Consider the following 41,191-nt stretch of genomic DNA (forward strand, 5'->3'; position numbering starts at 1 on the left):
ACGGCAAGCCGAAGCGCATGTTCATCGGCGGCAAATGGCTGGAAGCGGCGTCAGGCAAGACCTTCGCCACCCATAACCCGGCCACCGGCGAGGTCCTGGCACAGGTCGCGGAAGGCGACTCCGAGGACATCGACCGCGCCGTCGCCGCTGCGCGCGCAGCGTTCACCGGCCCTTGGAGCAAGTTCAAGCCCGCGCAGCGCCAGGCCCTTCTGCTGAAGCTCGCGGACCTCGTCGAAGAGCATATCGAGGAATTCGCGATGCTCGACACGCTCGACATGGGGGCGCCGATCGCCCGCACGCGCGGCAACAAGGCGCGTGCCGTCGGCATGCTGCGTTTCTATGCCGGGATGGCGACCGCGCTGCACGGCGAAACGATCGACAACTCGCTGGCGGGCGAGATCGTTTCATTTACCCTGAAAGAACCCGTGGGCGTTGTCGGCGCGATCATCCCCTGGAACGGTCCGCTGACCGCCTCCATCTGGAAGATCGGCCCGGCGCTGGCGACCGGCTGCACCGTGGTGCTGAAGCCGGCCGAGGAAGCGCCGCTGACCCCGCTGCGCCTGGCCGAACTGTGTGTGGAGGCCGGGGTTCCACCGGGGGTGGTGAACGTGGTGACCGGCTTCGGCGAGACCGCGGGCGCCGCGCTGGCAAACCACATGGACGTCGACAAGGTCGCCTTCACCGGCTCGCACTTCACCGGACAGTCGATCGTGCGCGCCTCGGCGGGCAACCTGAAGCGCGTGTCGCTGGAACTGGGCGGCAAGTCGCCGGACATCGTGTTCGCCGACGCCGACCTCGCGCAGGCGGTGCCGGGCGCGGGCATGGCCGTGTTCGCCAATTCCGGCCAGATCTGCAGCGCCGGCACGCGGCTGTTCGTGGAGAAGAAGATCTATGACGAATTCGTCAGCCGGGTCGCGGATTTCTCCAAGACGCTGAAGGTCGGCGACGGCATCGACCCGACGACGCAGGTCGGTCCGCTGGTGTCGGCGGAGCAGTTGACGCGCGTCACCGGATACCTGGACATCGGCCGCCAGGAAGGCGCGCGCCCGCTGTCGGGCGGTGAGCGGCTGACCGAGGGGCCGTTGTCCAAGGGCTATTTCGTTCCGCCCACGGTATTCGCCGACGTGCGCGACGACATGCGCATCGCACAGGAGGAGATCTTCGGCCCGGTGATCTCCGCCATCCCGTTCACCGACATCGAGGAAGTCATCGAACGCGGCAACAAGACCACGTTCGGCCTGGGCAGCGGCGTCTGGACCCGCGATGTCGGCAAGGCGCACAAGCTGGCGAGGGCGATCAAGGCCGGATCGGTCTGGATCAACTGCTACCAGGCGATGGACCCGGCGGTACCCTTCGGCGGATACAAGATGAGCGGCTATGGCCGGGAGTCCGGCATCCAGCACCTGGAAGAGTACCTGAACGTGAAGGCGGTGTGGATCAAGACCGACTGACGCCAACCGGCCCTGCTTGTCCCGGCCACCCGCTCATCGGCAGTGATGCGTGCAAGCCGGGACAAGCCCCGTCGGGAACCACATGAAGTCCCCCCGTCATGGCCCGGCTCGACCGGGCCATCTCTTTCTCCGAGGCACCGGATGGCCCGATCAGCCCAGGCCGGGCAGCCCAGGCCGGGCAGCCCAGGCCGGGACGGAAGAGGAAGCGGCCTTTGCCCCACCTTTCCGCCGATGGGTGTTTTCCTGTAGCAATCGCGGGTCAACCGAACAGGAGGAAATGGGCCATGGACCTGGGTCTGCAAGGCAAGAAGGCCATCGTTTGCGCTGCCAGCAAGGGCCTCGGGCGGGCCTGCGCGATTTCCCTGGCGCGCGAAGGGGTCGAACTGGTGATCACCGCCCGCACCGCCGACACGCTGGAAGCGACCGCTGCGGAAATCCGCCAATTGACCGGGGCGAAGGTCACCGCCGTCGCCGGCGACATCACGTCCGAGGAAGGGCGCGCCGCGGCGCTGAAGGCCTGTCCGACGCCGGATATCCTGGTGAACAACAACGGCGGCCCGCCGCGCGGCGACTTCCGCGAATGGGACCGCGAGACCTGGATCCGAGCGGTCGACGCCAACATGCTGGCGCCGATCTTCCTGATCAAGGCGGTGATCGACGGCATGATCGACCGGAAATTCGGCCGCATCGTCAACATCACCTCCGGTTCGGTGAAGTCCCCCATTCCCGAACTGGGCATGAGCAACGGCGCCCGCGCGGGCCTGACCGGTTTCGTTGCGGGGCTGGCGCGGCAGGTGGCAAAGCATAACGTCGTCATCAACAACATCCTGCCCGGCCCGTTCCTGACCGATCGCCTCCGTTCCGGCTTCACCGAGGCCGCTCGGCGCACCAACAAGTCGGTGGACGAGGTGGTGGCCGAACGCCTGTCGTCGAACCCGACCGGACGCGCCGGCGACCCGGCGGAGTTCGGCGACGCCTGCGCGTTCCTGTGTTCGGCGAAGATCAGCTACATCGTCGGCCAGAACCTGCTGCTGGACGGCGGGGCGTTCAATTCCTCCAGCACCTGAGCGGGGGCGTTCCCGCCCGGGCCGATATGGTCTTGGCGGGAACGGTCTTGTAGCCGAAACGAGTTTCTGGCATGAGTGAAAGCGAGCGTTGATCGGCGGTCCGATGGCGCAACTATCGGCCACGTTGAAACCATTTTGTAACACCATATCTCTTCAATAACGATCATGCTCGATCGCCGGCGATATGCTCCCGGCGAATCTTTGTTCCGATCAGGCAAGGCAAAGAAAAAAGGGCACGATCATGCTGGAAAATGCGATCCTCGATGTCATCGTTGGCATCCTTTTCACGTTCTATGGCGTCAGCCTGGTCGCCAGCGCCATCGTGGAGGCTATCGCCTCGACCCTGCAATGGCGGGCCAGCACGCTGCTGAACGGCGTGACCGACCTGCTGAACGATCCGGAATTCAACGGACTGGCGCGGAAACTTTATCAGCATGCCCTGATCAGCCCGCGCGAAAACGGCAGCGACGATCAAAGCGGCGATCGCAGCAAACTTCGCAAGAAGCCATCCTATATCAATCCGGATCATTTCGCCGATGCCCTGGTACAGACCATCGACTTCATCGACACGTTGCCGCAAACCAGCAAGGCGGCGATCGATGCCAACCCGTTACTGGGTGAGCAGATCAAAACCTACCTGAAAGGCGTCGTCGACAAGACCGGCAACGATGCGGCAAAGATCCGGCAGGAACTGGCGACCTGGTTCGACAATGCCATGGACCGGGTCAGCGGCTACTATAAACGCCGGACGCAGTGGTACAGTTTCCTCATCGCGATGTTCGTCGCGGTGGTGCTGAACGTCAACACGCTGACCGTCGCAGCCCAGCTCTGGCATCAACCGCTGCTGGCCGAACATTTCCCGTCCCCCACGGATGGCGACATCATGAAGGCGATCGGTGCGCTGAACGGAAGCGACCTGCCGATCGGCTGGTCGCTGTCGCGCCCCTGCCCCTGCGAAACCATAAGCGGATCCTGTATCGGCGCGATCATCCATACCTTGCTTGGCTGGCTGTTCACCGCCGTCGCCGCCCTGTTCGGGGCCTCGTTCTGGTTCGACGCGCTGGGGAAGATCGTCAACCTGCGCGGCGCCGGCCCGGCCCCCTCGCCGCCCCAAGGCTAGGCGTCATGGCGCCTGCCGGCTGGGGCGGCCCAAGGCCCTGCCGACCAGGGCCCTGCCGACCAGGGCACTGCCGATCAGGGCCGATCCGGACGGACGAAGGCCCCGCCGATCAGGCGTGAACCAGCTTGCAGCCGCCCTCCGACATCGGGCGGAAAGCCTCGTCGGCCGGGGTCGTGTGGATGACCTTGAACACGTCCCACGCGCTCTTGCTTTCGGCCGGTGCTTTCACCTGGAACAGGTAGCCGGGACAGATGAAACGCCCATCTTCGCGGATGCCGGCCTTGCCGAAACAATCGTCGTCGGTCGGCATCGCCTTCATCTGCCTGATCGCGTCCATGCCGCCGCGCGCCTTCTCCGGCCCCAGGGCAGCGACGGCCTTCATGTAGTGCGTCACGGCGGAATAGCAGGCGGCATGCAGGTCGCTGGGATAGTTGTTCGGCGTCTTCGGCAGGAAGCGCTTGGTGAAGGCGCGGGTGCGGTCGTTCAGGTCCCAGTAGAACGTGCCGGAGATCTTCAGGCCTTGCGCGGTCTGCAGGCCCATCGACTTGACCTCGGTGATGAAGCCCACCAGCGCGGCGATGGTGATCCCCTGCTGCGCCAGGTTGAACTCGGCCGCCTGCTTCACGCAGTTCTCCATGTCGCCGCCGGTGTTGCACAGGCCGATGACCTTCGCCCCGCTGCTCTGCGCCTGCAGCAGGAACGATGAGTAATCCGTCGTGCCCGGGAACGGATACGGCGCGCTGCCCAGCACCTTCCCGCCGCTCTTCGTCACGAGGCTGGTCAGGTCGTTCGCCAGCGCATGGCCGAACGTATAGTCCGCGACGATCAGGTACCAGGACGTGCCGCCGCTGCGCAGGACCGCACCGCCGGTGGAGTGGGAATCGAACCACGTGTCCGGCGCCCAGTGCACGAAGTTGGGGCTGCAGTATTTGCCTGTCAGGTCGGCCGAGGCCGCGCCCGAGATCAGCAGCGTCTTGTTCTTCTCGCCCGCGATGTTGCTGACCGCGAGCGCGATCGCGGTGTTGTTCAGGTCGGCGATCGCGTCGACGCCGTCGCGGTCGAACCACTGCCTGGCGATGCCGGAAGCGACATCCGGCTTCTGCTGATGGTCGGCGGAGATGATCTCGACATCGAAACCGTGATCGGCGGGCTTGAAGTCCTCGACTGCCTGATGCGCCGCCAGAACGGTCGTCGGTCCGGAATTGTCGCGATATTGGCCGGAGAGATCGGTCAGCACGCCGACGCGGAATTTCGGCCTCGCCGCCTGGGACTGAGTCCCTTGGGCAAAGCCCTTGCGGCCGGCGAACACGGCGCCGCCAAGACCGGCAGCGGCCCCGGTGAGGGCATCACGGCGGGAGATCGTCATACAGGCAACTACTTTCTTACTGGACGCGGCTCACCCGCGGCCGCGAAGCCGGCGGGGTCCCCGGTGATTATGGGATGTGCCGAAATGGCGCCGGACCCTAGGCGCAAGGCCCCCGGCGATCAAGCCAGCAGGGTCGCGGGCAGCGCGAGATCGGCGTCCCCGTATCCTTGACGGCACCCGCAGACGGGCAATATCGTTGCTATATATCATAATTCTTGTCGACCTGAGCGGCTCCAACCCCTGAGCGGGTACGGCACGCGCATGTCTGCCAGCCGAAAAAGGAAATGCCATGCGGTCATCTACTCTCCGGCTTCTGGGGTTCACGCTGGTCTTCTGCCTGGGAGTCGGCCTCGACCAGCCCGCTTCCGCCCGGGTGGCCTGCCAGACCCTCAACAAGCAGCAGGTCGCGGCCCTGTTCGACCGTTGGAACCAGGCGTTGCAGACGCGGCAGACCGACAAGGTCGTCGCCCTATACGCGCCCGACGCCACGCTGCTGCCCACGGTCCAAAACGGCCCGCTGGTCGGGCGCGACAAGATCGCCCCCTATTTCGACCACTTCCTGGCCTTGGCCCCGGTGGCGAAGATCGAGACGCGGGTCATCGAGACCGGCTGCAACGTCGCCTGGGATATCGGCCTCTACGCCTTCACCGAGAACGGCGACCAGCCCGGCAGCCACAAGCAGATCGAGGCGCGTTACACCTTCATCTACGCGCCCGTTCATGGGCACTGGCTGATCGTCCATCACCACTCTTCGGCGCAGCCCGTCGCGACCCATTGATCCGGCGGCGTCCCTAGGCTGATAAGGGTCCATGGCCAGGCTCCGTCCGTCCAACCTCGTGACCCTCGTCGACCTGGCCGGGACCTTCGTCTTCGCGATCGAAGGCGCGATGACGGCGATCGGCGGCGGCCTCGATCTTCTGGGCGTACTGGTGCTGGCGTTCGTCACCGCGTTGGGTGGCGGCATCATCCGCGACGTGCTGCTGGGGGCGACGCCGCCCGATGCGTTGCGGACCTGGCTCTATCCGACTGTGGCGCTGGCGGGCGGTGCGGTGGCGTTCGCGCAGACCGAGTTGATGCACGACGTTCCCCGCTGGTTGATGACCAATCTTGACGCGGTGGGCCTGTCGCTGTTCGCCGTGGCAGGGACCGGGAAGGCTATGGATCGCGGCCTGCCGTCCCTGGTCGCGGTCTTCCTCGGGACGATCACCGCGACCGGCGGCGGAACGATTCGCGACATCCTGCTGACGCGCGTGCCGGCGGTGCTAAGGATCGACATCTACGCCAGCGCGGCGCTGGCTGGCGCGGCGGTGATGGTCGTCGGCCGAAAGGCGGGATTGCCACCGGCACTGTCCGCCCTGATCGGCGGCGCCGCTTGCCTGGCGCTGCGGCTAGCAAGCGTTCGGTTCGGATGGAGCCTGCCGCGGGCGGTCAGTTACGGAGGCTGATCGGACCAATACCTGCCCCCCCGGGCGCGACGCTCAGACGTCGATCACCGGCGCCAGGGCTGCCGCCACGCACAGGACTTTGCGGTCGGAAAACCGGGGGCCCGTCAGCGTCAGCCCCACCGGCATGCCCGCCGGTCCCACCCCTGCCGGGACGTTGACGCACGGCACGTGCAGCATCGTCCAATCCCGGTTCGTGCGGTTGTTGCCGGCGGTCTTTTCGGCCGGCGCCTCGTCGGGCGCGCTGACGGTCAGCACCGCGTCGAACCCGTCGGCGATCCGGTCGAATGCCACCCGGCTCCGCGCTGCGGCGTCGTACGCCGCGACAAGCTGCGCCCGCGTATAGCCGGGCGTATTCTTCACCCGGTTCATGAACGACGGATGCAGCGTCTCCGGCCGCGACCGAGCGAGATTCAGCAGGGCGGCGTGGCCTTCCAGGCCGAAGATGACGGGCCACAAACCGTCCAGCGGTCCCAATACCTCCGACAGGTCGATCCAGCTCACGTCCACGCCGGCCGCGGCCAGACGGTCGGCCGCGCTGGCCAGCGCGGCCTCGCAGGCTGGATCGACCGTGTAGCCCAGCCGATGGACCGCGATCCGCAGGCCGGAAAGCGGCCGCGGCACGGGTGCCGCATCGTCGTGCAGGTCGTACACATCCGCCAGCAGGTCCAGGTCGGCGACGCAGCGCCCGTACCAGCCGACCGTGTCGAGCGTGGTGGAGCCCAGCTTCACGCCCTCGGCGCTGACGGCATTCCAGGTCGGCTTGAACGCATAGACCCCGCAATAGGACGCGGGCCGGATCAGCGAACCGCCGGTCTGCGTCCCCAGCGCCAGCGGCACCTGGAAGTCGGCGACGGATGCCGCCGACCCGCTGGACGACCCGCCCGGCGTGCGCGCCAGGTCGTGCGGGTTGCGGGTCGCGGCCAGCCGACCCATTCCGGCGAACTCGCTGGTGTCGGTCTTTCCCAGGATCAGCGCTCCCGCCGCACGCAGCGTGCCGACGCAGGCAGCGTCAAGTCCCGGCCGGCTGCCGACATACAGCGGCGAGTTGTGCTGCGTCGGCATCTCGGCGGTGTCGAAGATGTCCTTCAGTCCGATCGGCAGCCCATGCAGCGTCCCTTTGTCCGGCTGCTTGTCCATCTCCCGCGCCGCGCGGATCGCTGCGTCAGGATCGAGGTAGGACCACGCGAGCACATCCGCGTCCCGCGCTTCGATCCGGGCGAGGCAGGCCCGGACGAGGCGCTCGATGGTGGTGGCGCCGGAGCGTAGCCGGACCAGCATCTGGGTGGCCGTCAGCCGTGTCAGGTCGTCCTGCATCGCATTCCCTTCCCCGTCATCGAAGCCACGGCAAAGCAAGCCTCGCGCCAGCGACTGCTTGCCCCCGCGCCGCCGCGAAGCTATCCAGCCGCCATGAGCTGGCTCACCGAGTACGTCCGCCCGAAGATCCGCACGCTGTTCGCGCGCAGCGAGGTGCCCGAGAACCTGTGGCACCAATGCCCGAACTGCCAGCAGATGATCTTCCATCGCGACCTGACGGCCCAGCGGAAAGTCTGCCAGCATTGCGGCCACCACATGCGCGCCACCGCCGCCGAACGGCTGGACTGGACGTTCGACGCCAACGCCTGCACGCGGATCGAGCTACCGAAGCCCGTCGCCGACCCGCTGCGCTTCCGCGACACCAAGCGCTACTCCGACCGGCTGAAGGAAGCGCGCGACAAGACCCATACCGATGACGCCATCCTGGTCGCGCACGGCAAGATCGGCGGCCGCAAGGCCGTGGTCGCGGCGATGGAGTTCGAGTTCATCGGCGGCTCCATGGGTGCCGCGGTCGGCGACGCGATCATTGCCGCCGCTCGGCTGGCCGTGCTGCAGGACGTGCCGCTGATCGTGTTCACCGCCTCGGGCGGTGCGCGCATGCAGGAAGGCGCGGTCAGCCTGATGCAGTTGCCGCGGACGGTGATCGCCACGCAACTGGTGAAGGACGCCGGCCTGCCGTTCATCGTCGTGCTGACCGATCCGACCACCGGTGGCGTCAGCGCCAGCTTCGCCATGCTGGGCGATATCCAGATCGCCGAACCCGGTGCGATGATCGGCTTCGCCGGCGCACGCGTGATCGAGCAGACCGTGCGCGAGAAACTGCCCGAGGGATTCCAGCGCGCCGAATACCTGCTGCAGCACGGGATCATCGACATGGTCGTCAAGCGTCCCGACCTGCCCGAGACCCTGTCCCGCCTGATGGGCCTGCTGGCGGCGAGGGAGAAGCGAGACGCCGCCTGACCACGGCCTTTGCATGAGCCTGGTTGCATGAGCACCGCTGCATGAATACTGCCTGGGCCATCGAGGCGATCAACGACCGCCTCATGCGGCTGCACCCCAGGCTGATCGACCTCAGTCTGGACCGGCTGCGGGACCTGCTGGGGAAGCTCGGCCACCCTGAACGCCACCTGCCCCCGGTCGTGCACGTCGCCGGCACCAACGGCAAAGGCAGCACCTGCGCCTTCATCCGCGCGATGAGCGAGGCGGCCGGCCGGACCGTGCATGTCTATACTTCGCCGCATCTGGTACGGTTCAACGAACGCATCCGAATTGCCGGAACGCTGGTGGACGACGAGACGCTGATCGCCACGATGGAACGGATCGAGCGCATCAACGACAACGCCCCGATCACGGTGTTCGAGGTCATCACCGCCGCCGCCTTCGACCTGTTCGCCCGGACGCCGGCCGATCTCTGCGTGCTGGAGGTCGGGCTTGGCGGCCGGGGCGACGCGACGAACGTGATCGACCGGCCGGCGGTGTGCGCGATCACCGCGATCTCGCTGGATCACCGGGAGTTGCTGGGGCCGACGGTCGAGGTCATCGCCGGGGAGAAAGCCGGGATCATGAAGCCGGGCGTGCCCGTGGTGATCGGCGCGCAGCCGGACCCGGTGCGGCAGGTGCTGCTGGAGCACGCAGCCTCCGTCGGTGCGCCGGCGCTGCTGCGCGGACGGGACTGGGACATCGCCGATACCGGCTCCGGGCTCCGGTTCCACGATGCTGCCGGCGCGGTCGACACGCCCTATCCCGCCCTGCTCGGCGCGTTCCAGCACGACAACGCCGGGATCGCGCTGGCCGCCTTGCGCGCGGTGCATCTGCGGCACCAGCCCTCCGGGCTATCCCACGCCGAATGGCCCGCTCGGATGCAGCGCCTGACGGGCCGGCTGGCGGCCACGCTGCCCCAGGGCTGGTCGCTCTGGCTGGACGGCGGGCACAATCCCGGCGGAGGCGTCGCGCTGGCGGAGCATCTGCGCGGCTGGTCGGATCAGCCGATCCACCTGGTCGTGGGGATGAAGCAGGCCAAGGATACGGCGGAGTTCCTGCATCCCCTGCTGCCACTGGCCGCGACCGTCTGGGCGGTGCGGGAACCGGAGCAGCACCAGGCGCTGCCTATCGAGGCGATCATCGCGGCCTCGGGCGGCGTCGCGCGCGCCGGCGGGACGGTACGAGAGGCGCTGGGCAAGCTTCGCGCGGAGTGGAACGCCCCATCCGGTTACGCCACGCCAGTCCCGGGCGAGCTGTCCCCTTCAGCCGGGCCGGCGCGCGTGCTGATCTGCGGGAGCCTCTATCTCGCAGGCGAGGTGTTGAAGCTGGATCAGGCCTGACGCGCCCCGCTCAGCAATCCATGTCGTCATGGGTCACCCGCCGGACCAGGATCTCCCGCTTGCCGACATGGTTCGCCGGGCCGACGATCCCTTCCTTCTCCATCTGCTCGATCAGCTTTGCCGCCTTGTTGTAGCCGATGTTGAGGTGCCGCTGGATGAACGAGGTCGATGCCTTGCCCTCCCGCGCCACCACGTCGACGGCCTGGTCGAACAAGCTCTTGTCGCCGTCGCTGGCGCCGGCGATGCCGGAGAACCCGCCGCCGTCGCCGCCGTCGGCGGTGGCTTCCAGCGCCTCGGTGACCTCTTCCAGGTAGGACGGCTCGCCCTGTTCGCGCAGGAATGCGACGACTTTCTCGACCTCTTCGTCGGAGACGAACGGGCCGTGGACGCGGGTGATGCGGCCGCCCCCCTGCATGAACAGCATGTCGCCCATGCCCAGCAGTTGTTCGGCGCCCTGCTCGCCCAGGATGGTGCGGCTGTCGAACTTGGAGATCACCTGGAAGCTGATGCGGGTCGGGAAGTTGGCCTTGATCGTGCCGGTGATCACGTCCACCGACGGCCGCTGCGTCGCCATGATCACATGGATGCCCGCCGCGCGGGCCATCTGCGCCAGGCGCTGCACCGCCGCCTCGATCTCCTTGCCGGCGACCATCATCAGGTCTGCCATCTCGTCGACCACCACCACGATGAAGGGCAGGCTCTCCAGCGCCAGCGGCTGTTCCTCGAAGGTCGGGCGGCCGGTGTCGGGGTCGAAGCCGGTCTGCACCTTGCGGGTGACCACCTCGCCCTTGGCCTTGGCCTCGGCGACGCGATCGTTGTAGCCGCCGATGTTGCGGACACCGAGCTGCGACATGGCGCGGTAGCGGCGCTCCATCTCGCGGACGGTCCATTTCAGGGCGGTGACCGCCTTGGCCGGTTCGGTCACCACCGGGGCCATCAGATGCGGGATGCCTTCATAGGTCGACAGTTCCAGCATCTTCGGGTCGATCAGGATCAGGCGGCACTGGTCGGGCGAGAGCTTGTACAGCAGCGACAGGATCATCGCGTTCACGCCGACCGACTTGCCCGACCCGGTGGTGCCCGCGATCATCAGGTGCGGCATGCGCGACAGGTCCGCGACGATCGACTTGCCGCCGATGTCCTTGCCCAGCGCCAGCGACAGCCGGCCGGTGTTCTTGGTGACTTCGTCGCTCGACAGGATCTCGCTCAGGAACACCGTCTCGCGCTTGCTGTTCGGCACCTCGATGCCGATCACGTTGCGGCCGGGGACGGTGGCGATGCGCACTGCCGTCACCGACAGGCTGCGCGCGACGTCGTCGGCCAGGCCGATGACCCGGGCGCTGCGGATGCCGGGGGCCGGCACCAACTCATACAGCGTGACCACCGGGCCGGGCCGGATCTCCACGATCTCGCCCTGCACGCCGTAGTCGGACAGCACCGTCTCCAGCAGGCGGGCATTGGCCTGCAGCGCTTCCTCCGACGGGCCGGACGCCGCGCGGGCGGGCGGCGGCTTCAGCAGGTCGAGCGACGGGAAGACCCAGCCCGACTCAGGCAGCGGAAGGCTTTGCTGCATCGGCTTGCGGGCCGGTTCCGGCTTGATCGTCCGCACCGGCGGTGCGGGCACGGACAGGGAGGGCGTGACCGGCATATCGGGCGACGGCGGGTCGCGCACCACGGGCCGAGGCGGAATGGAGCGCACCGGCGGCATGCCGTCCGCGGCCGACGCGCCCAAGCCTGCCCCGATGCGCCCCGGCTCGATCCGCCCTGCGTCGGCGCGATCCCGATCGCCAAGGCCCGGCTCCGTCCGCAAGCCCCGGCGCGGCACCAGCGACGACAACTTGCCGGTCGCCTGCCCCAGCCCGCCGGCGCCGCGCGACAGCGCGCCGACCCCGATCTGGCCGCCCCGTACGGAGTACCGCGCCGCAGAGCCGGCAAACCGCCCCGCCGACCGCCATTCGGAGCGGGACAAGCCCAGCGCCAGCAGCGTCAGCACGATCGCCAGGGCGAAGCCCAGCAGCCAGGCGCCGGCCACGCCCGCCAGGCCCAGCGCCGAGCGGGCCGCGGCGATCGCGTCGGCGGCGAGCGTGTCGCCGATCGCACCGCCGGGACCGGCCGTCACCGGCCAGGGATGGGCCACGGGGAACGGAATCGCGCCGATCACGGCGGACAGGGCCGGCAGCGCCATCAGCAGGGCGATGATGCGCAGAGGCACGGCCTCCAGCCCTCGGCGGGAGCCGATCCGCCAGGACCAGGCCAGCATCGCCAGGCCGGGTAGCACCGCGACGACCCCGAAGCCTTGCAGCAGCAGGTCGGCCACCACCGCGCCGACCGGGCCGGCCATGTTGTGGACGTGCTGGGTGCTCGCGGTGTTGAGTGAGGGATCGCGCGGATCGTAGGTCGCCAGCGCCACCAGGATCGCCAGCCCCAGCAAGCCCAGGATCAGGCCGCAGAACTCCGCACTGCGCTGGGTCATCAGCGCTTTCAGCGCCGGTGAGGCGAAGCGTCGGGGCGGCAGGGTAGGCGTGCGCACGGCCATGGTCGGAACCTGTCTTGCGGGGCAGGTTGAACGATACCCCAAAACCCATTGAAGGATGAAGCATGTTTCAGTGTCGCCAAAGGACGCGATCGGGACAGCCCTTCCCTGCCCCGGCGGGCATGGCTACAACCGGCCCGCAACCCGATATGGCGGAGAACCGAGCATGGATACGGTGACGACGGATTTGACGACACCCCGCATGCTGGCGAACGCAGTGCGGTTTCTCGCCGTCGACGCGGTGCAGAAAGCGAATTCCGGACATCCCGGCATGCCGATGGGCATGGCCGACATCGCCGAGGCGCTCTGGCGCCACCATTTGCGCCACAACCCGGCCGACCCGTCCTGGCCGAACCGCGACCGGTTCGTGCTGTCGAACGGCCACGGCTCCATGCTGCTCTATGCCCTGCTGAACCTGACCGGCTATGCGCTGCCGATGGAGGAACTGCAGCAGTTCCGCCAGTTGCACTCCAAGACCCCCGGCCACCCCGAATACGGCCTGACCCCCGGCGTCGAGACCACGACCGGTCCGCTGGGCCAGGGCCTGGCGACAGCGGTCGGCATGGCGCTGGCGGAGCATCAGTTGGGGCTGACGTTCAACCGGGACGGCCACACCATCGTCGATCACCGCACCTTCGTGTTCTGCGGCGACGGCTGCCTGATGGAAGGCGTCTCGCACGAGGCATGCTCGCTGGCCGGCAGCCAGAAGCTGGAGAAGCTGATCGTCTTCTATGACGACAACGGGATCTCGATCGACGGCCATGTGAAGGACTGGTTCGACGACGACACGCCGAAGCGGTTCGAGGCCTATGGCTGGCGGGTCATCCCGAATGTGGACGGCCACAACCACGAAGCGCTGATGGCGGCGATGAAGGAAGCCACCATGCCCTGCGGCAAGCCGACCATGGTGTGCTGCAAGACCACCATCGCCTGGGGCGCGCCGCACGCCGCCGGCACCCACGAGTCGCACGGCGCGGCACTGGGTGCCGCCGAGGTCGCCGCGACCCGGGAAGCCCTGCACTGGCCGTTCCCCGCTTTCGAAATCCCCTCTGCCATCCGGGAAGCCTGGGACGCACGCGCCGCCGGCGCCCAGCGCCAGGCGGAATGGGAGTCGGTCTTCGCGGCTTACGCCAAGGCCCATCCGGACCTCGCCGCCGAGTTCAAGCGTCGCGTCTCCGGCGCGCTGCCGGCCGATTATGCCGCCAAGGCCGACGCTGCGATCGCCGAGGCGGCCGCCACGACCGATCCGCTCGCCACCCGCAAGGCGTCCCAGAACGCCATCGGCCTGTTCGCCAAGTTCCTGCCGGAGATGTTCGGCGGTTCGGCCGACCTGACGGGCTCGAACCTGACGAACTGGAAGGGGTCGGTCTCGATCACCCATGGCAGCGACGGCAATTACATCCATTACGGGGTGCGCGAATTCGGCATGGCGACGGCGCTGAACGGCATCGCGCTGCATGGCGGATTCATCCCCTATGGCGGGACGTTCCTGATCTTCTCCGACTACGCACGCAACGCCATCCGGCTGTCGGCGCTGATGAAGCTGCGGGTCATCTACGTGCTGACGCATGACAGCATCGGCCTGGGCGAGGATGGCCCGACGCATCAGCCGGTCGAGCAGACGGCGTCGCTGCGGCTGGTCCCCGGCCTGGACATGTGGCGTCCCTGCGACATGCTGGAGACGGCGATGGCGTGGCGCTGCGCGCTGGAGCGGACGGATGGTCCGTCGGCCATGGCCCTGTCGCGGCAGAACCTGCCGCAGCATGGCGGCGGCGCCGCTCGGGCGTCGCTGATCGCCCGTGGCGGCTACGTCCTGTCGGACGCCGAGGGGACACCGGACCTGATCCTGATCGCCACCGGCTCCGAGGTCGCGCTGGCCTCCGGCGCAAAGGACCTGCTGGCAGCCAAGGGCAAGAAGGTGCGGGTCGTGTCGATGCCCTGCACCGAACTGTTCGACCGGCAGGACAAGGCGTATCGCGACTCGGTGCTGCTGCCGGGCGTGAAGCGGGTGGCGGTGGAGGCCGGCTGCACCATGGGCTGGTACAAGTATGTCGGCCTGGACGGCGCGGTAGTCGGGTTGGACCGGTTCGGCGAGTCCGCCCCGGGCGGCGCGGTGATGAAGTTCTTCGGCTTCACCGCGGAGCATGTGGCCGAGGTGGCGGCGGCGGTCTAAAGCCCCGGCGCCAGGTCCGGCCGGTCGCTGATCAGGCCGTCCACCCCCCAGGCAATCAGGCGGCGCATGTCCTTCGGCTCGTTCACCGTCCACGGCAGGACGGACAGCCCCAGCGCGTGGGCCTCCCGGACATCGTCCTCGGTCAGCGCCGCATGGAAGGGGGCCCAGATCGGGCCACCCTCGCGCGCCACGCCGGCGGCGACCGAGGGCAGCGGATCGACGTCCCACCAGAGCCGCGACACCGTCTCCGGCCGCGTCAGCCATGCCAGCCGGATATCGGGACGGGTCCGCCGGACATGGCGCTGGACCCGCCAGTCGAACGCCTCCACCACCACCCGCCCGGCGGCGTCGGCGGCGTCGATGACCGACAGCGTGGCCTCCGCCAGTTCGGCGGGCGAGGCCGTTGCCTCCGGATGCGGGGGGTCGGTCTTCACCTCGATGGTGAACCGCGCCTCGGGCAGCGCGGCCAGCACGGCGGCGAGCGTCGGGATGCGGGCGCCGTCGCGCGGCGCCTGGTCGGGAAACAGGCGTGCGGTGGGCGATCCGGGGCGCAGGCGGCCGACGTCGAAGGTTTGCAGCGTCGCGAACCGCAGCGTGCGGATGAACGGCCCCGGCCCGTCCAGCCAGGCCCCGGCGGCGTCCCGCGCGATGTCAGGGTTCAGCGCAGGATCGTGATGCACCACCACCACGCCGTCGGCCGTCATCCCCACATCCAACTCGAACGCCGTCACCCCCAGCGCGGCGGCGGCCACGAAGCCTTCCAGCGTGTTCTCGGGGAACAGCGCCCGAGCACCGCGATGTCCCTGCATGCCGAGATGCATCTGCCGCCTCCTCTTGCGTAACCGGGGCGTCCGTCGGAACCTTTGTCAAGCGAAGGAGAACGCCAATGCAGTTCACGACATTGGGGCGGACCGGCTTGCGTGTCAGCGTCGCCGGACTCGGCTGCGGCGGCTTCTCCCGGCTTGGCCTCGGCACCGGGCATTCGGCCGAACACGCTATCGGGATCATCCGCTCGGCGCTCGACCTGGGGGTCAACCTGATCGACACCGCCGCCGTCTATGGCACCGAGGACGTGGTCGGCACCGCCCTGCGCGGCGTGGCGCGGGACAGCGTCGTGGTCTGTACGAAAGCGTCGAAACCGGCCGGCGACACAGCGTTCAGCGCCGAGAAGGTCGTCGCCAGCCTCGACGAATCGCTCGTCCGGCTCGGCCTCGATTACGTCGACGTCTTCCAGGTCCATGCCGTGCCGCCGTCCGCCTACGACCACGTGCGCGACGCCGTCGTGCCCGCGCTGCTGCGGGAGAAGGAGAAGGGCAAGTTCCGCTTCCTCGGCATCACCGAGACGGCGCCGAACGACCCCGAACAGATCATGCTGAACAAGGCGGTGCGGGAAGGCGTCTGGGACACGGCGATGGTCGCGTTCCACATGATGGACCAGGTCGCGCGCACGCAGGTCTTCCCGCATACCCTGGCGCATCGCGTCGGCACGCTGATGATGTTCGCGGTGCGCAGCATCTTCGCGCGGCCGGCGGAACTCGCGGCGACGATGCGCGACCTGGCGGCGGCCGGAAAAGTCTCCGCGAGCCTCGCGGACACCGACGATCCGCTGGGCTTCCTGGTCCATCCGGACGGTGCGAGCAGCCTGACGGACGCCGCGTACCGCTATGTCCGCCACGAGCCGGGGGTCGACGTGGTCCTGTTCGGCACGGGCAGCGAGGCGCATCTGAAGACCAACGTGGCGTCGATCCTAAAACCGCCTTTGCCCGAGGCGGACCGGCGGAAGCTGCAGGACCTGTTCAGCCATCTGCGCGGCGTCGGGCTGGTGGCGCCGCCGAAAGCCTGATGGCGGCGCCCCTGGTTTCCCTATCCCCGAAGCGGCGCTACCGCACGTCCGTCGGCACCACGCTGATGCTGTTGAACGGTGAGCCGTTGATCAGCTTGGTGCTGACGACAGTATAGATCAGCACATGCTTCTCGGCGTCCACCGACCGGTGGATCTGGAAGGTCTTGAAGAACAGCGAGGCGTGGGAAAACCCGATGACCTCATGCTTCGGGAGCGACGCCGGCAGCTCCACGGGGCCGACCGCCCGGCAGGCGATCGAGAAGCGGCTGGGATCCTCGGCCAGGCCGATCCCGCCCTTGATGCCGCCGGTCTCGGCCCGCGACAGGTAGCAGGAGACGTTCTGCACCCGGGGGTCGTCGTACCGCTCGATGACGATCTTGTCGTCGGGGCCCAGCCAGCGGAAGTTGGTGTTGATGGAGTCGATCCGGGTCTGCGCCATCGCCCCGTGAACGTACATCCCCAGCGCCATTCCCCCTGCCGCTATCATCCCCTGCACGACCACCCCTTGCACGACCGCCCTGAGCAGACGCCCGGCGATCACCAGCAGCCGTTCACGCATCCCGCATGTCCTTTCTCAGCCGTTCCGCCAGTTGCACCAGGATCGCGGCCGTGGCGCCCCAGATGAAGTGATCGGGATGCGGCCAGACCCAGTATTCGCGCCACACCCCGCCGACCTCCTGCTTCTGCCGGCGGGGTGCGGCGGGGTCGAGCACGACGCTCATCGGCAGTTCGAAGATCGCGTCCACCTCGTCAGGCGATATCTGGTAGGTCAATGCCGGTGGCAGCGTGGCGAGGACCGGGGTGATGCGGAACCCCGTCCCGGTCACCTGGTCCTCCAGCCGGCCCAGCACCGCGACGGATGAAGCGGGAAGCCCGATCTCCTCCCACGCTTCGCGCAGCGCGGCGGCCTCGGGGCCGGTGTCTTCCGGGTCGATCCGACCGCCGGGGAAGCTGACTTGGCCGGCGTGCTTCTTCAAATGAGAGGTTCGCTTGGTCAGCAGGATCGTCGGTTCGTCGTGCAGCACCACCGGCACCAGGACGGCGGCGGGCACCGCGTCACGTCCGGCTGCACCGGACGGCGTCCACATGGCCGGCCGCCGCGTCACCGCCCGCTGGTCACCGATCCGCGACAGGCGCGCCTGCAGTTCGTCCGGTGTCACGCCTCGCCGCTGGTCATGTCGGAGCCCAGGCCTTCGTACGCGTCCTCGAGGTCGTAATCGTCCGTCTCGGGCGGCGCCTCGCCCAGCGGGAAGAACTTGCCCTGGCTCCAGACGCCCATCATGCGGCGATTGCCGATCCATTCCGGCACCGAGAGCGCGACGAGTTCGTAGTAGACGGCGCGGCTGATCCGAGCCTCGATGGCCAGATGGCCGGCGCCAGGGCGGACCTGGATATAGGGGGTGGGGTCGCAGGTCAGGATGTCGTGCGATACGCGGATCGGATGTTCGGAACCGGCGGTGATCACCTGGTCGACATTGGTGCGGAAGGACAGGGTCTGGTGCCGTCCGTCACCGGCCCAGTCGAGCTCCACGGCAACGAAGGGTGCGTCCTCGACATCGATCTGGCCCCGCTCGGCCGGCGTGTGCAGCCACCATGACCCGTCCGCTTCCCGCCGCAGCACGCTGGCGAACAGGCAGACCAGTTCTTTCCGGCTGATCGCCGTTCCGTGATACAGCCAGGTGCCATCGCGCCGGATCAGGAACGGCAGGTGCCCGAGTTCGGCTGCCTTGCGCCGTTTCGCACCAGGCGGTGCGGGCCGGCCGGCGATGTTCAAGGCCATCCGACATTTGCCGTCGTCGCCGACGCCGTCCTCCGCCTGGGTTCTGCTCTGTTGAGCGTCGTCGCATCCGATGGGCCTGTCGATGCGGTTCACGTCCCGTGACTCCCTGGCCCCACTGCGTGGGAGCAATACTTCCTTACATCGGGCGATATAGGAACCATCCCCCCAAAAGCGAAAGACCCTATATGATCGCTGCAATGCAAACCGCGGCCAGTGTTGCCGGTCTGCAAAACGGACGACCTCTAACCGGGCCAGACGCATGAACGACAATCCGGACGCCATCGTTGCCAAGGCCGAACTGCTTGGTCGAAGGATCGGCCAGGCGCGCGACGCCGTCGCGCAAGTGATCCTCGGTCAGCAGGAGGTGATCGACCAAAGCCTGATCACGTTGTTGTCGGGCGGCCATGTCCTGCTGGTCGGCGTCCCCGGCCTCGGCAAGACCCGTCTGGTCGAAACGCTGGGCGTGGTCCTCGGCATGGCGACCAAGCGGATCCAGTTCACGCCGGACCTGATGCCGGCCGACATCATCGGCAGCGAGGTGCTGGACGAAGCCGAAGGCCGCCGCAGCTTCCGCTTCGTGCAAGGGCCGGTGTTCTGCCAGCTTCTGATGGCCGACGAGATCAACCGTGCCTCCCCCCGCACGCAATCGGCCCTGCTGCAGGCGATGCAGGAGCAGCGCGTCGCCGTCGCCGGCGTCGAGCATCCCCTGCCCCGCCCGTTCCACGTGCTGGCGACCCAGAACCCGATCGAGCAGGAAGGCACCTATCCGCTGCCCGAGGCCCAGCTCGACCGGTTCCTGCTGGAGATCAACCTGACCTATCCCGACCAGGACGCCGAACGCGCGATGCTGCTGGCCACGACCGGCTCGCGGGAGACGAAGCCGGTCCAGGCCCTGACGCCCGGCGACCTGCAAGACGCGCAGGCGCTGGTCCGCGCCATGCCGATCGGCGAGAAGATCCTGGACGCCATCCTGGGCCTGGTCCGCGGCTGCCGGCCGGAGACGACGACCGAGGACATGGTCCGCCATCACGTCGCCTGGGGCCCCGGCCCTCGCGCGGCCCAGGCGCTCATGCTGGCCACCCGCGCCCGGGCCCTGCTGGACGGGCGGCTTTCGCCCAGCATCGAGGACGTGATCACGCTGTCACGTCCGGTCCTGCGGCACCGCATGGCGCTGAACTTCTCGGCCAGGGCGGATGGGATCCTGCTGACGGACGTGATCGACCGCATGGTCGGCAAGCTTGGATAGGGGCACGATCGCCGCTGAGGCGGCGGGTAGCCGCCTGCCGCCGCTGCTGGTGGCGGCGGACCGGGTTGCCTCGACCGTGGCGCAGGGCGTGCATGGCCGCCGCCGTGTGGGACAGGGCGACAGCTTTTGGCAGTTCCGGCGCTTCGTCAGCGGTGACCCGCTCAGCCGCATCGACTGGCGGCAGTCCGCCAAATCCGGCCGCCGCGCGCCGGACGGCTGGTTCATCCGGGAGACCGAGTGGGAGGCTGCGCAGACCGTCTGCCTCTGGCGTGATTCGTCGCCTTCGATGCGCTGGCGCTCGCGAATCGCGAGCATCGAGAAGCACGAACGCGCGAATTTGCTGCTGCTGGCCCTGGCGTCGCTTCTGCTACGCGGGGGCGAGCGCGTCATGCTGATGCGAGAGGATGCCCGCCCCGTCACGCACCGGTCCGGTCTGGACCGTCTGGCCACGACGTTGCAGGGCACCGAAGGCGGCGTGCCTGCCGGCATGCGGCTGCCGCGCTACGGGACCGTCGTCCTGTTCAGCGATTTCTTCTGGCCGCTGGAAGAGGTGCGTGGCCTGATGGCGCGGTTCGCCGGGGTCCCGGTGACCGGCTTCCTGATGCAGGTGCTGGATCCGGCCGAGACGGCGCTGCCCTATCAGGGCCGCATCCGCTTCCGCGGCACCGAAAGCGAGGGCGACGTGCTGATCCCGCGGACGGAGTCCGTGCGCGACGCCTATGCCCAGCGCCTGAAAGCCCAGCAGGACAGCCTGGCGGACATCTGCGCCAAGGCCGGCTTCGGCTTCGGTATCCACCACACCGACCACGCGCCGGAGACGGCCTTGCTGACGCTCTACTCGGCGCTCGCCAACCGATGATCTTCGCAGCGCCCTGGATCCTTCTCGCGCTGCCGGCCCTGCCGGTGATCTGGTGGCTGATCCGGATCACCCCGCCGGCGCCGCGGTCGGAGACGTTTCCCGCCGTCCGTTTCCTGCTGGGGCTGAATGCGACCGAGGAGACGCCGGCGCGCACGCCGCCGTGGCTGATGGCGCTGCGGATGCTGGCCGCGGCGCTGATCATCGTCGGCCTGGCGCGGCCGGTGCTGGACGCGGGCGCGGCGCTGCCCGGGACTGGGCCGCTGCTGCTGGTCATGGACAATGGCTGGGCCTCGGCCAGCGACTGGGCGCAGCGCAAGCAGGCGGCGACGACGCTGCTCGACCGGGCCGAACGGGCGGGCCGCAGGGTCGCCCTGCTGCCGACCGCGTCCGACGGCAGCGGTTCGCCGATCGCGGTGTCCGCCGTCATGCCGGTGCCGGACCTGCGCGCCCGCCTCGCGGCCCTGCAGCCGGAGGCATGGCCGCCCGACCGTGCCGCCGCGGCCAAGGCGATCCGGGACTGGCGGGACCATGACGGCGCCTCGGTCGCCTATGTCCCCGACGGACTGACCGACGGTCGGGATTTTTCGGCCTTCTCCGAGGCCCTGAGCGATGTCGGGCCGGTCACCGAGATCTGCTGCGACGCCGCCCCGGCCACGCTGCTGCTGCCGCCGAAGCCCGAGGCAGACCGCCTGATCGTGCGGCTGGCCCAACTTCCCCGTCCCGTCCCCACGCATGTCGCGGTCCTGGGCGAGACCGGCGACGACCGGACGCTGGCGCGCACGGACATCACCATCCCGGCGGGTGCCGCGACCGCCTCGGGCCCGATGGTCCTGCCGCCGGAACTGCGCAACCGGCTGACGCGGCTGGTGCTGGAAGGACCGCCCAGCGCCGGCTCCGTCGTGCTGCTGGACGAACGCTGGCGCCGCCGTCCGGTCGGGCTGGAGGCCGGGGACCTGGCGACCGCCGATACGCCGTTCATCGGGTCGCTGTATTTCCTCCAGCGCGCCCTGGGCCCCTATGACGAGATCCGGACCGGCACCACGGCCGACCTGCTGAAGCGCGACATCTCGGTGATCATCCTGGCCGACCGGCCCCTGCAGGCGGGACCGGAGCGCGACGCGCTGGCCGAATGGGTGCGCAAGGGCGGGCTGCTGATCCGCTTCGCCGGCCCCCGCACCGCCGAGGCGGCCGGCAACGACACCGACACGCTGCTGCCCGTCCGGCTGCTCGCCGGCGACCGCCAGCTTGGCGGCACGATGTCCTGGAGCCAGCCGGCCGGGCTCGCCCCGTTTCCGTCGGACTCGCCATTCGCCGGCCTGGCCCCCAAGGATGAGGTGAAGGTGCATCGGCAGGTCTTGGCCGAACCCAGCGCCGACCTCGCGGCGCACACCTGGGCGACGCTGAAGGACGGCACGCCGCTGGTGACGCAGACCACGCTGGGCGGGGGACGCATCGTGCTGTTCCATGTCACCGCCAACGCAGACTGGTCCGACCTGCCGTTATCGGGCCTGTTCGTCGACATGCTGCGGCGGCTCGTCGCGCTGTCCGTGGGGGTCGCCACGCCGGCCGACAGCACCGTGCTGGCACCCAGCCAGACGCTGGACGGGTTCGGCCTGCTGAACCAGCCGCCGCCCACCGCGACCGGGCTCGCCGCCAACCGGTTCGCCGCCACCCAGGTCTCCGACCAGCATCCGCCGGGGCTCTACGGCCCTGACAGCAGCCGGCAGGTGCTGAACCTCGGCAACGCCCTTCCCACCCTGGAACCCGCCCCGCCGATCCCCGGCGCTCGGCTCGAGGCATTTTCCGGCACGTCGAAGGAACGCGCGCTCGGACCACCGCTGCTGGCGGCGGCGGCGCTGCTGCTTTGCGTCGACATGCTGATCTCCCTGGCTTTGCGCGGGCTGCTGCGCGCCCGGGTGTCGGCGGCGGCCGTCGCGGTGCTGCTGCTGGCGATGCCGGCGGCACATGCGCTGGAGAGCAGCCCCAACCCCGCGATCGCCACTCGCCTTGGCTACATCCTCTCCGGCGATTCGCAGGTGGACGCGATCGCCAAATCGGGGCTGGAGGGGTTGTCGGAATACGTCAACCAGCGCACCGCCGCGACGCTGTACGAACCCGACCCGATCCGGCCGGGGGAGACCGACCTGAGCCTCTACCCGTTGCTCTACTGGCCGATCACCGCCAATGCGCCGGACCTGACCAGCGCACAGGCCTCGGCGCTGAACGACTACATGGCACGGGGCGGCATCATCCTGATCGATACCCGAGGCTCCGGCTCCGGCCAGGGCTTCGCACCCGGCGCCGCCAGCGCGCTGCGCCGGATCGCGCGGTCGCTGAACATCCCGCCGCTCGCGCCGCTGACAACCGAACACGTGCTGTCGCATGCGTTCTATCTGCTGCCGGATTTTCCGGGGCGTTTCACCGGCGACACCGTCTGGGTGCAGCGCGACCAGGACCGGACCAACGACAGCGTCAGCCCGGTGGTGATCGGCGGCAACGACTGGGCGGCGGCCTGGGCCGTCGCACCCGACGGCAGTTTTCCTTACGCGGCAATCCCTGGCGGCCAGCGGCAGCGCACGCTGGCCTATCGGTTCGGGGTCAACCTGGTGATGTACGCCCTGACCGGGAACTACAAAGGCGACCAGGTGCACATTCCCGCCATCCTCCAGCGGTTGGGGCAGTGACATGAGCCAGCCGGAACAGGTCATTGCCGCCCTGCGCTTCGACCCGCTGCTGCCGGTCTGGCTGCTGGTGGCAATCGGTGTCCTCGCCGCCCTGATCGTCATCGCCGGCGTGGCGCGCAAGGCGCGCGGCACGGTCCTGCGGCTCGCGGCGTTCACCGTGCTGGTCCTCTGGCTCTGCGGTCCGCGGCTGGTGCAGGAAACCCGGCAGGGCCTGAACGATATCGGCCTGCTGGTGGTGGACCAGACCGCCTCCATGCAGGTGGGCGACCGCGCCGCCCTTGCCGATGCGGCCCGCCGCTCGATCGAGGCGCAAGCGGCGAAGTTCCCGGGCCTGGAATTGCGAACGGTCACCGTCCCGGAACAGGGCGATGACGGCACCAGGCTGTTCGCCGAGGTGGACAAGGCGCTGGCCGATATCCCCCGCGCGCGGTTCGCCGGCACGATCGCGATCACCGACGGCCAGATCCACGACGTGCCGGCCAAGCCGCCGGGCGGCGCGCCGCTCAATCTGCTGCTGGCCGCCAAGGGCGAGGAGACCGACCGCCGCCTGCGCGTCATCGAGGCCCCCACCTATGGGATCGTCGGCAAGTCCGTCACGCTGCGCATGATCGTGGAGGACCTGGGCGCCACCGGCCATACCGGCCCCGCCACCTTGACCATCCGGCGCGACGGCCAGCCCTTCCGCCAGGAAAGCGTCCCCGTCGGCGTCGAGCAGCAGGTCGAGATCCCGATCACCCGCGCTGGACCGACGGTCATCGAGATGGCCGTCAACGCGCTGCCCGGCGAGGTCTCCCAGATCAACAACCGGGCGGTGGTGGAGATCAACGGCGTTCGGGACCGGCTGCGGGTGCTGCTGATCTCCGGCGAACCGCATCAGGGCGAGCGCACCTGGCGGCGCCTGCTGAAGGCCGATCCTTCGGTCGACCTCGTGCATTTCACCATCCTGCGTCCGCCCGAGAAGGACGACCGAACGCCGCTGAACGAGTTGGCGCTGATCGCCTTTCCGGTGCGGGAACTGTTCGTCGACAAGATCGGCGAGTTCGACCTGATCATCCTGGACCGGTTCCAGAATCGCGGCCTGCTGCCCCTGCCCTATATCGCGAACATCGCCGAGCATGTCCGCGATGGCGGCGCCCTGCTGATGAGCGTGGGGCCGGAATTCGCCGGCGCGACCTCGCTGGCCGCCACGCCTTTGGGTTCCATTTTACCGGGTGCGCCCGCCCGCACAGACGCCGTCGTCGACCAGGCATTCCGGCCGGTGATCTCGGACCTGGGCCAGCGCCATCCGGTGACCGAGGGACTGCCCGACGCGAACCCGCCCGGCAATCCGTCCGCGGCGCCGACCTGGGGTTCGTGGTACCAGCGCATCCAGCCGGGCCCGGTGAACGGCGAGGTGCTGATGCGCGCCCCGGACGGGTCCCCGCTGCTGGTGCTGAACCGTGTCGGGAAGGGGCGCGTCGCGCTGCTGCTGTCGGACCAGATCTGGCTGTGGTCGCGCGGTCACCAGGGCGGAGGACCGCAAGCGGAACTGCTGCGGCGGATTGCCCATTGGCTGATGAAAGAGCCGGACCTGGAGGAGAATGCGCTCACCGCGCACGTCGCCGACGGCGTGCTGAAGATCGAATCGCGATCGACCGACCCGTCGCCGCCGCTGGATGTCCAGGTCACCGACCCGGACGGCAAGACCGAAACGGTGAAGCTGCGGCCGGATAGCCCGGGCCGGGCGATTGCGACGAGACCGGCGCCGACACCCGGCGTCTGGCAGGTGACGCAGGGCGGCCGGTCCGCTTATGCCGCCGCCGGCGCGGCCAACCCGCGGGAGATCGCCGATCTGCGCGCGACCGCCACGCTTGCCGGGAAACTGGCCCGAGCGTCGGCGGGCGGCGTGCATTGGCTCGACGGTCCGGGAACGCCGGAACTGCGCCGGACAGAGGAAGGGCACGCCGCATCCGGCGGTTCCTGGATCGGACTGGAACGCCGGCACGACCACATCGTGACCGGCGTCGCCGCGCTGGACCTGCTGCCGTCCTGGATATCCCTGCCGCTGATGCTGTGCCTGATCCTGGCGGCCTGGCAGCGGGAGTCGCGCTGACAGTCTCTCCTCCACGTCATGGTCGGGCCTGGCCCGACCACCCATGGCTTGCGGCGCCGGGATGGCGGATGACCGGCATGAAGCCGGTCATGGCACGGACCTACCCCAGCACCTCGGGGTTCGTCACCCGCACCGGCTTGCCGTCCAGGAACGCCAGCGCGTTCTCGATCATCTGCGGATAGAACCCGTCCCAGGTCTCCTTCACGCAATAGCCCAGATGCGGGCTGAGCACCGTGTTCGGCGCGCTGCGCAGCGGGTGGTCGACCGGCAGCGGCTCCCGGTCGTAGACGTCCAGGGCCGCGACGATCTTGCCGGCGTGCAGCGCCGACAGCATTGCCGCCTCATCGACGATCGGACCGCGCGAGGTGTTGATCAGGATCGCGCCCGGCTTCATCCGCGCGATGTCCGCCGCGCCCACCAGACCGCGCGACCGTGGCGACAGGACCATGTGGATGCTGATCGCGTCCGAGGTCGCCATCAGCTCATCCTTGCTCACCAGCTTGGCGCCCACCGCCTCGGCCCGTTCGGCGGTCAAGTTCTGGCTCCAGGCCTGGACATGCATGCGCAGGGCCTTGCAATAGGCCGCCATGTAGCCGCCCAGGCGCCCCAGGCCGACCAGGCCGATCGTCTTGTCCGCCAGCCCGATCCCGACCGGCACCCCCATCTGGAACCCGCCCGCCCGGATCTTCGCATCGCCCACCGCCAGACCGCGCGCGGCGGAGATCAGCAGACCCAGCGCCAGCTCCGCCGTCGCCGAATCGGCATAGCCCCCGCCCTGGGTGTTGCAGACGGGAATCTTCCGCGCCGTGCAGGCCGCGGTGTCCAGCGAGAGGTTCCGCGCGCCCGTCATACCCAGCATCTTCAGCTTCGGCAGGCGGTTGATCAAAGAAGCGGGCAGCGGCGTCCGCTCCCGCATCGACAAGACGATTTCAAAATCCTGAAGTTTCGCGGCAGCATCGTCCTCATCGGAGAAGGCGTCGGAGAAAAATACCACCTCGGCGCGCGCCTGCAGCGGCGTCCAGTCGGCCGCCCCGCGCGCAACGCCCTGCCAATCGTCCAGCACGGCAACTTTCGTCATCTTGAACCCCTCCGGATCGGAATGGCGCGACCCTGACGCCGACGCCTCAATCCCGCAAGCGGTTGCCGGGAACTTCGGGAAGTGGCATCTCCGCGGCCATGGCAACACAAGACAAGATCGCGGTCGTCGGCTCTGGCCTGATCGGCAGGGCCTGGGCCATCGTTTTTGCCCGCGCGGGCATGGATGTGACCCTGTGGGACCAGTTTCCCCAGCAGACGACGCAAGCCATGGCCTTCATCGCCGACCGCCTGCCCGAATTGCAGGCCAACGGCCTGCTGTCCGAGGAGCCGGCGACGGTCCTGGCCCGCATCAAGCCGATGCCGTCGTTGTGGGACGCCGTGCACGCAGCGACCCATATCCAGGAAAACGGGCCGGAACGCGTGGAAATCAAGACCGCGGTCTTCGCGGAGCTGGAGCGGGCGGCACAGCCGCATGCGACCATCGCATCGTCGTCGTCCGGCATTCCGGCCAGCGCCTTCACCGAAGGCCTGCGCACGCGCGAACGCTGCCTGATCGCGCATCCGGTCAATCCGCCCTATCTGGTGCCGCTGGTGGAGCTGTGCCCCGCGCCATGGACCGATCCGGCCGCGGTCGCCGCCACGCGGGCACTGATGGAACGCGCGGGACAGGTGCCGGCGACCGTGAAGAAAGAGGTCGACGGTTTCGCGCTCAACCGTCTGCAAGGCGCGCTGCTGGCCGAGGCGTTCCGGCTGCTGGCCGACGACGTGATCTCGCCCGCCGACCTGGACGCGCTGGTCAAGCACGGCCTGGGCCTGCGCTGGAGCTTCATGGGGCCGTTGGAAACGATCGACCTGAACGCACCTGGCGGGCTGGCGGATTATTGCAATCGTTACGGTCCGCTGTACGCGAAGATGCAGGAACAGATGAAACCACTCGATTGGGACAGCGCCCTGGTCGATCGCCTGCACGACGCTCGGCGCACCGAACTGCCGGCGAACATGCAGGCGGTGCGCCAGGAATGGCGGGACCGCCGGTTGATGGCGCTGCTCGCCCACAAAGCCAGCCAGCCCGATTGACCCGCTCCTGACCCTTCGTGGATCCATCGTCCGCCCGCCCGGACACCGACGGCGCGGGACATGGCCGACGTCCCGGACAAGGGCCTCGCCTCCCATTGCAAAACCGCCGGCGTCGACGACATCGTGGACCATGCGCCAGGCGACACGATATCTGGACGTCCCGACCCAGGGACAGGGCTTCCACGACGTGACCGGTCCCATCCGGTCCTGGGTCGCGTCGCAAAAGATCGCTGACGGGCTGCTGACGATCTGGTGTCAGCACACCTCGGCCTCCCTCACGGTGCAGGAAAATGCGGACCCCGACGTGCGGGCCGACCTGCTGGACGCGCTCGACCGCCTCGCGCCGGAGGGCGGCGGCTACCGCCATACGATCGAGGGTGCGGACGACATGCCGGCCCATATCCGGTCCATGCTGACCCAGGTCAGCCTGTCCATTCCCATCATCGGCGGCGGGCTCACCCTGGGCACCTGGCAGGCGATCTATTTGATCGAGCACCGTCGGGCCACGCAGACCCGCCGTCTCGCCCTTCATCTCCTCGGCGCGTGAGCCGGGCGCGGATGTTCCAGCCGTAGATGACTTAGGCGCAGATGACTCAGGCGCGGACGGCCGAGCGCCCGAGGCCGCCATACAGGTCGAGCATCCGCTCGAACCAGCCGGCGACCGGATCGTTCGGCTCCAGCAGCTCAAACCGGCTGGCGCAGCGCGGCCACATCAGCGTGCCGCCCAGGATGTGGTCGGCATAGCTGGGCGCCTCTCCACCGAACCACGGTTGGCGGCGCAGCACCAGGCGCATCGGCATCAGCAGCTCGCGAAAAGCGGCCACCCGATCATCTCGCCCCGCCTGCACCACCTCCAGCGTCACGCCGAAACGCTGCTCGCGGCTCGAGCGGAAATACGCATGGTCCTTCGCGTGGATCACATCCATCAGGTCGCGCACGATGAACCGGGCGATGGCGCCCATCAGGACGCCATCGGCCCAGGCGTTGATGAACTGGGCATGGGCACGGCCGCCCGCGCCGCCGAAGATGGAGGGGGTCGGATACGCGTCCTCCAGGTACTGCGCGATCGTCCAGCTATCGAACACGACCGTTTCGCCGTCGCGGATGACCGGTACCTTCGCTTGGCCGGAGAACGCGAGCGCCTCGCGCTCCGTGAACCGCCACGGCATGGTCTCGACCGGCAGCCCTTTATGCGCCAGCGCGAACCGGGTCCGCCAGCAATACGGGCTGAAACGAAGCGCCGGATCGGCACCGGCGAGATCATAAAGAACGATGCTCATGCCGGCATCATGCGAAGCCGCCCGGCCCGCGGCAAGCCTTCCTCGATTGCGGCGATCAGCGTTTCTCTCGCGCGGCCGCTCTTGCGTGGCGGTGACCCGTCGTTTCGCCCGACTCGTATCGGGCGGGGTATGGTGATGGGATGCAACCCTCGGGACCGATAGACACCGACATCGTCCTGCTGGGCGCTGGGCATGCTCATGTGGAGGTGCTGCGCCGCTTCGCCATGAAGCCCTGGCCCGGCGTCCGCCTGACGCTGATCGGACGCGAGCCGCAGACGCCCTATACCGGGATGCTGCCGGGCCTGATCCGCGGCGACTACACCCATGACCAGGTCCATATCGACCTTGCCCCCCTCACCACGATGGCCGGCGCCCGGCTGATCCTGGCGGAGGCGACAGGCTTCGACCCCGAGGCGCGCACCGTCTCGATCGCCGGACGCCCGGACATCCCGTTCGACCTGCTGTCCATCGATATCGGCGGCGTCCCCGCGATGCCCGAGGAAAGCGGCATCGGGGTGAAACCGATCGGCCGGTTCCTCCAGCAACTCGAACGACTGGAGACCGAATTGCCCGCCGGCGCGCGCGTCGCCGTCGTCGGTGGCGGGGCCGGCGGCGCGGAACTGGCGCTGGCCCTGGTGCAGCGCTTCGCCGGCCACCTGCGGCTGACGCTGGTCTCCGCCACGCCCGACCCGGTCCCCACCGCACCGGCGGCAGCGCGGCGCAGCGTGCGGCAGGCGCTCGTGGAGGCCGGCGTCGAACTCGTCTTCGGCGTCACCGCGTCCGCCCTGCGCGACGGACGGCTGCTGCTGTCCGACGGCAGCTATATCGAGGCCGATACGGCATTGTGGACGACCGGCGTCGTCGGACCGCCGATCCTGGCGGCGTCAGGCGTCGCCTGTGACGAGACCGGCTGCATCCGGGTCGGTCCCACGCTCGCCAGCGTGAGCCATGGCTTCATCTTTGCCGCCGGCGACTGCGCCGCCATCGACGGCGCGCCGCGGCCCAAGGCCGGCGTCTGGGCCGTCCGAGCGGGGGCGCCCCTGGCGGAGAACCTGCGGCGGGCGGCTCGGCGGGAGAGGCTGAGACCGTGGCGGCCGCAGCGCGATGCGCTGGCGATCCTGGGCCTGGGCAACGGCCGCGCCGTCGCCTGGCGCAACGGCGTCACGCTGCAGGGGCATCTGATCTGGCGGCTGAAGGACTTCATCGATCGTCGCTGGATGCGGATGTACGTCGATATGCGCATGCCCGTAGACGCGGACGATCCGATGCGCTGCGGCGGCTGCGGCGCCAAGGTCAGCGCCGAGGTGCTGTCGGCGACGCTCGCCGCCATCCCGCACGATCGCGGCCCGGACCTGCTGGACCACCTTGACGATGCTTCGGTCGTCAAGCCGCCGGCGGGCAAGCTGCTGGTCCAGTCGGTCGATCATTTCCGGGCGTTCCTCGACGATCCTTATGTGTTCGGCCAGATCGCCGCGGCGCACGCATTGTCGGACATCCATGCCATGGGGGCGGCGCCGTGGACGGCGCTGGCCATCGCCTCGGTGCCCTATGCCCCCAGCCAGAAGATGCGTGCCGACCTGACCGCCATGCTGCAGGGTGGGAGCGCGGTGCTGCGCGGCGACGGCTGCGCGCTGGTCGGCGGCCACAGCGCCGAGGCGGCCGAGGCGGCGCTGGGGTTCTCGGTCACCGGCCTGGTCTCCTCGGACGCGGTCCTGCGGAAATCCGGCCTGCGGCCCGGGGACCGGCTGATCCTGACCAAACCGCTGGGCACGGGCGTCATCCTGGCCGGGCACATGCGCGGGCTGACCAAGGCGCCCTGGCTGATGGCGGCGATCGCCTCGATGCGCACCACCAATGCCGAGGCGGCGCGGATCATCCGGAACTTCTCGCCGCACGCCGCCACCGACGTCAGCGGCTTCGGCCTGGCCGGCCACCTGAAGGAGATGCTGGACGCCTCCGACGTCGCCGCCGTCCTGTCATCCGACGCGATCCCCGCCCTGCCCGGCGCTCGGGCCCTGGTCGCGCGAGGGGTCGAAAGCACGCTGGCCGAGGCGAACCAGCGCTGGCTGGGGCGGACGGTGCCGGCCGACCTGCTGGTCGACCCGCAGACCTCGGGCGGACTGCTGGTGGGCGTGCCGCCGAACCGCGCGGCGGGCTGTCTGCAGGCGCTGCGCGACGCGGGGATCGATGCGGCGGAGATCGGGGAGGTAGACGCGGCACGGGACGATCAGCCGCTGATCCGGATGTTCTGATTCGGAAGCGACCGAGTATCTTCCCGCCCGCCTTCCGTCCTGGCCCGGCTTGACCGGGTCCTCTTTCTCCTCAAAGGCGCGGGATGGCCCGGTCAAGCCGGGCCAGGCCGGAAGGCCAGGTCAACGATTCTCGGCGCTTTCGAGTCGAAAGCGGTTGTTCTTCGGCGCTGCCTTGCCTAACTGATGGCCGCCGATCATCCCGTATCAACCAGGACGCGTGACTTTCAACCCGGACCCCAAGGATCGGGGTCCCCAGCCTGACATCAATAGGATCCCATGCAGGACGATAAAGCAGCCCCGGACGACAGCATGCCGCGAGACAAGTCGCAGGAAGCGCCTGTTTCGCCGGAAGCACTGATGCAGGAAGCCACCGCGCGCATCACGGCGCTGGAGGCCGAACTGGCCGAAATGAAGGAGCGCTGGATGCGCGCCGAGGCGGAGAACGCCAACGTCCGCGCCCGTGCCAAGAAGGACGTGGACGACACCCGCCAATACGCGGTGCAGAAATTCGCCGCCGACGTGGTGGAGACGGCCGAGAACCTCAAGCGCGGCATGGACAGCCTGCCGGCCGCCACGGCGGACCAGCCCCCGGTGGTCGCCAAGATCCGGGAAGGGTTGGACGGCATCGAGCGCAGCTTCCTCCAGACGCTGGAGCGCAACGGCATCAAGCGGGAGGACCCGATAGGCAAGCCCTTCGATCCCAACCTGCACCAGGCGATGGCGGAGCAGGAAAGCGAAACCCACGCGCCCGGCACGGTGATCCAGGCGTGGTCGCAGGCCTGGACCTTGAACGGGCGTCTGCTGCGTCCGGCCATGGTGGTCGTCGCCAAGGCACCGGCAGCGGAACTGACAGGCCCGAATGGCTGAGTATTCTCAACATCCAGTCAGGGAAAAATTGCCCGTCGCCCTTGTTCCGGCTAAGCCAGCCCCATACATCCCCACCATTCGAGAATAGGGACAGCGTTGGTGCTTCGGGCCATCCCTGTCCGCTGAAAGGAGCTATGAATGAGCAAAGTGATCGGTATCGATCTTGGTACCACCAATTCCTGCGTCGCCATCCTGGAAGGCAAGGACGTCCGGGTCATCGAGAACTCGGAAGGCGCGCGGACCACGCCCAGCATGGTCGCCTTTACCGACGGCGGTGAACGCCTGGTCGGCCAGGCGGCGAAGCGCCAGGCGGTAACCAATCCGACCAACACCCTGTTCGCGGTCAAGCGCCTGATCGGCCGCCGCTATGACGACCCGCTGGTCGCCAAGGACAAGGGCATGGTCCCCTACTCCATCGTCCGCGGCGACAACGGCGATGCGGCGGTCGAGGTCAAGGGCCAGAAATACGCGCCGAGCCAGATCAGCGCCTTCGTGCTGACGAAGATGAAGGAGACGGCGGAGGCTTACCTGGGTGAGCCGGTCACGCAGGCCGTCATCACCGTTCCCGCCTACTTCAACGACAGCCAGCGCCAGGCCACCAAGGACGCCGGCCGCATCGCCGGGCTGGACGTGCTGCGCATCATCAACGAGCCGACGGCCGCCGCGCTCGCCTACGGCATGGACAAGAAGTCGGCCGGCACCATCGCGGTCTATGACCTTGGCGGTGGCACGTTCGACATCTCGGTGCTGGAGATCGGCGACGGCGTGTTCGAGGTGAAGTCCACCAACGGCGACACGTTCCTGGGCGGTGAGGACTTCGACCTGCGCGTCATCGACTGGCTGGCCGACGAGTTCAAGAAGGACCAGGGCATCGACCTGCGCAAGGACAAGCTGGCCCTGCAGCGCCTGAAGGAAGCCGCGGAGAAGGCGAAGATCGAGCTGTCGTCCTCCAAGGAGACAGAGGTCAACCTGCCGTTCATCACCGCCGACGCCTCCGGGCCGAAGCACCTGGTGATGAAGCTCTCGCGCGCCAAGCTGGAAAGCCTGGTCGACGACCTGATCACCCGCACGCTGGAGCCGTGCAAGGCGGCGTTGAAGGACGCGGGCGTGACGGCCGGCGAAATCCAGGAAGTCATCCTGGTCGGCGGCATGACCCGCATGCCGAAGGTCATCGAGACGGTGAAGTCCTTCTTCGGCAAGGAGCCGGCCCGCAACGTGAACCCGGACGAAGTCGTGGCGATCGGCGCGGCGGTCCAGGGCGGCGTGCTGAAGGGCGACGTCAAGGACGTGCTGCTGCTGGACGTGACGCCTCTGTCGCTGGGCATCGAGACGCTGGGCGGCGTGTTCACGCGGCTGATCGACCGCAACACGACCATCCCGACGAAGAAGTCGCAGACCTTCTCGACGGCGGACGACAACCAGCAGGCGGTGACCATCAAGGTCTACCAGGGCGAGCGCGAGATGGCCGCCGACAACAAGCTGCTGGGCAACTTCGACCTGACCGGCATCCCCCCCGCCCCGCGCGGCGTGCCGCAGATCGAGGTGACGTTCGACATCGACGCCAACGGCATCGTGTCCGTGTCCGCCAAGGACAAGGCCACCGGCAAGGAGCAGCAGATCCGCATCCAGGCCAGCGGCGGCCTGTCGGAAGGCGACATCCAGCGCATGGTCAAGGAAGCCGAAGCGAACGCCGAGGCCGACAAGAAGCGGCGCGAGCAGATCGAGGCCCGCAACCACACCGAGAGCCTGATCCACCAGGTCGAGAAGAACCTGAAGGAGCATGGCGACAAGGTGGGCGCCCAGGACAAGGGCGAAGCCGAGGCGGCGATCGCGGCGGCCAAGTCGGCCCTGGAAGGCTCCGACACCGAGGCGCTGAAATCGGCCGCCGATCGGTTGGGCCAGGCGGCGATGAAGATCGGCGAGGCGATGTACAAGGCCGAACAGGCTGGTGGTGCGGCGGCGCCGGGCGCCGGTCAGCAGCCGGAAGGTGGTGAAAACGTCGTCGACGCCGAGTTCGAGGAAGTCGACGAGAAGAAGAAGTCGGGCTGATCCGGGCGCGGACGGGCATGGCGGACCCGGTTTCCCATCGATACTGGGTTCGCCCGCTCGGCCGAGCTCGTTTCTACCGGCGCAAGTCTGACGCGCTCGCCCTTCCGCGGGGCGAGCGCGATGGCGTTGCGGGGCACGGTTCTTGCTCTGCTATCCCAAGCGACATCGACTGATGCGTTGTTCAAGGACTTTCATGGGCGCTTCCTCCGCGCCATGGACACGGTGAAGGGCTAGATGGCTAAACAAGATTATTACGCCACCCTGGGCGTCACGCGGGACGCCAGCGCCGATGACCTGAAGCGCGCGTATCGCAAATTGGCGATGCAGTATCACCCCGACCGCAATCCGGGCGACAAGCAAGCGGAAACCAAATTCAAGGACGTTAACGAAGCCTACGACGTCCTGAAGGACGACCAGAAGCGCAGCGCCTATGACCGGTTCGGCCATGCGGCGTTCGAGGGCGGTGGCGGCGGCCCGGGCGCCGGCATGGGCGGCTTCGATTTCTCGGCCGCGGGCGACCTTGGCGACATTTTCGACCAGATGTTCGGCATGGGCCGCCGCGGCGGCGCCCGTCCGCGCACCGGCGCCGATCTGCGCCAGGCGGTGGAGATCGACCTGGTGGACGCATTCAACGGCACCAAGGTCAACCTGCGCGTGGCGACGCGGGTCAAATGCGAGAGCTGCGACGGCTCCGGTTCGGCCGACAAGGGCCAGGCCGCGGCCACCTGCCCGACCTGCCAGGGTGCCGGCAAGGTCCGGGCGCAGCAAGGCTTCTTCCTGATCGAACGCACCTGCCCGACCTGCAACGGCCAGGGTCGGGTCATCCGCAACCCCTGCCGGATCTGCCACGGTGCCGGCACGGTGCAGCGGGACCGCAGCCTGTCGGTCTCGATCCCCGCGGGGGTGGAGGACGGCACGCGGATCCGCCTGTCCGGCGAGGGCGAGGCGGGCGGTCCCGGCGCGCAGAACGGCGACCTGTACGTCCATGTCGCCGTCCGGCCGCACGAGTTCTTCCAGCGCGAGCAGGCGAACATCCTGATGCGCGTGCCGCTGCGCATGACCCAGGCGGCGCTGGGCGACGAGGTCGAGGTGCCGGTCATCGACGGGACGCGGGCGAAAGTGAAGATCCCCCCCGGCACGCAGACCGGCGATCAGTTCCGGCTGCGCGGCAAGGGCTTCTCGGTCCTGCGCAGCGCCGTGCGCGGCGATATGTTCATCCAGGTTGCGGTGGAGACGCCGCAGAACCTGACCCCCAAGCAGCGGGAACTGCTGGAAGCGTTCGAGGCGGAGGCCAAGAGCAGCGTCAAGGGGAGCCCCGACCACGAGGGCTTCTTCGCCAAGGTCGCCGCGTTCTTCGAGGGCGGCCGAGGATAGGGGCTGCTCCATCGGTCATGACCGGCCGTGTGCCGGCCATCCGCGGCTCCGGCATTCTCCGCATCGCACGTCATGGAGAGCAGGGCCAGGCCCCGCATTGACGGTCCGCCCCGCGGGCAACAGACTCCGCCCCCAGACTTCGGGGAGGCAGCGCATGGCAATTCGGATCGGCATCGCCGGCATCACAGGCCGGATGGGCAGGCTGCTGACCGAGGAGGTCGCCGCGGCCGGCGCGGATGTCTCCGGCGGCACCTCGCGGGCGAACCCGGACCTGGCGGCGTTGGCCGCCCAGTCCGACGCCGTCATCGATTTCACCAACGCGGCCACCGTGAAGGCAACCGCCGTGGCCATGGCAGCGTCCGGCAAGGCTTGGATCCTGGGGACCTCGGGCCTCGGCGCTGACGACGAGGCCGCTGTCGAGGCGGCCGCCGCCACGATACCGGTGGTGTACGCGGCGAATTTCTCGGCCGGCGTCAACCTGGTGCTGGCGCTCGCCGAACGCATGGGCGCCGCTCTGCCTGCCGACAGCTACGACGCCGAGATCGTCGAGATGCATCACCGCCAGAAGGTCGACGCCCCATCCGGCACGGCGATCGGGATGGGCCGAGCGGTGGCGAAAGGCCGGGGCCAGCGGCTGGAAGACGTGATGGAATCCGGCCGCCATGGCCACACCGGCGCCCGGAAGACCGGCGCGATCGGTTTCGCCGCCCTGCGTGGCGGCCAGGTGGTGGGCGAGCACAGCCTGATCTTCGCCGCCGGCGCGGAGCATATCGTGCTGACCCACCGGTCCTTCGACCGCCGCACCTATGCCACCGGGGCCGTGCGGGCGGCGCTTTGGGCGGTGGGCAAGCCGGCAGGCTTATACACGATGATGGACGTCCTCGGCATGGCATAAGCGCCGCAACGACGATCCAAAACCTTGACCGAACCAGCCGTTTCGGCCAAACACCGCCGACTTCGGCACCCTGCCGGCGACCGTTCGGCCGCACCCCACTTCGACACGAGAGAGACGATCACCCATGCGGGACACGGGCGAGTACCTGTTCACCTCGGAATCGGTTTCCGAAGGTCATCCCGACAAAGTCGCCGACCGGATCAGCGACACGGTGCTGGATGCGTTCCTCGCCGCCGACCCGCAGGCCCGCTGCGCCTGTGAAACGCTGGTGACCACGAATCGGGTGGTGCTGGCCGGCGAGACGCGTGGGCCGGAAACGATCACGCCGGAATTGCTGGCCCACCTGACCCGGATGGCGATCCGCGACATCGGCTACGAGCAGGAAGGCTTCCATTGGCAACACGCCGATATCGCCATCCACCTGCACTCCCAGTCCGCCGATATCGCCCAGGGCGTCGACAGCGCCGGCAACAAGGACGAAGGCGCGGGCGACCAGGGCATCATGTTCGGCTATGCCTGCCGCGAGACCGAGACGCTGATGCCGGCGCCACTGTATTACGCGCATGAGATCCTGCGGCATATGCGGGACCTACGCAAAGCCGGCGACCGCCGCGCCCAGGGTCTGCTGCCGGACGCGAAAAGCCAGGTGACGCTGCGCTACGTCGACGGCAAGCCGGTCTGCGCGACTTCCGTCGTCGTCTCCACCCAGCACGAGGACGGCATGGAGCAGGCCGAGATCAAGCGGCTGCTGTGGCCGCTGGTCGAATCGATCCTGCCGAAGGGTTGGATGTGCCCCGAGGACGAGTTCCACGTGAACCCGACCGGCAAGTTCGTCATCGGCGGCCCCGACGGCGATTGCGGCCTGACGGGGCGCAAGATCATCGTCGATACGTATGGCGGCGCGGCCCCGCATGGCGGCGGCGCCTTCAGCGGCAAGGACCCGACGAAGGTCGATCGCTCCGCCGCCTATGCCTGCCGCTACCTGGCCAAGAACGTCGTCGCCGCCGGGCTGGCGGATCGCTGCACCTTGCAGATCAGCTACGCGATCGGCATCTCCCGCCCGCTGTCGGTCTATGTCGACCTTCACGGCACCGGCAAGGACGTCGACGAGGCTCGGCTGGAGCGCACGCTGCGCGAGGTCATGAACCTCTCGCCCCGCGGCATTCGCGAGCATCTGCGGATGAACCGGCCGATCTATGCGCCGACTTCGGCCTATGGCCATTTCGGGCGTGAGCCGGACGAGGACAAAGGCACCTTCACGTGGGAAATGACGGACCTGGTGCCGGCGCTGAAGGCAGCGTTCGGGCGGTAAAACCGCCGCCGGACCGGCTGTATGGCCGCAGCCGCGGCCATAAGCTGCGGCCCCGCCAGCAGGTGCTTCTGGACGTCACGCTGCCTCGGCTGCGGCTGTCGGCCGGCCTGCCGGCCGGCCCGCTCTGGCTGGAAGTGGGATTCGGCGGGGGCGAACATGCCCTGGCCCAGGTGCGTGCCCATCCGGACGCCACGCTGATCGCCTGCGACGTGTTCGAGAACGGCATCTGCTCGATGCTGTCCGCGCTAGTGCCGGAGGGGGAGGAAGCGACGGCCCCCCTGCCCCCCAATCTCCGGCTCTGGACGGACGACGCGCGCATCCTGCTGCGCGACCTGCCGGACGGATGCCTGGACCGGCTGTTCCTGCTGTTTCCCGATCCCTGGCCAAAGGCACGCCATGCCAAGCGCCGCTTCGTGCATCCGGCAACGCTGCCGCTGCTGGCGCGCGTCCTGAAGCCGGGCGGCGAATGGCGGGTGGCCAGCGACGACCCGACCTATCAGGCCTGGGTCGAGGACGTGATGGCGAACCAGGCGCTGTTCACGGTGGCCGACGCCGCCGGGTCGCGCCCCGCCGACTGGCCGCCGACCCGGTACGAGGCCAAGGCGCTACGCGCTGGCCGGCTGCCAAGGTATTGGTCCTTCACGCGAAAAGCGTGACGCGAAAAATCCGACTGGAAATGCGAGAGACGTACTTGATCGCCCGCATCAGGGTGGCTATACCCCGCGCCTCACGCCGATGGCGTGGATGACGACCAGTCGCTGGGGCCGTAGCTCAGTTGGGAGAGCGCCTGAATGGCATTCAGGAGGTCAGGGGTTCGATTCCCCTCGGCTCCACCAGCCCCGTCCGGCGTCACGTCCCGCAGAACGTCACGCGCACCCGCTCGTGCTCCTCGGCCGGCCGGCTGAACGCTTCCAATCCCGACCGCTCGTCAAACGGGTTCGCCAGCACCGACACCAGCGTCTCGAACGGGACGAAGTCCCCCGCTTCGCCGGCCTTGATCGCCGCCTCCACCAGATGGTTTCGCGGGATATAGATCGGGTTGACGCGGCGCATCGCGGCCGGGTCCATCGCGCCGCCCTCCGCCCGCCGCCGGCGCCAGCGCGCGACCCAGGCGTCGAAGCCCGCGCCGTCGCCGAACATCGCGCGCATCGCCGTATCGCCCCCTTGGCCGCCTTCGGCCGCCGCGCACAGCCCGCGGAACCCTTGCGTGAAATCCACGCCGTGCTCCGCCAGCAGCTTCAGGAAATCCTGCGCCAGGTCAGTGTCGCCGTCCCGCTCCTCCGCCAGCCCCAGCTTGGCACGCAGGCCGGCGTGATAGGCGTCTTCGAACCGCGGACCGAACCGCGACAGCACTGCCTCGGCGACCGGCAGCGCTTTCTCCTGGTCCTCGTTGATCAGCGGCAGCAAGGTCTCGGCCAGGCGCGAGAGGTTCCACAGCACGATCCGCGGCTGGTTGCCGTAGGCGTAGCGCCCGTAATGGTCGATCGAGCTGAACACCGTCGCGGCGTCATAGGCTTCCATGAACGCGCACGGTCCGTAGTCGATGGTTTCGCCTGCAATCGAGCAGTTGTCGGTGTTCATGACCCCATGCACGAACCCGATCGCCAGCCATTGCGCCACGAGCCGCGCCTGCCGGTCAACGATCGCATCCAGCAGCGCCTCGATTGAACCGGCCTGCGGGTAATGCCGGTCGATGACGTGCTTCGCGAGCAGGCGGAGCCCGTCGATGTCGCCGCGCGCGGCGAAATACTGAAACGTCCCGACGCGGACATGGCTGGAGGCGACACGGGTCAGCACCGCGCCGGGCAGGATCTGCTCCCGATAGACCGGCTCGCCCGTCGCCACGGCGGCCAGCGAGCGCGTGGTAGGCACGCCCAGGGCCGCCATCGCCTCGCTGACGATATACTCCCGCAGCACCGGCCCCACCGCCGCCCGGCCGTCCCCACCCCGTGAGAACCGGGTCTGGCCCGAACCCTTCAACTGGATGTCGCGGCGGACGCCGTCGCGACCGATGACCTCGCCCAGCAGATTGGCGCGTCCGTCGCCAAGCTGCGGCACGAACTGCCCGAACTGGTGGCCGGCATAGGCCAAGGCGATCGGTGTCGAGCCGTCGACGACCCGGTTGCCGGCGAGCATCGCCACGCCCTCGGGACTGGCGAGTGCGACGGGATCGAGCCCCAACTCCTCCGCCAGCGCCACATTCAGCTTGATCAGCCGGGGTGCCGCGACAGGCACCGGGTCCTGGCGCGCGTAGAAGCGGTCCGGCAGGCGAGCGTAGCTGTTGTCGAAATCGATCCGCATCGGCACCTCTCCGCATCCGGTTTCCCATCCTATATGGTCAGCATGATCCCGCTATCCATCCTCGATCTGTCACCGGTGCCGGAGGGCAGCGACGCCGGCGCCGCCCTGCGCAACTCGATCGACCTCGCCCGCCATGCCGAGGCACTCGGCTATCGGCGCTACTGGATGGCGGAGCACCACAACATGCCGGGGATCGCCTCGGCGGCGACTTCGGTGGCGCTGGCGCATGTCGCTGTGGCGACCAGGACGATGCGGATCGGCGCCGGCGGCATCATGCTGCCGAACCACGCGCCGCTGCTGATCGCCGAACAGTTCGGCACGCTGGCGGCGCTGCATCCCGGCCGGATCGACCTCGGGCTGGGCCGAGCGCCGGGGTCCGATCAGATCGCGGCGCGGGCGATGCGGCGGAACCTGGCTTCGGACCCCAACCAGTTCCCTCGGGACGTGGTGGAGCTGATGGCCTATTTCGACCCGCCCCAGGCAGGGCAGTCCCTGCGCGCGGTCCCCGGCGCCGGGGAGCAGGTGGAGGTGTGGATCCTCGGGTCCTCCACCTTCGGCGCACAGCTCGCCGCGGTCCTGGGCCTGCCTTACGCCTTCGCCTCGCATTTCGCGCCGGAGCAGATGGAGGAGGCGATCGCCATCTATCGCACGCAGTTCCGGCCGTCGGACCGTCTGGCGGCGCCGCATGTCATGCTGGGGGTGAACGTCTTCGCGGCCGATACGGACCCGGAGGCGCGGCGGCTGTTCACCTCGTTGCAGCAGGCGTTCCTCAATCTCCGCCGAGGCCGTCCGGGCCAGTTGCCGCCGCCGGTGGAGCGGCTGGAGGTCGACCGCTACGGCCAGGCGATGCTCGACAGCGCCCTGGCGTGCAGCGTGGTCGGCGGGCCGGATACGGTGCGCGAGAGGCTCGCCGGGTTCGCCGAAGCGACGGGCGCGGACTCGCTGATGGTGACCGCGCAGATCTTCGATCATGAGGCGCGCAAACGGTCGTTCCAGATACTGGCGGAGGTCGCCGGGGTCGTGCCGTAGCGGGCCCGCGAAATCCCTTGGCAGCAGCGTCCACGCCCGACACACTTCCTCCATGAGTTCGGGCACGCAACGAACCTGCCAGGGCCCACCGTCGGACGATCTCGCCCGCGCGGACACGCTTTATCGCGGCGGCGATTACGCTACGGCGGCCGCCCTGCTTCTGACCCTGCTCTCCTCCGGCCCGCTCCTGCCCGGCGCGCGGCGCCTGCTCGGCCTGTGTCGGCTGCGGGAGGGCCAGGTCCAGGAGGCCATCGACCTGCTCGACGCGGCGCGGACAGAGGAACCCGACAACCCCTGGGCCGCGCTGCATTACGCCTTGGGCCTGCAAGCCGCCGGCCGCCACCGGGACGCCGCCGACCTGCTCCGACCATGTTGTGCCGCCCTCGGCCCCGACCCTACGCCCTGGCTCAACCTGTCCTGTTC

At 68.7% G+C, this 41,191-nt stretch carries 34 protein-coding genes and 1 tRNA gene; 25 read left to right on the forward strand and 10 right to left on the reverse strand.

Annotated elements, in window-relative coordinates; all coding sequences use genetic code 11:
- The 3 genes from VHB27_RS16165 to VHB27_RS16175 all read left to right on the forward strand — a co-directional run.
- Positions 1 to 1,451: aldehyde dehydrogenase family protein (locus VHB27_RS16165; protein WP_325602289.1), on the forward strand; the 1,451-nt coding region annotated here is incomplete at its 5' end.
- A gap of 284 nt (positions 1,452 to 1,735) precedes the next feature.
- Positions 1,736 to 2,518, forward strand: coding sequence for an SDR family oxidoreductase (locus VHB27_RS16170; RefSeq protein ID WP_325602292.1), 783 nt, complete (start codon positions 1,736 to 1,738; stop codon positions 2,516 to 2,518).
- Between the two features lie 241 nt (positions 2,519 to 2,759).
- Complete coding sequence (locus VHB27_RS16175; protein WP_325602294.1) at positions 2,760 to 3,638, forward strand: hypothetical protein; 879 nt, start codon at positions 2,760 to 2,762, stop codon at positions 3,636 to 3,638.
- A gap of 109 nt (positions 3,639 to 3,747) precedes the next feature.
- On the opposite strand, the gene VHB27_RS16180 is transcribed toward VHB27_RS16175, so the two are convergent.
- Positions 3,748 to 5,004 carry an ABC transporter substrate-binding protein gene (locus tag VHB27_RS16180; RefSeq protein WP_325602296.1) on the reverse strand — a complete coding sequence of 419 codons (1,257 nt, stop codon included), beginning with the start codon at positions 5,002 to 5,004 and terminating at the stop codon, positions 3,748 to 3,750.
- A 289-nt stretch (positions 5,005 to 5,293) separates the two neighbouring features.
- On the opposite strand from VHB27_RS16180, the gene VHB27_RS16185 reads away from it, so the two are divergent.
- Positions 5,294 to 5,782: an SgcJ/EcaC family oxidoreductase gene (locus VHB27_RS16185; RefSeq protein ID WP_325602298.1), complete on the forward strand. Its 489-nt coding sequence runs from the start codon at positions 5,294 to 5,296 to the stop codon at positions 5,780 to 5,782.
- A 31-nt stretch (positions 5,783 to 5,813) separates the two neighbouring features.
- Positions 5,814 to 6,449 carry a trimeric intracellular cation channel family protein gene (locus VHB27_RS16190; protein ID WP_325602300.1) on the forward strand — a complete coding sequence of 212 codons (636 nt, stop codon included), beginning with the start codon at positions 5,814 to 5,816 and terminating at the stop codon, positions 6,447 to 6,449.
- Between the two features lie 33 nt (positions 6,450 to 6,482).
- On the opposite strand, the gene VHB27_RS16195 is transcribed toward VHB27_RS16190, so the two are convergent.
- On the reverse strand, positions 6,483 to 7,763 hold the full coding sequence (locus tag VHB27_RS16195) for an amidase (RefSeq protein ID WP_325602302.1): 1,281 nt from the start codon (positions 7,761 to 7,763) through the stop codon (positions 6,483 to 6,485).
- 93 nt (positions 7,764 to 7,856) lie between these two features.
- On the opposite strand from VHB27_RS16195, the gene accD reads away from it, so the two are divergent.
- Together accD and VHB27_RS16205 are read left to right on the forward strand one after the other, a co-directional pair.
- Entirely contained in the window at positions 7,857 to 8,723 is an 867-nt protein-coding gene (gene accD, locus VHB27_RS16200; RefSeq protein ID WP_325602304.1) for an acetyl-CoA carboxylase, carboxyltransferase subunit beta, read from the forward strand.
- A 41-nt stretch (positions 8,724 to 8,764) separates the two neighbouring features.
- Positions 8,765 to 10,084: a bifunctional folylpolyglutamate synthase/dihydrofolate synthase gene (locus VHB27_RS16205; protein WP_325602306.1), complete on the forward strand. Its 1,320-nt coding sequence runs from the start codon at positions 8,765 to 8,767 to the stop codon at positions 10,082 to 10,084.
- A gap of 10 nt (positions 10,085 to 10,094) precedes the next feature.
- Here VHB27_RS16205 and VHB27_RS16210 read toward each other — a convergent pair whose 3' ends face one another.
- A complete protein-coding gene (locus VHB27_RS16210) occupies positions 10,095 to 12,620 on the reverse strand; it encodes a DNA translocase FtsK (RefSeq protein WP_325602308.1) in 2,526 nt (841 codons plus the stop codon).
- 163 nt (positions 12,621 to 12,783) lie between these two features.
- On the opposite strand from VHB27_RS16210, the gene tkt reads away from it, so the two are divergent.
- Positions 12,784 to 14,790: a transketolase gene (gene tkt / locus VHB27_RS16215; protein WP_408904012.1), complete on the forward strand. Its 2,007-nt coding sequence runs from the start codon at positions 12,784 to 12,786 to the stop codon at positions 14,788 to 14,790.
- On the opposite strand, the gene VHB27_RS16220 is transcribed toward tkt, so the two are convergent.
- Entirely contained in the window at positions 14,787 to 15,611 is an 825-nt protein-coding gene (locus tag VHB27_RS16220) for a glycerophosphodiester phosphodiesterase (protein ID WP_325602310.1), read from the reverse strand. The two genes, tkt and VHB27_RS16220, sit on opposite strands and share 4 nt — an antisense overlap.
- A 65-nt stretch (positions 15,612 to 15,676) precedes the next feature.
- On the opposite strand from VHB27_RS16220, the gene VHB27_RS16225 reads away from it, so the two are divergent.
- Positions 15,677 to 16,633 (forward strand): aldo/keto reductase, encoded by a 957-nt coding sequence (locus VHB27_RS16225; protein ID WP_325602312.1) that lies wholly within the window; start codon positions 15,677 to 15,679, stop codon positions 16,631 to 16,633.
- Between the two features lie 37 nt (positions 16,634 to 16,670).
- Here the strand turns inward: VHB27_RS16225 and VHB27_RS16230 are convergent, their stop codons facing one another.
- From VHB27_RS16230 to VHB27_RS16240, 3 genes are read right to left on the reverse strand one after another with little or no spacing between them, the layout of a single operon-like run.
- A complete protein-coding gene (locus VHB27_RS16230; RefSeq protein WP_325602314.1) occupies positions 16,671 to 17,192 on the reverse strand; it encodes a CreA family protein in 522 nt (173 codons plus the stop codon).
- Positions 17,185 to 17,793, reverse strand: a complete 609-nt coding sequence (locus VHB27_RS16235) for a CoA pyrophosphatase (RefSeq protein WP_325602316.1) — start codon at positions 17,791 to 17,793, stop codon at positions 17,185 to 17,187. Before VHB27_RS16235 ends, VHB27_RS16230 begins: the two co-directional genes overlap by 8 nt.
- On the reverse strand, positions 17,790 to 18,413 hold the full coding sequence (locus VHB27_RS16240; protein WP_325602318.1) for a DUF1285 domain-containing protein: 624 nt from the start codon (positions 18,411 to 18,413) through the stop codon (positions 17,790 to 17,792). Before VHB27_RS16240 ends, VHB27_RS16235 begins: the two co-directional genes overlap by 4 nt.
- Before the next feature lie 259 nt (positions 18,414 to 18,672).
- Between VHB27_RS16240 and VHB27_RS16245 the strand changes: the two genes are divergently transcribed.
- From VHB27_RS16245 to VHB27_RS16260, 4 genes are read left to right on the forward strand one after another with little or no spacing between them, the layout of a single operon-like run.
- A complete protein-coding gene (locus VHB27_RS16245) occupies positions 18,673 to 19,659 on the forward strand; it encodes an AAA family ATPase (RefSeq protein ID WP_325602320.1) in 987 nt (328 codons plus the stop codon).
- Complete coding sequence (locus VHB27_RS16250; protein WP_325602321.1) at positions 19,652 to 20,518, forward strand: DUF58 domain-containing protein; 867 nt, start codon at positions 19,652 to 19,654, stop codon at positions 20,516 to 20,518. The genes VHB27_RS16245 and VHB27_RS16250 overlap by 8 nt, the downstream gene beginning before the upstream one ends.
- A complete protein-coding gene (locus tag VHB27_RS16255; protein WP_325602323.1) occupies positions 20,515 to 23,202 on the forward strand; it encodes a DUF4159 domain-containing protein in 2,688 nt (895 codons plus the stop codon). Before VHB27_RS16250 ends, VHB27_RS16255 begins: the two co-directional genes overlap by 4 nt.
- 1 nt (position 23,203) lies before the next feature.
- Positions 23,204 to 25,294 carry a hypothetical protein gene (locus tag VHB27_RS16260; protein ID WP_325602325.1) on the forward strand — a complete coding sequence of 697 codons (2,091 nt, stop codon included), beginning with the start codon at positions 23,204 to 23,206 and terminating at the stop codon, positions 25,292 to 25,294.
- A gap of 100 nt (positions 25,295 to 25,394) precedes the next feature.
- Here the strand turns inward: VHB27_RS16260 and VHB27_RS16265 are convergent, their stop codons facing one another.
- Complete coding sequence (locus VHB27_RS16265; protein ID WP_325602327.1) at positions 25,395 to 26,372, reverse strand: D-2-hydroxyacid dehydrogenase family protein; 978 nt, start codon at positions 26,370 to 26,372, stop codon at positions 25,395 to 25,397.
- 98 nt (positions 26,373 to 26,470) lie between these two features.
- Here VHB27_RS16265 and VHB27_RS16270 point away from each other — a divergent pair, with 98 nt between their 5' ends.
- Positions 26,471 to 27,409: a 3-hydroxyacyl-CoA dehydrogenase gene (locus tag VHB27_RS16270; protein WP_325602329.1), complete on the forward strand. Its 939-nt coding sequence runs from the start codon at positions 26,471 to 26,473 to the stop codon at positions 27,407 to 27,409.
- Positions 27,410 to 27,539: 130 nt separating this feature from the next.
- Positions 27,540 to 27,956 carry a secondary thiamine-phosphate synthase enzyme YjbQ gene (locus VHB27_RS16275; protein ID WP_325602331.1) on the forward strand — a complete coding sequence of 139 codons (417 nt, stop codon included), beginning with the start codon at positions 27,540 to 27,542 and terminating at the stop codon, positions 27,954 to 27,956.
- Positions 27,957 to 28,002: 46 nt separating this feature from the next.
- Here the strand turns inward: VHB27_RS16275 and VHB27_RS16280 are convergent, their stop codons facing one another.
- A complete protein-coding gene (locus VHB27_RS16280) occupies positions 28,003 to 28,689 on the reverse strand; it encodes a glutathione S-transferase family protein (protein ID WP_325602333.1) in 687 nt (228 codons plus the stop codon).
- 140 nt (positions 28,690 to 28,829) lie between these two features.
- Between VHB27_RS16280 and selD the strand changes: the two genes are divergently transcribed.
- From selD to VHB27_RS16320, 8 genes are all read left to right on the forward strand, one after another.
- Positions 28,830 to 30,941 (forward strand): selenide, water dikinase SelD, encoded by a 2,112-nt coding sequence (gene selD / locus VHB27_RS16285; protein WP_325602335.1) that lies wholly within the window; start codon positions 28,830 to 28,832, stop codon positions 30,939 to 30,941.
- A gap of 276 nt (positions 30,942 to 31,217) precedes the next feature.
- Entirely contained in the window at positions 31,218 to 31,808 is a 591-nt protein-coding gene (locus tag VHB27_RS16290; protein ID WP_408904013.1) for a nucleotide exchange factor GrpE, read from the forward strand.
- Positions 31,809 to 31,946: 138 nt separating this feature from the next.
- Positions 31,947 to 33,857, forward strand: a complete 1,911-nt coding sequence (gene dnaK / locus VHB27_RS16295) for a molecular chaperone DnaK (RefSeq protein WP_325602337.1) — start codon at positions 31,947 to 31,949, stop codon at positions 33,855 to 33,857.
- 234 nt (positions 33,858 to 34,091) lie between these two features.
- Positions 34,092 to 35,231, forward strand: coding sequence for a molecular chaperone DnaJ (gene dnaJ, locus VHB27_RS16300; protein WP_325602339.1), 1,140 nt, complete (start codon positions 34,092 to 34,094; stop codon positions 35,229 to 35,231).
- A 160-nt stretch (positions 35,232 to 35,391) separates the two neighbouring features.
- On the forward strand, positions 35,392 to 36,126 hold the full coding sequence (gene dapB / locus VHB27_RS16305) for a 4-hydroxy-tetrahydrodipicolinate reductase (protein WP_325602355.1): 735 nt from the start codon (positions 35,392 to 35,394) through the stop codon (positions 36,124 to 36,126).
- Positions 36,127 to 36,250: 124 nt separating this feature from the next.
- Entirely contained in the window at positions 36,251 to 37,438 is a 1,188-nt protein-coding gene (gene metK, locus VHB27_RS16310) for a methionine adenosyltransferase (protein ID WP_325602341.1), read from the forward strand.
- Entirely contained in the window at positions 37,387 to 38,094 is a 708-nt protein-coding gene (gene trmB / locus VHB27_RS16315; protein ID WP_325602343.1) for a tRNA (guanine(46)-N(7))-methyltransferase TrmB, read from the forward strand. Before metK ends, trmB begins: the two co-directional genes overlap by 52 nt.
- A gap of 104 nt (positions 38,095 to 38,198) precedes the next feature.
- Positions 38,199 to 38,274: transfer RNA gene (locus VHB27_RS16320), tRNA-Ala, on the forward strand.
- A gap of 13 nt (positions 38,275 to 38,287) precedes the next feature.
- Here the strand turns inward: VHB27_RS16320 and VHB27_RS16325 are convergent.
- Positions 38,288 to 39,739, reverse strand: a complete 1,452-nt coding sequence (locus VHB27_RS16325; protein ID WP_325602345.1) for a protein adenylyltransferase SelO — start codon at positions 39,737 to 39,739, stop codon at positions 38,288 to 38,290.
- A gap of 42 nt (positions 39,740 to 39,781) precedes the next feature.
- On the opposite strand from VHB27_RS16325, the gene VHB27_RS16330 reads away from it, so the two are divergent.
- Together VHB27_RS16330 and VHB27_RS16335 are read left to right on the forward strand one after the other, a co-directional pair.
- Entirely contained in the window at positions 39,782 to 40,768 is a 987-nt protein-coding gene (locus tag VHB27_RS16330) for an LLM class flavin-dependent oxidoreductase (RefSeq protein WP_325602347.1), read from the forward strand.
- 52 nt (positions 40,769 to 40,820) lie between these two features.
- Positions 40,821 to 41,191, forward strand: a 371-nt coding sequence (locus VHB27_RS16335; RefSeq protein WP_325602349.1) for a tetratricopeptide repeat protein, incomplete at its 3' end; no start/stop codon positions are given.

This window comes from Rhodopila sp. (assembly GCF_035548235.1).
GTDB lineage: Bacteria > Pseudomonadota > Alphaproteobacteria > Acetobacterales > Acetobacteraceae > Rhodopila.

Bases quoted from the DNA above. Each gene is read 5' to 3' on its own strand.
- accD (WP_325602304.1), top strand. From the start codon at position 7,857: ATGAGCTGGCTCACCGAGTACGTCCGCCCGAAGATCCGCACGCTGTTC.
- VHB27_RS16240 (WP_325602318.1), bottom strand. From the start codon at position 18,413: ATGGCCTTGAACATCGCCGGCCGGCCCGCACCGCCTGGTGCGAAACGG.
- VHB27_RS16270 (WP_325602329.1), top strand. From the start codon at position 26,471: ATGGCAACACAAGACAAGATCGCGGTCGTCGGCTCTGGCCTGATCGGC.
- VHB27_RS16265 (WP_325602327.1), bottom strand. From the start codon at position 26,372: ATGACGAAAGTTGCCGTGCTGGACGATTGGCAGGGCGTTGCGCGCGGG.
- VHB27_RS16180 (WP_325602296.1), bottom strand. From the start codon at position 5,004: ATGACGATCTCCCGCCGTGATGCCCTCACCGGGGCCGCTGCCGGTCTT.
- VHB27_RS16225 (WP_325602312.1), top strand. From the start codon at position 15,677: ATGCAGTTCACGACATTGGGGCGGACCGGCTTGCGTGTCAGCGTCGCC.
- VHB27_RS16245 (WP_325602320.1), top strand. From the start codon at position 18,673: ATGAACGACAATCCGGACGCCATCGTTGCCAAGGCCGAACTGCTTGGT.
- VHB27_RS16230 (WP_325602314.1), bottom strand. From the start codon at position 17,192: ATGCGTGAACGGCTGCTGGTGATCGCCGGGCGTCTGCTCAGGGCGGTC.
- VHB27_RS16195 (WP_325602302.1), bottom strand. From the start codon at position 7,763: ATGCAGGACGACCTGACACGGCTGACGGCCACCCAGATGCTGGTCCGG.
- selD (WP_325602335.1), top strand. From the start codon at position 28,830: ATGCAACCCTCGGGACCGATAGACACCGACATCGTCCTGCTGGGCGCT.
- VHB27_RS16190 (WP_325602300.1), top strand. From the start codon at position 5,814: ATGGCCAGGCTCCGTCCGTCCAACCTCGTGACCCTCGTCGACCTGGCC.
- VHB27_RS16330 (WP_325602347.1), top strand. From the start codon at position 39,782: ATGATCCCGCTATCCATCCTCGATCTGTCACCGGTGCCGGAGGGCAGC.
- tkt (WP_408904012.1), top strand. From the start codon at position 12,784: ATGGATACGGTGACGACGGATTTGACGACACCCCGCATGCTGGCGAAC.
- VHB27_RS16175 (WP_325602294.1), top strand. From the start codon at position 2,760: ATGCTGGAAAATGCGATCCTCGATGTCATCGTTGGCATCCTTTTCACG.
- metK (WP_325602341.1), top strand. From the start codon at position 36,251: ATGCGGGACACGGGCGAGTACCTGTTCACCTCGGAATCGGTTTCCGAA.
- VHB27_RS16255 (WP_325602323.1), top strand. From the start codon at position 20,515: ATGATCTTCGCAGCGCCCTGGATCCTTCTCGCGCTGCCGGCCCTGCCG.
- VHB27_RS16210 (WP_325602308.1), bottom strand. From the start codon at position 12,620: ATGGCCGTGCGCACGCCTACCCTGCCGCCCCGACGCTTCGCCTCACCG.
- dnaK (WP_325602337.1), top strand. From the start codon at position 31,947: ATGAGCAAAGTGATCGGTATCGATCTTGGTACCACCAATTCCTGCGTC.
- dnaJ (WP_325602339.1), top strand. From the start codon at position 34,092: ATGGCTAAACAAGATTATTACGCCACCCTGGGCGTCACGCGGGACGCC.
- VHB27_RS16260 (WP_325602325.1), top strand. From the start codon at position 23,204: ATGAGCCAGCCGGAACAGGTCATTGCCGCCCTGCGCTTCGACCCGCTG.
- VHB27_RS16170 (WP_325602292.1), top strand. From the start codon at position 1,736: ATGGACCTGGGTCTGCAAGGCAAGAAGGCCATCGTTTGCGCTGCCAGC.
- VHB27_RS16280 (WP_325602333.1), bottom strand. From the start codon at position 28,689: ATGAGCATCGTTCTTTATGATCTCGCCGGTGCCGATCCGGCGCTTCGT.
- VHB27_RS16185 (WP_325602298.1), top strand. From the start codon at position 5,294: ATGCGGTCATCTACTCTCCGGCTTCTGGGGTTCACGCTGGTCTTCTGC.
- VHB27_RS16290 (WP_408904013.1), top strand. From the start codon at position 31,218: ATGCAGGACGATAAAGCAGCCCCGGACGACAGCATGCCGCGAGACAAG.
- VHB27_RS16325 (WP_325602345.1), bottom strand. From the start codon at position 39,739: ATGCGGATCGATTTCGACAACAGCTACGCTCGCCTGCCGGACCGCTTC.
- VHB27_RS16220 (WP_325602310.1), bottom strand. From the start codon at position 15,611: ATGCATCTCGGCATGCAGGGACATCGCGGTGCTCGGGCGCTGTTCCCC.
- VHB27_RS16205 (WP_325602306.1), top strand. From the start codon at position 8,765: ATGAATACTGCCTGGGCCATCGAGGCGATCAACGACCGCCTCATGCGG.
- VHB27_RS16275 (WP_325602331.1), top strand. From the start codon at position 27,540: ATGCGCCAGGCGACACGATATCTGGACGTCCCGACCCAGGGACAGGGC.